Annotated in this window: 55 protein-coding genes, 1 tRNA gene and 1 pseudogene; 39 read left to right on the top strand and 18 right to left on the bottom strand. The window is 72.4% G+C overall.

Translation table 11 applies throughout. The features are described 5' to 3' along the window. Positions 1–59: 59 nt before the first annotated feature. Genes GRC12_RS06870 through GRC12_RS06850 form a run of 5 tightly spaced genes read left to right on the top strand, consistent with a single transcriptional unit; the run spans position 60 to position 2,690 of the window. Positions 60–494: a roadblock/LC7 domain-containing protein gene (locus GRC12_RS06870; protein ID WP_208778177.1), complete on the top strand. Its 435-nt coding sequence runs from the start codon at positions 60–62 to the stop codon at positions 492–494. 2 nt (positions 495–496) lie between these two features. Continuing rightward, entirely contained in the window at positions 497–868 is a 372-nt protein-coding gene (locus GRC12_RS06865) for a DUF742 domain-containing protein (protein ID WP_208778176.1), read from the top strand. Beyond that, positions 846–1,460: a GTP-binding protein gene (locus GRC12_RS06860; RefSeq protein ID WP_133042107.1), complete on the top strand. Its 615-nt coding sequence runs from the start codon at positions 846–848 to the stop codon at positions 1,458–1,460. The genes GRC12_RS06865 and GRC12_RS06860 overlap by 23 nt, the downstream gene beginning before the upstream one ends. Further along, a complete protein-coding gene (locus GRC12_RS06855; protein ID WP_208778175.1) occupies positions 1,457–2,038 on the top strand; it encodes a GAF domain-containing protein in 582 nt (193 codons plus the stop codon). Before GRC12_RS06860 ends, GRC12_RS06855 begins: the two co-directional genes overlap by 4 nt. A 52-nt stretch (positions 2,039–2,090) precedes the next feature. Continuing rightward, positions 2,091–2,690 carry a TetR/AcrR family transcriptional regulator gene (locus tag GRC12_RS06850; RefSeq protein ID WP_208778174.1) on the top strand — a complete coding sequence of 200 codons (600 nt, stop codon included), beginning with the start codon at positions 2,091–2,093 and terminating at the stop codon, positions 2,688–2,690. A gap of 78 nt (positions 2,691–2,768) precedes the next feature. Here GRC12_RS06850 and GRC12_RS06845 read toward each other — a convergent pair whose 3' ends face one another. From GRC12_RS06845 to GRC12_RS06835, 3 genes are read right to left on the bottom strand one after another with little or no spacing between them, the layout of a single operon-like run. After that, positions 2,769–3,374, bottom strand: a complete 606-nt coding sequence (locus tag GRC12_RS06845; RefSeq protein ID WP_208778173.1) for a GPP34 family phosphoprotein — start codon at positions 3,372–3,374, stop codon at positions 2,769–2,771. A 13-nt stretch (positions 3,375–3,387) separates the two neighbouring features. Next, a complete protein-coding gene (locus GRC12_RS06840; protein ID WP_208778181.1) occupies positions 3,388–4,548 on the bottom strand; it encodes a YbfB/YjiJ family MFS transporter in 1,161 nt (386 codons plus the stop codon). 56 nt (positions 4,549–4,604) lie between these two features. Then, complete coding sequence (locus GRC12_RS06835) at positions 4,605–4,907, bottom strand: muconolactone Delta-isomerase family protein (protein WP_208778172.1); 303 nt, start codon at positions 4,905–4,907, stop codon at positions 4,605–4,607. Between the two features lie 109 nt (positions 4,908–5,016). Here GRC12_RS06835 and GRC12_RS06830 point away from each other — a divergent pair, with 109 nt between their 5' ends. From GRC12_RS06830 to GRC12_RS06780, 11 genes and pseudogenes are all read left to right on the top strand, one after another. After that, entirely contained in the window at positions 5,017–5,955 is a 939-nt protein-coding gene (locus tag GRC12_RS06830) for a LysR family transcriptional regulator (protein ID WP_208778171.1), read from the top strand. 129 nt (positions 5,956–6,084) lie between these two features. Next, the gene (locus tag GRC12_RS06825; RefSeq protein WP_208778170.1) at positions 6,085–6,798 is read left to right on the top strand and encodes an SDR family NAD(P)-dependent oxidoreductase; all 714 of its coding nucleotides are present in this window, start codon (positions 6,085–6,087) and stop codon (positions 6,796–6,798) included. A gap of 32 nt (positions 6,799–6,830) precedes the next feature. After that, complete coding sequence (locus GRC12_RS06820) at positions 6,831–7,247, top strand: YybH family protein (protein WP_208778169.1); 417 nt, start codon at positions 6,831–6,833, stop codon at positions 7,245–7,247. Positions 7,248–7,393: 146 nt separating this feature from the next. Further along, a complete protein-coding gene (tdh, locus tag GRC12_RS06815) occupies positions 7,394–8,422 on the top strand; it encodes an L-threonine 3-dehydrogenase (RefSeq protein ID WP_208778168.1) in 1,029 nt (342 codons plus the stop codon). Between the two features lie 77 nt (positions 8,423–8,499). Continuing rightward, positions 8,500–9,693, top strand: coding sequence for a glycine C-acetyltransferase (locus GRC12_RS06810; protein WP_208778180.1), 1,194 nt, complete (start codon positions 8,500–8,502; stop codon positions 9,691–9,693). Positions 9,694–9,733: 40 nt separating this feature from the next. Beyond that, positions 9,734–10,656 (top strand): annotated as a pseudogene (locus GRC12_RS06805) (LysR family transcriptional regulator). A gap of 52 nt (positions 10,657–10,708) precedes the next feature. After that, positions 10,709–11,290 (top strand): helix-turn-helix domain-containing protein, encoded by a 582-nt coding sequence (locus tag GRC12_RS06800; protein WP_208778167.1) that lies wholly within the window; start codon positions 10,709–10,711, stop codon positions 11,288–11,290. Continuing rightward, positions 11,287–11,823 carry a GNAT family N-acetyltransferase gene (locus GRC12_RS06795; RefSeq protein ID WP_208778166.1) on the top strand — a complete coding sequence of 179 codons (537 nt, stop codon included), beginning with the start codon at positions 11,287–11,289 and terminating at the stop codon, positions 11,821–11,823. Before GRC12_RS06800 ends, GRC12_RS06795 begins: the two co-directional genes overlap by 4 nt. Positions 11,824–11,869: 46 nt before the next feature. Continuing rightward, a complete protein-coding gene (locus tag GRC12_RS06790; RefSeq protein WP_208778165.1) occupies positions 11,870–12,229 on the top strand; it encodes an MmcQ/YjbR family DNA-binding protein in 360 nt (119 codons plus the stop codon). 87 nt (positions 12,230–12,316) lie between these two features. Then, a tRNA-Pro gene (locus GRC12_RS06785) sits at positions 12,317–12,390 on the top strand. Between the two features lie 149 nt (positions 12,391–12,539). Next, positions 12,540–13,691: an acyl-CoA dehydrogenase family protein gene (locus GRC12_RS06780; protein WP_208778164.1), complete on the top strand. Its 1,152-nt coding sequence runs from the start codon at positions 12,540–12,542 to the stop codon at positions 13,689–13,691. Here the strand turns inward: GRC12_RS06780 and GRC12_RS06775 are convergent. Genes GRC12_RS06775 through GRC12_RS06760 form a run of 4 tightly spaced genes read right to left on the bottom strand, consistent with a single transcriptional unit; the run spans position 13,685 to position 18,716 of the window. Then, positions 13,685–14,200 carry a PaaI family thioesterase gene (locus GRC12_RS06775; RefSeq protein ID WP_208778163.1) on the bottom strand — a complete coding sequence of 172 codons (516 nt, stop codon included), beginning with the start codon at positions 14,198–14,200 and terminating at the stop codon, positions 13,685–13,687. The genes GRC12_RS06780 and GRC12_RS06775 overlap by 7 nt on opposite strands. A 12-nt stretch (positions 14,201–14,212) precedes the next feature. Then, a complete protein-coding gene (locus tag GRC12_RS06770; protein WP_208778162.1) occupies positions 14,213–15,187 on the bottom strand; it encodes an LLM class flavin-dependent oxidoreductase in 975 nt (324 codons plus the stop codon). Then, the gene (locus GRC12_RS06765) at positions 15,184–17,613 is read right to left on the bottom strand and encodes a bifunctional acetate--CoA ligase family protein/GNAT family N-acetyltransferase (protein ID WP_208778161.1); all 2,430 of its coding nucleotides are present in this window, start codon (positions 17,611–17,613) and stop codon (positions 15,184–15,186) included. The genes GRC12_RS06770 and GRC12_RS06765 overlap by 4 nt, the downstream gene beginning before the upstream one ends. A 23-nt stretch (positions 17,614–17,636) precedes the next feature. Beyond that, a complete protein-coding gene (locus GRC12_RS06760) occupies positions 17,637–18,716 on the bottom strand; it encodes an amidohydrolase family protein (RefSeq protein WP_208778160.1) in 1,080 nt (359 codons plus the stop codon). A gap of 158 nt (positions 18,717–18,874) precedes the next feature. On the opposite strand from GRC12_RS06760, the gene GRC12_RS06755 reads away from it, so the two are divergent. From GRC12_RS06755 to GRC12_RS06720, 8 genes are all read left to right on the top strand, one after another. Next, the gene (locus GRC12_RS06755) at positions 18,875–20,197 is read left to right on the top strand and encodes a phenylacetate--CoA ligase family protein (RefSeq protein ID WP_208778159.1); all 1,323 of its coding nucleotides are present in this window, start codon (positions 18,875–18,877) and stop codon (positions 20,195–20,197) included. Further along, the gene (locus GRC12_RS06750) at positions 20,197–20,916 is read left to right on the top strand and encodes a hypothetical protein (RefSeq protein WP_208778158.1); all 720 of its coding nucleotides are present in this window, start codon (positions 20,197–20,199) and stop codon (positions 20,914–20,916) included. Before GRC12_RS06755 ends, GRC12_RS06750 begins: the two co-directional genes overlap by 1 nt. 14 nt (positions 20,917–20,930) lie before the next feature. Further along, positions 20,931–21,842 carry an SDR family oxidoreductase gene (locus tag GRC12_RS06745; protein WP_208778157.1) on the top strand — a complete coding sequence of 304 codons (912 nt, stop codon included), beginning with the start codon at positions 20,931–20,933 and terminating at the stop codon, positions 21,840–21,842. 1 nt (position 21,843) lies between these two features. Beyond that, positions 21,844–22,287 (top strand): Zn-ribbon domain-containing OB-fold protein, encoded by a 444-nt coding sequence (locus tag GRC12_RS06740; protein ID WP_208778156.1) that lies wholly within the window; start codon positions 21,844–21,846, stop codon positions 22,285–22,287. Further along, entirely contained in the window at positions 22,284–23,432 is a 1,149-nt protein-coding gene (locus GRC12_RS06735) for a thiolase family protein (RefSeq protein ID WP_208778155.1), read from the top strand. The genes GRC12_RS06740 and GRC12_RS06735 overlap by 4 nt, the downstream gene beginning before the upstream one ends. A 16-nt stretch (positions 23,433–23,448) precedes the next feature. After that, positions 23,449–24,672 (top strand): acyl-CoA dehydrogenase family protein, encoded by a 1,224-nt coding sequence (locus GRC12_RS06730; RefSeq protein WP_208778154.1) that lies wholly within the window; start codon positions 23,449–23,451, stop codon positions 24,670–24,672. Beyond that, the gene (locus GRC12_RS06725) at positions 24,669–25,784 is read left to right on the top strand and encodes an acyl-CoA dehydrogenase family protein (protein ID WP_208778153.1); all 1,116 of its coding nucleotides are present in this window, start codon (positions 24,669–24,671) and stop codon (positions 25,782–25,784) included. Before GRC12_RS06730 ends, GRC12_RS06725 begins: the two co-directional genes overlap by 4 nt. 81 nt (positions 25,785–25,865) lie before the next feature. Further along, entirely contained in the window at positions 25,866–26,303 is a 438-nt protein-coding gene (locus tag GRC12_RS06720) for a glutaredoxin domain-containing protein (RefSeq protein WP_208778152.1), read from the top strand. A gap of 903 nt (positions 26,304–27,206) precedes the next feature. On the opposite strand, the gene GRC12_RS06715 is transcribed toward GRC12_RS06720, so the two are convergent. Genes GRC12_RS06715 through GRC12_RS06690 form a run of 6 tightly spaced genes read right to left on the bottom strand, consistent with a single transcriptional unit; the run spans position 27,207 to position 32,554 of the window. Further along, positions 27,207–28,364, bottom strand: coding sequence for an acyl-CoA dehydrogenase family protein (locus GRC12_RS06715; protein ID WP_208778151.1), 1,158 nt, complete (start codon positions 28,362–28,364; stop codon positions 27,207–27,209). A 14-nt stretch (positions 28,365–28,378) separates the two neighbouring features. Then, positions 28,379–28,897 (bottom strand): DoxX family protein, encoded by a 519-nt coding sequence (locus GRC12_RS06710; RefSeq protein ID WP_208778150.1) that lies wholly within the window; start codon positions 28,895–28,897, stop codon positions 28,379–28,381. Then, complete coding sequence (locus GRC12_RS06705; protein ID WP_208778149.1) at positions 28,894–29,805, bottom strand: SDR family NAD(P)-dependent oxidoreductase; 912 nt, start codon at positions 29,803–29,805, stop codon at positions 28,894–28,896. Before GRC12_RS06705 ends, GRC12_RS06710 begins: the two co-directional genes overlap by 4 nt. A gap of 29 nt (positions 29,806–29,834) precedes the next feature. Beyond that, positions 29,835–30,989: a CaiB/BaiF CoA transferase family protein gene (locus GRC12_RS06700; RefSeq protein WP_208778148.1), complete on the bottom strand. Its 1,155-nt coding sequence runs from the start codon at positions 30,987–30,989 to the stop codon at positions 29,835–29,837. 28 nt (positions 30,990–31,017) lie between these two features. Continuing rightward, on the bottom strand, positions 31,018–31,788 hold the full coding sequence (locus GRC12_RS06695; protein WP_308286488.1) for an enoyl-CoA hydratase/isomerase family protein: 771 nt from the start codon (positions 31,786–31,788) through the stop codon (positions 31,018–31,020). A 10-nt stretch (positions 31,789–31,798) separates the two neighbouring features. After that, positions 31,799–32,554: an SDR family NAD(P)-dependent oxidoreductase gene (locus tag GRC12_RS06690; protein ID WP_208778146.1), complete on the bottom strand. Its 756-nt coding sequence runs from the start codon at positions 32,552–32,554 to the stop codon at positions 31,799–31,801. 100 nt (positions 32,555–32,654) lie between these two features. Between GRC12_RS06690 and GRC12_RS06685 the strand changes: the two genes are divergently transcribed. From GRC12_RS06685 to GRC12_RS06640, 10 genes are all read left to right on the top strand, one after another. Next, a complete protein-coding gene (locus tag GRC12_RS06685) occupies positions 32,655–33,797 on the top strand; it encodes an acyl-CoA dehydrogenase family protein (RefSeq protein ID WP_208778145.1) in 1,143 nt (380 codons plus the stop codon). Between the two features lie 74 nt (positions 33,798–33,871). Next, positions 33,872–35,362 carry an aldehyde dehydrogenase family protein gene (locus GRC12_RS06680; protein ID WP_208778144.1) on the top strand — a complete coding sequence of 497 codons (1,491 nt, stop codon included), beginning with the start codon at positions 33,872–33,874 and terminating at the stop codon, positions 35,360–35,362. Positions 35,363–35,387: 25 nt separating this feature from the next. Continuing rightward, positions 35,388–36,962 carry an AMP-binding protein gene (locus GRC12_RS06675; RefSeq protein ID WP_208778143.1) on the top strand — a complete coding sequence of 525 codons (1,575 nt, stop codon included), beginning with the start codon at positions 35,388–35,390 and terminating at the stop codon, positions 36,960–36,962. Beyond that, positions 36,959–38,119 carry a thiolase family protein gene (locus tag GRC12_RS06670; RefSeq protein ID WP_208778142.1) on the top strand — a complete coding sequence of 387 codons (1,161 nt, stop codon included), beginning with the start codon at positions 36,959–36,961 and terminating at the stop codon, positions 38,117–38,119. The genes GRC12_RS06675 and GRC12_RS06670 overlap by 4 nt, the downstream gene beginning before the upstream one ends. Then, on the top strand, positions 38,116–38,535 hold the full coding sequence (locus GRC12_RS06665) for a Zn-ribbon domain-containing OB-fold protein (protein ID WP_208778141.1): 420 nt from the start codon (positions 38,116–38,118) through the stop codon (positions 38,533–38,535). The genes GRC12_RS06670 and GRC12_RS06665 overlap by 4 nt, the downstream gene beginning before the upstream one ends. A gap of 134 nt (positions 38,536–38,669) precedes the next feature. Beyond that, positions 38,670–41,252 (top strand): sensor histidine kinase, encoded by a 2,583-nt coding sequence (locus GRC12_RS45375; protein ID WP_208778140.1) that lies wholly within the window; start codon positions 38,670–38,672, stop codon positions 41,250–41,252. Positions 41,253–41,254: 2 nt separating this feature from the next. After that, positions 41,255–41,689 carry a roadblock/LC7 domain-containing protein gene (locus GRC12_RS06655; protein ID WP_208778139.1) on the top strand — a complete coding sequence of 145 codons (435 nt, stop codon included), beginning with the start codon at positions 41,255–41,257 and terminating at the stop codon, positions 41,687–41,689. A gap of 17 nt (positions 41,690–41,706) precedes the next feature. After that, positions 41,707–42,075, top strand: a complete 369-nt coding sequence (locus GRC12_RS06650) for a DUF742 domain-containing protein (RefSeq protein ID WP_208778179.1) — start codon at positions 41,707–41,709, stop codon at positions 42,073–42,075. Beyond that, the gene (locus GRC12_RS06645; protein ID WP_208778138.1) at positions 42,056–42,649 is read left to right on the top strand and encodes a GTP-binding protein; all 594 of its coding nucleotides are present in this window, start codon (positions 42,056–42,058) and stop codon (positions 42,647–42,649) included. The genes GRC12_RS06650 and GRC12_RS06645 overlap by 20 nt, the downstream gene beginning before the upstream one ends. Positions 42,650–42,735: 86 nt before the next feature. Beyond that, positions 42,736–43,512 (top strand): FadR/GntR family transcriptional regulator, encoded by a 777-nt coding sequence (locus tag GRC12_RS06640; RefSeq protein ID WP_208778137.1) that lies wholly within the window; start codon positions 42,736–42,738, stop codon positions 43,510–43,512. A gap of 3 nt (positions 43,513–43,515) precedes the next feature. On the opposite strand, the gene GRC12_RS06635 is transcribed toward GRC12_RS06640, so the two are convergent. The 3 genes from GRC12_RS06635 to GRC12_RS06625 are packed head-to-tail and all read right to left on the bottom strand — an operon-like array spanning position 43,516 to position 46,457. Further along, positions 43,516–44,538, bottom strand: coding sequence for an LLM class F420-dependent oxidoreductase (locus GRC12_RS06635; protein WP_208778136.1), 1,023 nt, complete (start codon positions 44,536–44,538; stop codon positions 43,516–43,518). Then, on the bottom strand, positions 44,535–45,671 hold the full coding sequence (locus GRC12_RS06630; protein WP_208778135.1) for an acyl-CoA dehydrogenase family protein: 1,137 nt from the start codon (positions 45,669–45,671) through the stop codon (positions 44,535–44,537). The genes GRC12_RS06635 and GRC12_RS06630 overlap by 4 nt, the downstream gene beginning before the upstream one ends. Positions 45,672–45,689: 18 nt before the next feature. Further along, a complete protein-coding gene (locus GRC12_RS06625) occupies positions 45,690–46,457 on the bottom strand; it encodes an enoyl-CoA hydratase/isomerase family protein (RefSeq protein ID WP_208778134.1) in 768 nt (255 codons plus the stop codon). A gap of 96 nt (positions 46,458–46,553) precedes the next feature. Here GRC12_RS06625 and GRC12_RS06620 point away from each other — a divergent pair, with 96 nt between their 5' ends. Then, positions 46,554–47,420: a crotonase/enoyl-CoA hydratase family protein gene (locus GRC12_RS06620; RefSeq protein ID WP_208778133.1), complete on the top strand. Its 867-nt coding sequence runs from the start codon at positions 46,554–46,556 to the stop codon at positions 47,418–47,420. A 132-nt stretch (positions 47,421–47,552) separates the two neighbouring features. Continuing rightward, complete coding sequence (locus tag GRC12_RS06615; protein ID WP_208778132.1) at positions 47,553–48,953, top strand: family 1 glycosylhydrolase; 1,401 nt, start codon at positions 47,553–47,555, stop codon at positions 48,951–48,953. Here GRC12_RS06615 and GRC12_RS06610 read toward each other — a convergent pair. Both GRC12_RS06610 and GRC12_RS06605 read right to left on the bottom strand, forming a co-directional pair. Beyond that, a complete protein-coding gene (locus GRC12_RS06610; RefSeq protein WP_244372152.1) occupies positions 48,932–49,444 on the bottom strand; it encodes a MaoC family dehydratase in 513 nt (170 codons plus the stop codon). The genes GRC12_RS06615 and GRC12_RS06610 overlap by 22 nt on opposite strands. Before the next feature lie 26 nt (positions 49,445–49,470). Next, on the bottom strand, positions 49,471–50,292 hold the full coding sequence (locus GRC12_RS06605; RefSeq protein ID WP_208778131.1) for an enoyl-CoA hydratase/isomerase family protein: 822 nt from the start codon (positions 50,290–50,292) through the stop codon (positions 49,471–49,473). 108 nt (positions 50,293–50,400) lie between these two features. Here GRC12_RS06605 and GRC12_RS06600 point away from each other — a divergent pair, with 108 nt between their 5' ends. The 3 genes from GRC12_RS06600 to GRC12_RS06590 are packed head-to-tail and all read left to right on the top strand — an operon-like array spanning position 50,401 to position 53,234. Continuing rightward, positions 50,401–51,519 (top strand): acyl-CoA dehydrogenase family protein, encoded by a 1,119-nt coding sequence (locus GRC12_RS06600; protein WP_208778130.1) that lies wholly within the window; start codon positions 50,401–50,403, stop codon positions 51,517–51,519. 27 nt (positions 51,520–51,546) lie between these two features. Further along, positions 51,547–52,725, top strand: coding sequence for an acyl-CoA dehydrogenase family protein (locus GRC12_RS06595; RefSeq protein ID WP_208778129.1), 1,179 nt, complete (start codon positions 51,547–51,549; stop codon positions 52,723–52,725). After that, on the top strand, positions 52,722–53,234 hold the full coding sequence (locus GRC12_RS06590) for a nuclear transport factor 2 family protein (protein WP_208778128.1): 513 nt from the start codon (positions 52,722–52,724) through the stop codon (positions 53,232–53,234). Before GRC12_RS06595 ends, GRC12_RS06590 begins: the two co-directional genes overlap by 4 nt. Positions 53,235–53,329: the final 95 nt, after the last annotated feature.

Raw genomic sequence — 53,329 nt, 5'->3', positions numbered from 1 at the left:
CCCCCGTACTCACCCCCGCCGCTCCCGCAGACCTTCGTACCCCAAGGAGTCGATCCACCATGGCGAGCGATGCGCCGACCGGTCATGTATCCGATCTCGACTGGCTGATGAGCGGCCTCGTGCAGCGCGTACCGCACACCACCAGTGCGGTTCTCCTGTCCTGCGACGGGCTCGTGAAGTCGGTCCACGGCCTCGACGCGGACAGCGCCGACCACATGGCCGCGCTGGCCTCCGGCCTGTACTCCCTCGGCCGCAGCGCCGGGGTGCGCTTCGGCGACGGCGGCGAAGTCCGTCAGGTCGTCGTGGAGCTCGACGCGACCCTGCTGTTCGTCACTACCGCCGGCTCCGGCACCTGTCTCGCCGTGCTGGCCGGCCGCGAGGCCGACGCGGCGGTCCTCGGCTACGAGATGGCGATGCTGGTCAAGAGCGTCCGCCCGTACCTGGCCACCGCACCCCGGCAGCACGCCGTCGAACCCCCGGCGATGAGGCCTTGAGCGTGGCGACGGCCGGCGACGGGCCCTGGCTCGACGACGCGGCCGGACGGCTGGTGCGCCCCTTCACGGTCAGCAACGGCCGCACCCGGCCGAGCATCGCCCTCGACCTCCTGTCGCACGTGATGGCCACCGGGGCCACGCCCCTCGGCTACCTCGGCCCCGAGCACCAGCAGGCGCTCGACCTGTGCCGCGCGCCCGTGTCGGTCGCCGAGGTCGCCGCCCATCTCAAGCTGCCGGCGGTGGTCACCAAGGTGCTGCTGTCGGACCTCGTCGACTGCGGGGCGCTGACCACCAAGCCCCCCGAGTTCCACCACAACCCGACTGACCGGGCCCTTCTGGAGGCAGTGCTCGATGGACTACGACGACAGCTCTGACCCCTTCCCGACCGCACTGAAAATCCTGGTCGCGGGCGGTTTCGGGGTCGGCAAGACGACCTTCGTGGGCGCGGTCAGCGAGATCGCGCCGTTGAGCACGGAGGAGCTGCTCACCACGGTCAGCGCCGCGACCGACCGTCTCGACGGGATCGAGAACAAGGTCGAGACGACGGTGGCCATGGACTTCGGCCGCATCACCCTCGATCCGGAACACGTGCTCTACCTGTTCGGCACGCCGGGCCAGGAGCGGTTCTGGTTCATGTGGGACGAACTCTCCGAGGGCGCGCTCGGCGCGGTCATCCTCGCCGACACCCGGCGCCTGGAGGAGTGCTTCGCCGCGGTGGACTTCTTCGAGCAGCGCGGCCTGGGCTTCATCGTCGCCATCAACGAGTTCGACGGCTCCTACCGCTACGACCCCGAGGAGGTCCGTGCCGCCATCGACCTGCCGCCGGAGATCCCGGTGGTGCGGTGCGACGCCCGTATCTCCAGCTCGGGGGTCCAGACCTTGCTGACGCTCGTACGGCATCTGATCGCGCACGCCCCGGCCCCCGCGCCGAGCCACGGCGCCCACGTCTCCAGTGACCGCCCATGAGGTACGACCCCGCGCGTCCGGCCGGTCGTCTGCTGCTCACCCCGGAGGACAAGGAGGCCCCCGCCCGCACCCTGCGCCTCGGCCAACTCGGCCTGGGCGAACGCCCGGACCCCGATCTCGACGCCTATGCCGGCCGGCTCGCCGGGCTCACCGGGGCGCCGTACGCCATGGTCAACTTCATCGACCAGCACCGGCAGTTCTTCGCGGGCCTGCATCTGCCGGACGTGGCACCGCCGTTCGTGAGGCTCGACGGCACGACACCCGTCCTGGGCCGTGAACTCGCCCGCGATCACGGCTTCTGCCCCCATGTGGTGGTCCGGCGCAAGGCGCTGGTGCTGGAGGACGTCTGCGACTACCCCCGGTTCGCGGGCAATCCGATGGTTGACGAGTTCGGCATCCGCTCCTATCTCGGCGCCCCGCTCATCGACAGCACAGGGATGACGCTCGGCACGCTGTGCGTGGCCGACGTCGCGCCACGGCCATGGGGCAGACCCGGTCTGGAGACCATCAAGTCCTCGGCGGCGGAGCTCGTGGCCTGGCTGGAACGGCGTGAGGCCGACGGACTGCCGCTGCTGTGAGGCGCGCCGCGATCGCTAGCCGACCGGTCTAGTACTGCCGTATTCTCGCGGTATGGGACGTACCAGTGACGCCAAGCAGAAGATCCTCGGGGCCGCGCGGTCGCTGATCGAGGGACGCGGTTACTCGGCGCTGGGGGTGGCCGAGATCTGCAAGGCGGCCGGGGTGCCGAAGGGCAGTTTCTACTACTTCTTCGAGTCCAAGGAGTCCCTGGCGCTCGCCGTCGTGGACGAGCACTGGGCGGCCCAGCGACGCGACTGGGAGCGTGTGCTGGGCGGCGCGGGGAAGCCCCTGGAGCGGCTGCGGCGGCTGTTCGAGGAGACGGAGGCCGGCCAGCGCGCCGTCCAGGACGGATGCGGCACCGTGTCCGGCTGTCTGTTCGGGAACCTCACCCTGGAGCTGAGCAACCAGACCGAGGCGGTCCGCCTGCGCCTGCAGGAGATCTTCGAGGCGCAGGTCGACCTGGTCGAGTCGGTGATCGCCGAGGCGCGGCGGCGCGGCGACGTGAGCGCCACCGACACCCGCGAGGCCGCGCGGGCGCTGGTGGCCCAGCTGGAGGGCCAGGTGATGTTCGCCAAGCTGTACAACGACACGGCCCGCCTGACCCCCCTCTGGGACAACTGCCGCGCCCTGCTCGGCGCGACGGCCGCCTGAGCGCTCCGCCGGAGGTGCCGGATGCGCCGTCGGTCGTCCGCGGCGCCACCGAACTGCGGCGGACGGCGCCAGGTACCGCTAGTAACCCCGCCACACGTTGTCGAACGCGGCGTCCTCGATCGCCTTGCGCTGGCGTACGGCCTCCAGTTCCATCACCGCGTCGCCGACGGCGGCCAGGACCGTCGTGACCGTCTCGCCGGCGAGGGCCTCCGCGTCCTCGGCGGGTTCGTCCCGGATCCCGGCCGCGGCCGCCAGGGCGGCGAGGATCGGTTCGCCCGCCGCCCAGCGGTCCTCCGCCTCACGCCGGGCCGCCGAGTCGACCAGCTCGGTGCGGGAGGAGCGCAGCGGAATCCGCTGGCCGCGCGGCCGGGCGGTCAGCCCGATCCGTTCGAAGTCCTCGACGTACGCCGAGGACAGTCCGCGGCCCCGGCGCCACAGCCAGTCCTCGACCGACTCGTACGGCTCCTGCCGTACGAGCGTCCCGGCGGCCTCGTCCAGCAGCCGGTCACCGGTGGACGCCTGGGCGCTCGGCAGGATCCGGTCACCGTCCAGGACGAGCGCCTTGGCCTCGATGAGGTCGAACACCTCGGCTCCCGCGAGCGCGAGCGACAGGTCGCCCTGCTCGACGGGCCGGTCCGGTGCCGCCTTGAGGGCGACGATCGCGAGGTCCCGTGCGGTGGTCATGAGCGACTCCACGTCAGTTGGCCGAGTGCGCGGCGAGAGCGTCCGCGTCCTTGCACGATTCTCGCCGCCCCGAGGCTGCTGTGTGTCCTTCTACGACCATGTGGTGCGGGAAGCCGATCCGCAGCACGGCGGCGGCCACGGCCGCGGCGAGGACCACCAGGGCGGCCGGCAGCAGGGCGGGCCGGTAGCCGTGGTGCAGCAGCGGGGCGACGAGCAGCGGGCCGAGGATCTGGCCGACGGAGTATCCGGCGGTCAGCAGGGCCACCGAGCGCGGGAAGCGCAGGTGGGCCCCCGCGGCCAGGGCCAGGGTGCTCACGCCCAGGAAGGTGGCGCCGAACAGCACGGCCGACGCCAGTGCCACCGCCGTACCGCCGACCAGCGCGGGCAGCGCGATGCCGGCGGCCTGGACGACGAGCGCGGCCAGCAGCAGACCGGGCCGGGACCAGCGCCGCCCCAGCCGCGCCCACAGCGCCGAGGACGGTACGGCGGCCAGCCCCACCAGCACCCATGCGCCGCTGCCGACCCATCCGGGGGAGCCCTGTGCGATCGCCGCCACCAGGAAGGTCCCGGCGACGATGTAGCCGACGCCCTCCAGCGTGTAGCTGACGAACAGCGCGCCGAACCAGCGGTGCGTGCGCGGGCCGCCCGCGGCAGCGGCCGTCCGCGCGGCGGGCGCGTCCTCCGGCCGCAGGTTCCAGGAGGCGCCGGCGAGGACCGCCGTGAGGGCGGCGGCCGCCCACCAGGCGGCCCGCCAGTCGGCGACGGTCCGGAGCACCAGGACCAGCAGCCCCGACAGCGCGATACCGGCGCCCACTCCGCCGAAGGCCCAGCCGGGCAGGTGCGCGGGGTGATCGCGCAGGTGGTGGAGGAGGGAGCCGGCCGCGACGACGAAGACCAGGGCGCTCGCCGCCCCGGCTGACAGCCGCAGCGCCTCCCACGCCAGGGTGGTGTGCGTGAGGGGCATCGCGGCGAGCGTCGCGGTCAGCAGGAGCAGCGAGCCCCGCAGGACGGACTGCGAGCGGATCAGCGCCGGGGCCAGGATGCCCGCGAGGGCGCCGATGAGATAGCCGGCGTAGTTGGCGGTCGCCAGATGCGCACCGGCGGCGGCCGAGAGCCCGGCCTGGCCGTGCATCAGGGGCAGGATCGGGGTGTAGACGAAGCGTCCGACGCCCATCCCGGCCGCGAGCGCGGCGGCGGCCCGGACGACATGGCTCCAGGGGGACGCCGTGCTCACTCCGCGTCCCGGGCCGTGCCCGGGTCGTTGGGGTGGGACTCGAGCGGGGTGACGGTGAGAGTCATCCACGGGCGCAGCGGCAGGGTGCCGAGCACCTTCTCGTGCAACTCCTCCTCGTCCGCGGCCCGCCACACGCCGATGCTGCGCAACTCGCCCACGGGACGCCACAGTCGGGCCAGATGACCGGTGGCGGCCAGCTCCTTGGCGCGGACCGCCTCGGCGGCCCGCCGCCGGTCGACCTCGTCCTGACCGGTGCCCTCGGGGACGGTGGTGGTGATCTCGACCAGGAACTCTCGCATGACGTGCTCCGTTCGTCGGTGATGAGCCCAGCATGCGCCCGCCACCTGGGTCGACGCCACGACCGGCTTCCTCGCTGCTGTGAGGCGCGGCCTCCCAGCGCCGCGTAGCATGGCGCGGGTGGAACTGCGTCAGCTGCGGTACTTCGTCGCCGTCGCCGAGGAGCTGAACTTCGGCCGGGCCGCCGACCGCCTGCTCATCGCGGGCCCCTCGCTCTCCCAGCAGATCAAGGCGCTCGAACGGGGCCTGGGAGTACGGCTGTTCGACCGGGACCGGCGCTCGGTCTCCCTCACCCCGGCCGGCGCCGCCCTGCTCCCGCACACCCGCGCCCTACTGGAGCGGGCGGACGACCTCAAGCGCCGGGCGGGCCGGCTCTCCGGCTCGCAGTCGGTGCGGCTCGGGTACGTCAACTGGCTTCCGCCGGACCTGAGTTCACGTACCGCCGCGGTGGCCCGGGTGCACCTCGACGCCTGGGTCGCGCCGTCCCACACCCAGGCCTCCCGGGTCGCCGACGGCAGCCTGGACCTCGCCGTGTGCTGGGTGAGCGCCGGGGACCTCGAGCGGCTCGGGCTGCGCGCCCGGCTGATCGGCGCCGACCGGCTGTACGCCGTCGCCAAGGGCGGTGACAGCGTGAACGCGCCCGACGTTGCGGCGCGGAACACCGATGTCCTCATCGACGAGGACGTCACCTCGTGGGCGTCCTGGAACGTCTACGCGGAGGAGCTGGCGGCTGCCACCGGTGCCGGCGCCGTGCGCATCTCCGACGGGGCGATCACCGGACCCGCCTTCTTCGACCACGTCCGCCGCTGCCGCCGGCCGATCGTCAACTCGCCCAAGGGACAGACCACTCCGCTCCCGCCCGACCTGGTGCGGCGCGAGATCGTCGCGCCGAAGGTGTACTGGACGTGGTCCCTGGTCTGGCGCGAGCACGAGGACCGGGCCGGCGTCCTCGCCACCGTCGACGCCCTGTGCGAGGGCGTCGGTGACCTCGGTATCCACGCCCCGGACGCGTGGCTGCCCGCCGACGATCCGCACGCGCTTGCGGGCTGACCTGCGCTGAGAGGCCGGTCCTCCCATGCGGTAGACAGCCGGTCCTTCCGTCGCCGTACGGTCCGCCCTACCTTCCAAATAGTCGACCGGTCGGCTAGTAACCGGTCATCCACTACCGAGAAGGTCATCATGAGCACTCCGCAGCAGAAGGTCGCGATCGTCACCGGCGCCTCGCAGGGCATCGGCGCCGCCCTCGTCGAGGGCTACCGCAAGCTCGGGTACGCCGTCGTCGCCACCTCGCGCACCATCGCCCCCGCCGACGACGCCGACGTCCTCGCGGTGCGGGGAGACATCGCCGACCCGGCGACCGCCGAGCGGGTCGTCACCGCCGCGCTCGAGCGCTTCGGCCGGATCGACACCGTGGTCAACAACGCGGGCGTCTTCGTCGCCAAGCCCTTCGCCGACTACACGGCCGAGGACTACGCCACCGTGACGGGCATCAACACCGCCGGCTTCTTCCACCTCACCCAGCGGGCCCTGCCGCACCTGCTCGCCCAGGGCGGCGGCCATGTCGTCAGCGTCACCACCAGCCTCGTCGACGCGGCGGACTCCCGGGTCCCCTCCGTCCTCGCCTCGCTGACCAAGGGCGGTCTGCAGTCGGCGACCAAGTCACTCGCCATCGAGTACGCCACCCGCGGCGTCCGCGTCAACGCCGTCTCGCCCGGCACCATCAAGACCCCCATGCACGCGGAGGAGACCCATGACTTCCTCGCCGCCCTGCACCCGGTGGGCCGGATGGGCGAAGTGGGCGACATCGTCGACGCGGTGCTCTTCCTGGAGCAGGCGCCGTTCGTCACCGGCGAGATCCTGCACGTCGACGGCGGCATGAGCGCCGGACACTGACACACTGTCGCATGACTCGCCGAGGAGCCGACATGACCGACAACGATCCGACCGACATCGATCCGACCGACATCGATCCGACCGACAACGAGACGGTCCTGCGTGACGTCCTCGACCGCTGGAAGGCCGCGGTGGACGCCCATCAGTACGAGCGCGTCGCCGACCTTTTCACCGAGGACGCGATCTTCCAGGGGCTGCACCCCTACAGCGTCGGACGGCGGGGAGTCGCCGACTACTACGCCTCCCAGCCGCTCGGCATGACGGCGGAGTACCGCGTCCTGGAGACCAGACGCCTTGCCGGGAACCTCGTCCTGGGCTACCTGGACGTCGAGTTCTCCTTCCGCGACCGGCCCGCGGTGAAGGTCAAACTGGCGGTCCTGGCGACCCGGGTGGGCGAGGAGTGGTACCTCGCCCACTACCAGGTCTCCCGCCTCGACGAGGAGGCGTGAAGCCAGGCTGCGGCGCGGCTTAAGAAAACCTCGATGGACCGGCGGTGGTCCGGTGCGGCAGATTGCAGGTGATTCCACCCCCCTCCCCGGACGCGGGCCCGCTTCGGCGTGCCCGCGTCCGGGTTCCCGAGCACAGGAGCCATGGCGTGAAGGCGCTGGTCAAGCAGAAGGCGGAGCCCGGTCTGTGGCTCGCGGACGTCCCGGAGCCCGCCGTCGGACCCGGTGACGTCCTCATCAAGGTGCTCCGCACCGGCATCTGCGGCACCGACCTGCACATCCGGTCCTGGGACGGCTGGGCGCAGCAGGCGATCCGTACTCCCCTGATCGTGGGCCACGAGTTCGTCGGCGAGGTCGTGGAGACCGGACGCGACATCGCGGACATCAAGCCCGGTGACCGGGTCAGCGGCGAGGGCCACCTGGTCTGCGGCAAGTGCCGCAACTGCCTGGCCGGGCGGCGCCATCTGTGCCGGGCCACGGTCGGGCTCGGCGTCGGCCGCGACGGGGCCTTCGCGGAGTACGTCGCCCTGCCGGCCGCCAACGTGTGGGTCCACCGGGTGCCCGTGGACCTCGATGTCGCGGCGATCTTCGACCCGTTCGGCAACGCCGTGCACACCGCGCTGTCCTTCCCGCTGGTCGGCGAGGACGTGCTGATCACCGGCGCCGGGCCGATCGGCCTCATGGCCGCCGCCGTCGCCCGGCACGCGGGCGCCCGCAACGTCGTCGTCACCGACGTCAGCGAGGAGCGGCTGGAACTGGCCCGCAAGATCGGCGTGAGCCTGGCGCTGAACGTGTCGCGGGCCGCCATCGCCGACGGACAGCGGGAGCTCGGCCTGCGCGAGGGCTTCGACATCGGTCTGGAGATGTCCGGACGGCCCGAGGCGCTGCGGGACATGATCGCCAACATGACGCACGGTGGCCGTATCGCCATGCTCGGCCTGCCCGCCGAGGAGTTCCCCGTCGACTGGGCCCGGATCGTCACCTCGATGATCACCCTCAAGGGCATCTACGGCCGGGAGATGTTCGAGACCTGGTACGCGATGTCGGTGCTGTTGGAGGGCGGCCTCGACCTCGCCCCCGTGATCACCGGCCGGTACGGCCACCGCGACTTCGAGGAAGCCTTCGCCGACGCGGCGAGCGGCCGCGGCGGCAAGGTCATCCTGGACTGGACCGTCTGACCTCCCTCTGGCCTCCCTCTGACCTTCCTCCGACCGCCCCGACCTCCTCAGGGACTGAACCTCTTTAGGGACTGATGATGTTCGACTCCGTGCGCGACGACCTGCGCGCCACCCTCGACGAGATCCGCGCCGCCGGTCTGCACAAGCCCGAGCGGGTGATCGGCACCCCGCAGTCCGCGACCGTGAACGTGACCGCGGGCGGCCGGCCCGGCGAGGTCCTCAACTTCTGCGCCAACAACTACCTGGGCCTCGCCGACCACCCCGAGGTGATCGCCGCCGCCCACGAGGCCCTGGACCGCTGGGGCTACGGCATGGCCTCCGTCCGCTTCATCTGCGGCACGCAGGAGGTCCACAAGGAGCTGGAGGCGCGGCTGTCGGCGTTCCTCGGCCAGGAGGACACGATCCTGTACTCCTCCTGCTTCGACGCCAACGGCGGCGTCTTCGAAACCCTGCTGGACGCCGAGGACGCGGTGATCTCCGACGCCCTCAACCACGCCTCGATCATCGACGGCATCCGCCTGTCCAAGGCCCGCCGCTTCCGTTACGCCAGCCGCGACATGGCCGATCTGGAGCGGCAGTTGAAGGAGGCGGCCGGTGCGCGGCGCAAGCTGATCGTCACCGACGGCGTCTTCTCCATGGACGGCTACGTGGCACCCCTGCGCGAGATCTGCGACCTCGCCGACCGCTACGACGCCATGGTCATGGTCGACGACTCGCACGCCGTCGGCTTCGTCGGCCCCGGCGGTCGCGGCACCCCCGAGCTGCACGGGGTCATGGACCGCGTCGATATCGTCACCGGCACCCTCGGCAAGGCCCTCGGCGGCGCCTCCGGCGGCTACGTGGCCGCCCGCGCCGAGATCGTCGCCCTGCTGCGCCAGCGCTCCCGGCCGTACCTCTTCTCCAACACGCTGGCCCCGGTGATCGCCGCCGCGTCCCTGAAGGTGCTCGACCTGCTGGAGGCGGCGGACGACCTGCGCGTCCACCTCACCGAGAACACCGCGCTCTTCCGCCGCCGTATGACCGAGGAAGGCTTCGAGATCCTCCCGGGTGACCACCCGATCGCGCCCGTGATGATCGGTGACGCGGCGAAGGCGGCCCGGCTGGCGGAGCTGCTGCTGGAGCGGGGCGTGTACGTGATCGGCTTCTCCTACCCGGTGGTGCCGCAGGGCAAGGCCCGCATCCGCGTCCAGTTGTCCGCCGCGCACTCGACGGACGACGTGAACCGCGCCGTGGACGCCTTCGTGGCGGCCCGGGCCGAGCTGGAGGGCTGACCGGCTCGGCCGCCCGGGACATATTGCGATAATCGATCCCATGATCGAAGCGCGGCGGCTCCACATCCTCCGTGCGGTGGCCGACCACCGCACGGTGACGGCGGCTGCCGCCGCGCTGTATCTGACGCCCTCCGCGGTCTCCCAGCAGCTCACCGCCCTGGAGCAGGAGACCGGCCACCGCCTGGTCGAGCGCGGCGCCAAGGGCGTACGGCTCACCCCGGCCGGTGAGATCCTGCTCAGCCACACCAACGCCGTGCTCGCCCAGCTGGAGCGCGCGGAGGCCGAGCTCGCCGCGTACGGCTCGGGCGCCGCCGGTACGGTCACCGTCGCCTCCTTCGCGACCGGCATCGCCCAGGTCGTGGCGCCGGCCGTGGCACGCCTCGCCGTCACCGCGCCCGGCATCCGCCTGCGCGTCCAGGACGCCGAGGGAGACGCCAGCCTCCCGATGGTCCTGGACCGGCAGGTGGACGTCGCCGTCGCCGTGGAGTACCGCGGGGCCCCGCCGGCCGACGACCCCCGCCTCGCGCACGTCCCGCTGTACGCGGAGCCCTTCGATGCGGTGGTGCCGGTCAGCCACCGCCTGGCCGGGGCCGCCGAGATCCCGCTGGCCGACCTGGCCAAGGACCCCTGGATCGGCCCCTACCCCGGCAACCCCTGCCACGACGTGGTCGTCCTCGCCTGCGAGACGGCCGGCTTCCAGCCCCGGCTGGAGCACTCCTCGGACGACTTCCGCGCCGTCGTCGCCCTCGCCGCGGCCGACGCCGGGGTGGCGCTCGTGCCTAGGTCGGCGCTGCAGGGCATGGACCTGGCCGGAGTGGTAGTCCGCCCGTGGACGGGGTCGCGCCGACCCGGCGGGTCTTCGCGGCGGTGCGCCGGGGCGCCGAGGAGCATCCGCTGATCCGGCCGGTGCTGGACGCCCTGGGGGAGGCGGCGGGGCCGGACGCTCCGGGAGAGACGGCGTAGCTGTGAGCCTTCCGTAACACGCGTGTCTCATATTCGGGATAGCGTCCCGGATATGAGAAGCATCGACGAGGTCGCCCCGGACCCGGTGGACGCCCGGCTCGCCGCGCGGCTCGCCGAGCTGCGGGCCGAACGGGGCTGGTCGCTGGGGGATTTGGCGGAGCGCAGCGGGATCAGCAGGTCGACGCTGTCCCGGGCCGAGCGGGCGGAGATCAGCCCGACCGCCGCGCTCCTGAACCGCCTGTGTCATGTCTACGGCCGGACCATGTCCCGGCTGCTCAGCGAGGTCGAGGCGGAGCCCGCGCTGCTGGTGCCCGCCGCCGAGCAGCCGGTGTGGGAGGACCGCGCCTCCGGTTTCGTACGGCGCTCGGTGTCACCGCCGCACGCCGGGCTGCGCGGCGAGCTCGTCGAGGGGCGGCTCGCGGCGGGCGCCGACATCGCCTACGACCGGCCGCCGGTGGCCGGTCTCGAACAGCACATCTGGGTCCTGGAGGGGGCGCTGGAGGTCACGGCGCAGGACGTGGAGCACCGGCTCGGCACCGGGGACTGTCTGCGGCTGCGGGTGTGGGGTCCGACGCGGTTCAGGTGCGCCGGTTCCGAGGAGGTCCGGTACGCGCTGGCGGTGGTGCTGCCGTGAGGGCGGAGCGACTGGACGTGACCGAACTGCACGCGCGCGTGGAGGAGTTGGCCGACCTGCTGGTCGACACCGTCGACGGCGGAGCCTCGGTCGGCTTCCTCGCGCCGCTGGACCGCGCGCAGGCCCTCGCCTGGTGGAAGGAGCGCGTGGCCGACGTGGCGGCCGGGCGGCTCGCGGTGTGGGCGGCGCGGGACGGCGGGCGCACGCTCGGCACCGTCAGCCTGGCCTTCCCGGACAAGCCCAACAGCCGGCACCGCGCCGAACTGGTCAAGCTGATGGTGCACCGGGACGCCCGCGGACAGGGTCTCGGCCGTGCGCTCCTGACCACCGCCGAGTCCGCGGCGGCCGCGGCGGGGATCACCCTGCTGCACCTCGACACCGAGACCGACAGCCTCGCCGAGCGGCTCTACGACACGGCCGGGTGGACCCGCGTCGGCGCGATACCGGACTACGCGGCCGGCCCCGACGGTGTCCTGCGCCCGACGACGATCTACTACAAGCGGCTCGCCGCCCACGGAGGAACCGACGGCTGACCTCCTCACCAGGTGGTTGTCAGTGGCAGCCGCTACCGTGCGGGGCATGCAGGATGCCGAAGACGTACGCCGTATCGCCCTTGCCCTGCCGGACACGGCGGAGAAGGTCGCCTGGAGCATGCCCACGTTCCGGGTAGCGGGGAAGATGTTCGCCACGCTGCCCGAGGACGAGACGTCCATCGCCGTGCGCTGCCCCAAGGAGGAGCGCGACGAGCTGGTGCTGGCGGAGCCGGAGAAGTTCTGGATCGCCGATCACGAGGCGCAGTTCGCCTGGGTGCGGGTCCGCCTCGCCGCGCTGGAGGACGAGGGGGAGCTGCGGGACATCCTCGCCGACTCCTGGCGCCAGGCGGCCCCCACCCGACTGCTGGAGGCCTACCCCGGGCTGGGGCTGCCGGCCGGTGACTGAGACAAAAGCCGTGCGCGATCAACGGCCGGAGTGCGGTATGGTTTCCTAACGCGTCCGGCCAGGGGAAACCCCAGGTCAGACAGACACCGGGACGTGGCGCAGCTTGGTAGCGCACTTGACTGGGGGTCAAGGGGTCGCAGGTTCAAATCCTGTCGTCCCGACGGTGTTCACCAGCGGGTTTGCCGACTATGGCAGACCCGCTGGTTGCGTTTTCCCTAAAAGACTCCTCGGACCGGCTCAGCCGCCCCCCTATCCGCTAACATAGAATAATTAGATAGATAAATGGGCGACTGGGTGGCGAGGAGTGGCCGTGGACTTCGGGCTGACCGACGAGCAGGACCTGTTGCGCGCGACGGCACGGCAGTTCGTCGCCGACGTGTGCCCGGCCGAACGGGCCAAGCGGTGGGACGAGGAGGGGGCCGTACCGCCCGAGCTGTTCCGCGGGATGGCCGACATGGGGTGGTTCGCCCTCCCGTTCAGCGAGGAGGAGGGCGGCGACGGGGGCGGGCCGCTGGAGCTCGTGCTGATCGCCGAGGAACTGGGGCGGGCCAGCTTCGACGTGGCCATGTGCTACATCGGCGTGCTCATCCCCGGGATCACCGTCTTCCGATGGGGCAGCGAGGCGCAGCGCGAGTTCATCCGCGAGCAGGTCATGACCGGCCGCCACCGGCTCGCTGTCGGCCTCAGCGAGCCCGACAGCGGCTCCGACGCGGCCGCCCTGCGCACCACCGCCGAGGACCGGGGTGAGCACTTCCTGGTGCGCGGGCAGAAGGCGTGGTGCACGGGCGCCGGACTGCCCGACACCACCATCGCCACCTACGTGCGCACCGGCCCCCGCGAGCCGAAGCACGGCGGCATCAGCCTGCTGCTCGTCGACCCGGCGACCCAGGGCGTCGAGGTCCGCCGCACCCCCACGCTCGCCCGGCACATCCTCGGCACCAACGAGGTCTTCTTCAACGACGTCCGCGTCCCCAAGGAGAACCTCGTCGGCCCGCGCGACGACGGCTGGAAGGTGATGCTCTCCAACATCGAACTGGAGAAGGTGATCATCACCGGCGGCTATCTGGGGGCCGCCCAGTCCACCCTGGACGAGATGCTGGAGTACGCCCGCACCCGCCACGCCTTCGGCCGCCCCATCGGCACCTTCCAGTCCCTCGCCCACGCCATGGCCGACCTGCAGACCGAGATCGACTCCGCCCGGCTGCTCGCCTACCGGGCGGCCTGGCTGCTCGCCCAGGGCAAGCCGTGCACCCGCGAGGGCTCGATGGCGAAGCTGAAGGGTTCGGAGACCTATGTGGCGGCCGCCCGGCTCGGCATGCAGGTCTGCGCGGGGCACGGCTTCTCCACCGAGAGCGTGATGAGCTTCCGCTACCGCGAGTCGATCGTCGCCACCATCTCCGGGGGGACCAGCCAGATCCAGCGCAACGGGATCGCCCGCAGCATGGGGCTGCGGTCCTACTGACCACCCCCGGCCGCGTCCTGCCCGGCCAGCCACTGCTCGTGCCGGGCGAAATGGCCCCGGTCACGGGTCACCCAGATCCCGGAGGCCCGGGCCAGCACGGCCCGGGCCGGCAGCAGGACCATCTCGCCGCTGATGTACCAGCGTGAGCCCTCGCGCCGCTCCACCCAGGCCCTGACCTCCAGCGGCCGCTGCACCGGCACGGGCTTGACGAAGCTCACGGTCAGTTCCGCCGTCACGCTCAACACCCGGTGCAGCAGCGGGAGATGACCGAGGCAGTCGTCCAGCACGGCCGCCGTCCAGCCGCCGTGCGCCACATCGGGGCCGCCCTCCTGGTCACGCGGGCAGGCCAGTTCGAACCACGCCACACCGTCGTCGTCGAGACGTTCGTGCCGCACGCCCAGCCGGCAGGAACCGGAACCCCGGCACGCCCCGCACAGCGCGACCCCGCCGGGGCTACGGGGCGGCTCCTGGAAGTCCGCACCCGCCCAGGTCCCCGTCGTGTTCCCCATCCGTTCCTCCTGTCACACGTCCGCGAGCAGCGGACGCAGCTTCCCGGCGATGAGCTGGACCTGGCGGGCCACCATCTCCTCGGGCATCCCGGCCAGCGAGGCCCACAGGAACACCCCTTCCACCGGCAACCCTGCCACGTACGCCGTGATCGCCTCGGCGGTCTGCTGCGGGGTGCCGTACAGGAACTGTCCGACGCCGCTCGCGCTCAGCCCGGTCTCCCGCCACTTCTCCGGGTCGATGGGGCGCGGCACGGGCCGGTCCGTCCCCTCCACCATGTACCGGCGGTAGCTGTCCCACTGGTACGCCAGATGTCCGCGCACCACCGGCCAGTCCCCCTCGGGGTCCTCGGTGACGAACGTGGTGAACGAACCCTGCATGCGGGCCACCGAGGCCTCGTACCCGCTCTCGGCGAGGCCCTCCCGGTACGGCGCCAGCAGGGCGGGGTTCAGGGACAGCAGCCCCGTGCCGAGCCGGCCGGCCCGCCGGGCGCCCTGCGGGCCCTGGTAGCCGAGCCAGATGGGCAGCGGGTCCTGGAGGGGACCCGGGGTGACCAGGGACTCGGCCCACAGGCCGCGGATCTCCCGCACCCGCTGGTCGGTCGTGGTGTAGCGCCTGGCGAGGTCGGCGCCGAACAGCCGGTACTCGGGCACTCGGTAGCCGGTGCCCAGGCCGAGGTCCAGCCGGCCGTCGCTGATGATGTCCACGACCGCCGCCTGCTCGGCGATCTCGGGGGCCGCGTGCAGGGGCGCCGGGACGACCGCGGTGCCCAGCCGCACCCGGCGGGTACGGGCCGCGGCCGCCGCCGCCATGGTGAGCGGCTGGGGGAGATACCCGTCCTCGAAGCCGTGGTGTTCGGAGAACCAGACGGAGTCGAGGCCCAGCCGGTCCGCCTCCTCGCACATCTCCAGGGCGAACCCGTAGACCCGGGACCAGCTCTGCCGCCAGGGCGGCGGGTTGCGCAGGTCGAAGTAGATGCCCACCTTCACGCCGGACCGCCTCCTGGGGTGTCGTCCGCGAGTCGGATCGCCGCGTGCGTGACGGCGACCCCGTGCCCGGGCGGCAGCAGCCGTACCGGACGCAATTGCAGGGCCTCGATGCGGGGGAGGTCGTCGACCATCGCCGAGACCCGCAGGACGGTCTCCTCCAGGGCCGCGAGGTCCACCCCGGGCCCGCCCGCCCGGCCGTCCAGCAGCGGGGCCGCGCGCAGCGAGCGGACCATCTCCCGGGCGTCGCGGTCGCTGAGCGGGGTGACGCGGTGCGCCACGTCCGCCATGAGGTCGGCGTAGTCCCCGGTGAGCCCGAAGGAGACCACCGGCCCGAAGACCGGGTCCGCGCCGACGGAGAGGAACGCGTCCGGACCCTGGCCCGGCGGTACATCCCGAACGGCGATCCCGTACGCGGCCAGCAACTCCACGGCGACCGCGTCCGCGACCGGGCCGGCGGCGCAGGGGGCGACGAGTGACCGGGCGCGCTCGGCGTCGACTCCCGCGAGGTCCGGGACGACGCCCGCGGGGGTGCTGCGCCAGGCCTGGTAGGCCGCCGCGTGCCCGAGCGAGGCGGCCGCCGCCTCGGGGAAGGTGTAGGTGGGGACGACGAGTTCGTCCCGGTGGAGCAGGTCGGCGACCCCCGCTCCACCCAGGAAGCTCGTCACCACCGGCTTGTCCGGGGCGGTCGCCGCCGCGTCGAGGATGGCGGCCGCCACCTCGTCCGGCTTGTCCGCGAGCGGCGGCATGAACAGGACGACCGCCGCGTCGACGCCGTCGTCCGCCAGGGCCGCCTCCAGCGCCCGACGGTAGTGCGCGGCGGTGGCCATGGGGGTCAGGTCGATCGGGTTGGCGACCTCGGCGTGGGGCGCGAGAGACGCGCGGAGCGCCTGCCGGGTGCGCTCACCGAGCGGGGGTACGCGCAGACCGTTCGCCGTGCACGCACCGACCGTCAGGGCCGCGGGGCCGCCCGCGTTGGTGATCACCGCGACCCGGTCGCCGGGCGGCGGAGGCTGGTGGGCGAGCAGCAGCGCGACGTCGAACAGCTCCTGGAGACTGCTGGTGCGGATCACCCCGGACTGGGCGAACAGCGAACTCGCCACCGAGTCGGCGGGGCCCGGGTGGACGGCGACGATCGGCTTGCGCGGGGCGACCCGGCGGGCGACGCGGGCAAACCGGCGAGGATCGCCGAACGTCTCCACGTGCAGCAGGATCACCGAGGTCGCCGCGTCCTCCTCCCACCACTGGAGCAGTTCGTCGGTGGAGACGTCCACGGCGTGGCCCACCGACACGAAGCCGGAGAAACCGAGCCGCAGCCGCCGGGCGTGGTCGAGGACCGCGAGCCCCAGCGGCCCGGACTGGCTGGACATCGCCACCCGGCCGGGCGCCGGCAGGGCGGGCGAGAAGGTCGCGGCCAGCCGCGCGGCGGGCGTCGTGTTGAGCACGCCCATGCAGTTGGGGCCCACCAGGCGCATCCCGGAGGCGCGGGCGAAGCGGGCCAGCTCCAGCTCGGCGGAGCGTCCCTCGGTCCCGGTCTCCCCGAAACCGGTCGAGACGACGACCACCGCCCTGACCCCGGCCTCGGCGCATTCCCGTACGACCTCGGGCACGGCCTCCGCGCGTACGGCCACCAGCGCCAGATCCGGCGGCTCGGGAAGGTCCCGCACGCCGGCGTAGGCCCGCACCCCGGCGATCCGCTCCGCCCGCGGGTTGACCGGGAAGACGCCGCCGTCGAAGCCGCCCCGCAGCAGGTTGGCCACGATCTCGTGGCCGATCGTCAGGGGGCGGCGGTTGGCGCCGATCACGGCGACCGAGCGTGGTTCGAGCAGGGGCCGCAGGGAGCGTCGTACGGCTGTGTGTTCGCGGCGTTCGGCTCGTGCGACGGCCTGGGCCTGCGGGTCGACGGCGATCTCGAAGTGGATGATCTGGCCGGGCGGTCCGGCCTCCACCCGGTAGCCGGAGCCGAGGAAGACGTTGATCATCCGGGTGTTGTCGGCGAGGACGTCGGCCTCCAGCACCCGGATGCCGCGGGCGCGCGCGGCGGCCGCGATGTGCTCCAGGAGCAGCCGGCCGAACCCCTCGCTCTGGTGGTCGTCCCGGATGGTGAACGTGACCTCGGCGTGCTCCGGTTCTGCGGGGTCGCGGACATACCGCACCAGGCCGGCGATCTCGTCGCCGGCCAGCGCGACGAGGGCCAGCTCGTTGAGGTAGTCCACGTGGGCGCCGCGCCGGATGACGTCGTCGCGGGCCCGGACCACCGGGCCCAGGGAGCGGTAGGCCAGGGTCGCCCGGGAGAGGCCGCCCACGAAGGCGACCAGACGGTCGGAGTCCTCGGGCCGGATGGGCCTCACGAAGGTCGACCGCCCGGTCCTGACCAGCCCGGGCCGCTCCAGGTCGTCCGGGTACGAGGGGTACGGGGGAGTGCTCACCGGTGTCCCGTCGCCGGCGCCGGTCAGACGGCCGCCTCCTGGGGGGTCGGGTCCGGCAGGCCGAAGAGTTCGTTGAAGGTGCCGCGCGTGACACGGTCGCGGACGTCGTCCGGCACGCCGTCGAACAGGTCGTGCAGCGTGGCCTGGGTGTGGCCGTAGGTGCCCTCCAGGTGGGGGTAGTCGTCGCCCCACATCACGTTGCGGTAGCCGGTCGACTCGACGATCTCCACCGAGCTCTTGTCGTGCTGGAAGGACGCGTACACCTGCTGCCGGATGATCTCGCTGGGCAGCCGGCTCAGCTTCGGCCGGACGAACATGCCGTGCTGGCGGTAGGCCTCGTCCATGCGGTCGCCGATGGCCGGCACCCAGCCCGCGCCGCCCTCCGCGATGAGGATCTTCAGGTCCGGGTGGCGGTCGAGGGCGCCGCCCGCGACCAGGTGGGAGACCACCCGCATGCCCGGGTAGGTCGTCTCCATGTAGTTGACGACCGCGCCGCCGGGCCCGCGGAAGACGACGTTCTGGCCGCCGGTGCCGATGTGGAAGCCGAGCACCATGCCCGCCCGCTCGGCCGCGGTCCACAGCGGTTCCCAGCGGTCGAGGGCGTACTCCTCGCCCTCCCGGGTCGAGCAGGGCAGGAAGACGGCCTTGAAGCCCATCTCGGCCGCCCGCTCCAGCTCGGTGACCGCGTCGCCGATGTCCGCCGTCGAGACGCAGGCGGTGGTGATCACTCGCTTGTTCTTGCTGAGGATCTCGTCGTACGCCCAGTCGTTCCAGGCGCGCACGGTCTCCCGGGCCAGCTCCCGGTCGGTGATCGACACCAGCCAGAACCCCATGGAGGGGAAGGCGAGTTGGGACCAGACGCCCTCCTGGTCGAGGTCCTTCAGCCGGACCTTCAGGTCCCAGGCGCCCGGCGGGCGCATGGCGTCCATGAAGTCGCCGAGCTGGCGGTCGATGCGCTCGCCGTCGATGTAGAGCATCTCGTACTTCTCCCCGCGCTCGCTGCGCGGGGCCCGGGCGCCGAGCCGCGCGGGCAGCCGCTCGGTCCACACGTCGGCGGGTTCCATCACATGGGAGTCCCCGGAGTTGACCCAGATCTTCGTCATGACACTCCTCGACACAATGGATGTAATCAGTTAGCGATTTTAGGTGTATGGGGCGCCGAAGGGAAGGCGGCGCCGACGTTCCGGTTGAATCCGTCGAAATAGTTGACTGATTGCGCTAATAGCTGCAAGATCTGGGCACTGAGCCGCGAGGAGGCGCCATGGCCGGTGACAGGGACACCGCTGACAGGTACTTCGAGCCCCAGGTGGAGACCATGCCCCGCGAGGAACTGCGGGCACGGCAGGAGGAACGGGTCCTGGAGCTCGTCGAGTACGCCTACGCGGGCTCGGCCTTCTACCGCGAGCTGTGGGACGCGCACAGGGTTCACCCGCGGGACGTCAGGTCCCTGGAGGACTTCCGGGCACGCGTCCCGTTCATCACCAAGGACATGGTGCGCGCCTACCGGGCCCGCACCGGCGACCCCTTCGGCGGTCTGCTGTGCGTGCCGCCCGAGGAGCTGACCTCGGTGTCCTCCAGCTCGGGCACCACCGGCGACCCGGAGTTCTTCGCCGAGATCTGGCAGGACGCCCCGCCGCTGGTCACCGCCCAGGTGCGGGACCTGTGGGAACTCGGCCTCCGCCCCGGCGACCGGGTGCTGAGTCCGCCCGGCACCTTCCGCAACCTGATGGACCCCGGCTACCAGGCGCTCGGCGCCGTGGTGATCGAGGTGGACACCTGGATGGGGAAGATGCACGAGGTCGTCGAGGCGCTGCGCACCTACCGGCCGGCCTATCTGCAGATGATGTATCCGCAGATGGTGGAGCTGGAGCACCTGGCGGAGAAGACGGACCTGAAGGAGGCCTTCTCCTCCCTCAAGGGCGCTTCCTGCGCCGGGCAGCCGCTGAGCCGCCGCATGCGCGAGCGCATCCGCCACGACTGGGGCATCGACGTCTACGAGTACACCAGCGCCGCCGACACCGGCACCGCCTGGGAGTGCCGCGAGCACGACGGCTTCCACCTCTGGGAGGACACCGTCTTCGCGGAGTGCGTCGAGGTGACCGAGGACGGCTGGCGTGACGTCCCCGAGGGCGAGCTCGGCGAACTGGTCGCCACCGACCTGGACAACCGGGCCGCCCCGCTGATCCGTTACCGCAGCGAGGACCTGGTCCGGCTGTCCGGCGACACCTGCGGCTGCGGCCGTACCCACGCCCGGATGTGGGTGGCCGGACGACGCGGGGACGAGACGCTGGTGCGGGGGCGGTCCGTGGTGCTGCGGGACGTCTGGCAGGCGGTCGAGGACCAGCCGGAGACCGTCGCCGGGGTCTTCCAGATCGTCCGCGAGAGCCGCGAGGTCGACGAACTGCGGCTGCGCGTCGGCTACGACCCCTCGCTCACCGGCGACGTCGACGCCCTGTCCGGCCGGCTGACCGAGGCCGTGCGCGAACGCACCGGGGTCAAACCGGTGCTCGACCTGCGCCCCGAGGAGGACCTGTTGAAGACCATGACCAGCGTCGCCAAGTTCCCCCGGGTGGTGAAGAGCTGATGGCCCGCGCCGACACCCTGGCCCGGGCGAGGGAGCTCGACCGGCCCGAACTCGCCTACGTGGTGCGCTTCTCGGCCGCCGGGGGCACCCGGGAGACCGGGCTGACCCGGGCCGAACTCGCCCGGGACACCGACTGGGCCACCGCCCGCCTGCGCGATCACGGCCTCGCCCCCGGACAGCGCGCCCTGCTGACCGCGTCCGGCTTCGAGGGCTTCTGGGGCCACGCCGTGATCGGCGCCCTGCGCGCCCTGAAGGTGACGTACGGCATCGCCGAGGCGATGGGCTGGGACCACCGCCGTACCTCCGTCTTCCACCGCGAGCTGCGCCCGCACGCCGTGATCGGACTGTCCGCCGAGACCCTGGAGGGCCTCGCCGGGGGCGCCGACATCGGCGAGATGTTCCGGGCGACACCGGTGGTGCTGGCCCGGCCGGCCGCCGTGCCCGTGCTGCGGGCGGTGGGCGTGTCCGCCTGTCTGCTCACGCCCGTCGGACCCGCCCTCGCCCTGGAGTGCCCCGAGCGCGGCGGCGCGCATGTCAACGGCGCCGAATGGCGGGTGGGCGACCGCGACGGGCAGCTGTTCGTGGCCGCGGGGGAGCAGCGCACATCGCACCTGCCCGAGACCCCGCTCGGCATCGCGGGCAGGGTCGTCCCCGGCCGGTGCGGCTGCGGCAGCGAGGACCCGCGCGTGCTGCTCGCCGAGGCCAACAAGCCGTCCTGATCGAGGAGTTGAGGATGTCCGAAGAAGTGGTCGACGGCCGAGTCGTGGTCGTCACCGGAGCCGGAAACGGCATCGGCCGGGCCCATGCCCTGGCCTTCGCCGCGCACGGGGCCAGGGTCGTGGTCAACGACCTCGGCGGCGGGCGCGACGGCGCCGGAGCCTCGGCCGGTCCCGCGCAGGCCGTGGTGGACGAGATCGTCGCGGCGGGCGGTGAGGCCGTCGCCAACACCGACGACATCTCCACCTGGGACGGCGCCGGCCACCTCGTCCGGCACGCCGTGGACACCTACGGCGGCCTGGACGTCCTGGTCAACAACGCCGGCATCCTGCGCGACCGGATGATCGTGTCGATGACCGAGCAGGACTGGGACAGCGTGCTCGCCGTCCATCTCAAGGGCAGCTTCGCCACCCTGCACCACGCGGCCGCGTACTGGCGCGAGAGGGCCAAGGCCGGTCACGCCAACGACGCCCGGGTCATCAACACGACCTCGCCGTCCGGCGTCTTCGGCAACCCCGGACAGTCCAACTACGGCTCGGCCAAGGCCGGCATCGCGAGCCTCACGATCATCGCCGCCGCCGAACTCGCCCGTTACGGCGTCACGGTGAACGCCATCGCGCCGACCGCGCTCACCCGGCTGACCGAGGACATCGAGATGATGCGGCAGGCCGCCGAGAGCCAGGACCTCACCCCGGAGGCCATCTCGCCGCTCGTGGTGTGGCTGGGCTCGGCGGCCTCCCGCGAGGTCACCGGCCGGGTCTTCGGCGTCGTCGGCAACCGCATCACCGTGCTGGAGGGCTGGGTCAACGGCCCCGCCGTGAGCGCCGAGACCCGCTGGACACCCGAGGACCTGTCCTCGGTCGTCCCGAACCTGGTCGCCAAGGCCGCCCCCAACGCCGACGCGCTCGGCAACCGGAACGGGGCGTGAGATGACGACGACGCAGACCCCGGTCGCCGAGGACCTCTTCACCTGGCCCGCCGGCCCCGACGACCCGCCCCGGCTCATCGGCTCCGAGTGCGCGGACTGCGGCCTGGTCAGCTTCCCGGCCGCCCCGGACTGTGTGCGGTGCGCGAGCACGGACTCGAAGCGCCGGCTGCTCGCCGGCCGCGGCACGCTGTGGACGTACACCACCCAGAACTTCCGTCCGCCGTCCCCGCCGTACGACGGCCCCGACAGCTTCGAGCCCTACGCGGTCGGTTACGTCGAACTCCCCGGCGAGCTGCTGGTGGAGGCACGCCTGACCGAACCCGACCCCGGCAAGCTGCGCATCGGGCAGCCCATGCGGCTCACGCTCGTGCCCTACACCGTCCAGGACGACGGCACCGAGGTCGTCACGTTCGCGTTCGCCCCGGCCGAGGAGGAGACACCGTGACCGAGGCCGTCATCATCGGAGTCGGACTCCACCCCTTCGGCCGCTTCCCCGGCAAGCCGGCACTCGACATGGGCGCGGACGCGGTACGGCTCGCGCTCGCCGACGCCGGCGTGAACTGGCCGCAGATCCAGGGCGGTTACATCGGCAGCTACGAGGTCGCCAACCCGGACGCCATCGTGGGCCGCCTCGGCCTGACCGGCGTCCCGCTGCGCGGAGTGTTCAACGGGTGCGCCACGGCCGGTACGGCCCTCGCGCTGGCCGCCCGCGCCATCGAGACCGGCGAGCACGACCTGACCGTCGCGATCGGCCTGGACAAGCACCCGCGCGGCGCCTTCGCGGCCGATCCCTCCGTGGCGGGCATCCCCTCCTGGTACGGGCAGACCGGGCTCTTCCTCACCACGCACTTCTTCGGCATGAAGATCAACCGCTATATGCACGAGCACGGCATCTCCCACGAGACGCTGGCCCGCGTGGCCTCGAAGAACTTCCGCAACGCGGCCGCGAACGACAAGGCCTGGCGCCGGACTCCCCTCACCCCGGAGGAGGTTCTCGCCTCACCGGTCCTCAACTACCCCCTGCGCCAGTTCATGTACTGCGGCCCCAACGAGGGCGCCGCGGCGCTCGTGCTGTGCCGCGCCGACCAGGCCCACCGGTACACCGGGAAACCGGTAAGGGTCCGTTCCACCGCCCTGCGCAGCCGCCGGCTCGGCGCCTTCGAGGTGCAGAGCCCGTCGTTCCCGGTCGGTGAGCCGGTCGACAGCCCGACCGTGGACGCCTCCCGGGCGGCCTACGAGCTGGCGGGCATCGGCCCGGAGGACGTCGACGTCGCCCAACTGCAGGACACCGACGCCGGGTCGGAGATCATCCACATGGCCGAGAACGGGCTGTGCAAGGACGGCGAACAGGAACGTCTCGTCGCCGAGGGCGCGACCGAGATCGGCGGCCGGATCCCCGTCAACACCGACGGCGGCCTGCTCGGCAACGGGGAACCGATCGGCGCCTCCGGACTGCGCCAGATCCACGAGATCGTCCTCCAACTGCGCGGCACCGCCGGGACCCGGCAGATCCCCGGCACCCCCCGCGTCGGCTACACCCACCTGTACGGCGCGCCGGGCGCGTCGGCAGTGACGATCCTGTCGACCTGACAGCGGAGCGAACGCGATGACATCCGACGACCCGCAGGACTTCGCCGCCGAGGCGCGCCGCTTCCTCGACACGCACGCGCGGAAGGCCCCCGACCGCGCCACCGTCGCCTGGGGCGAGGGCGACGACTCGATGGCCTACTTCAGCAGCCTCCCGCCCGAGGAGGAGGCGGAGCACGTGCGGCGGGCCCGCGCCTGGCAGCGCGTCCGCCACGAGAACGGCTTCGGCTGGATCACCGGCCCGCCCGAGTACGGCGGCCGGGGCCTGACCCCCGTCCACGAACTGCTCTACGCGTCCGTCGAGTCCGAGTACGACGTCCCGGACACCGGCGTGCTCGGCGTGGTCGGACTCGGCATGATCGGGCCGACGATCCTCGCCCACGCCCAACCGCACATCAAGGAACGCTGGCTGCCCGCGATGTACCGGGGCGACGCCATCGCCTGCCAGCTGTTCAGCGAGCCCGGCGCCGGGTCCGACCTGGCGAGCGTGGCGACCCGGGCCGTCCGCGAGGGCGAGGAGTGGGTGCTGAACGGGCAGAAGGTGTGGACCTCGGTCGCCCACCACAGCCAGATCGGCCTCGCGCTGACCCGGACCAACCCCGACGCCCCCAAGCACCGCGGCATCACGGCCTTCCTCGTCCCCATGGACGCCCCGGGCGTCGAGGTGCGGCCCCTGCGGCAGATGACCGGCGGCACCGACTTCAACGAGGTCTTCCTCACCGACGTCCGCATCCCCGACGACCACCGTCTCGGCGAGGTCGACGGCGGCTGGACGGTCGCCCTGACCACCCTGATGAACGAGCGCGACACCGTCGGCAGCGAGGGCGCGGGACCGGTGGCCGCCGCCCTGTCCCCGGACCACCTCTCGGCGCTCATGCGCGCGACCTGGACCTGGGACGACCGCGCCCTGCGCGCACGCCTCGCCGAACTGCTCGTCGACGCCATGGCCACCCGCTACCTCAACACCCGCGCCCAGCGCACCCTGCGAGCGGGTACCGCACCCGGCCCCGAGAGGTCCGTCGCCAAGCTGATGTACGGTCAGAACCTCACCCGCGCCGCCCACTTCGTGTCCGAGTGCCTCGGCCCGCGCATCATCGCCGACACCGGCCGCTGGGGGACGTACTCCTGGGCCGAACTCCTGCTGGCCACCCCGGCGTTGCGCATCCTCGGCGGCACCGAGGAGATCATGAAGAACATCCTCGCGGAACGTGTCCTCGGCCTGCCGAAGGAGGCACGCGCATGATCACCGACGACAGCGGGCTGAAGGAACTCCGGTCCTCCGTGAGGGAGTTCATGGAGGCCAAGTCACCGGAAGAGGCCGTGCGCAAGCTCATGGAAAGCGAGCCGCGCTTCGACCCCGAGGTGTGGGCCCAGGCGTCCGACCAGCTACGGCTGCCGGGGCTGGCCATCCCCGAGGAGTACGGCGGCGACGGGTTCGGCCTCGTCGAACTCGGCGTGGTCCTGGAGGAGATGGGCCGCGCCCTGTTCTGCGCGCCCTTCTTCTCCACCGTGCTGCTGGCCGCCCAGGCGCTGCTCGCCTCCGGCGACCGGGACGCCTGCGCACGCCACCTGCCGGGCATCGCCGCCGGCCGCACCACGGCCACCCTCGCCGTCGCCGAGGACGACGGCTCCTGGGACCCCGCCCTGATCACCGTGCGCGCCCGGTCCGACGGGGACGGCGGATGGCGGCTGACCGGCCGCAAGTGCTTCGTGATCGACGGCACCACGGCGGACCTGGTCCTGGTCGTCGCCCGCACGGTCGCCGGTCCGTCCCTGTTCGCGGTCGACCGGTCGGCGACGGGTCTGTCCGCGGAGCCGCTCCCCACCCTGGACGCCACCAGGGCCATGGCCCGGCTGACGTTCGACGCCGTGCCCGCGGTGCTCGTGGGCACGGACGGTGCGGGCGGGCGCGTCATGGCCCGGGTCCTGGACATGGCGTCGGTGGGGCTGGCCGCGGAGCAGGCGGGCGGGGCGCGGCGGTGCCTGGAGATGAGCGCGGAGTACGCCCGTACCCGGCACCAGTTCGGCCGGCCGATCGGCTCCTTCCAGGCGGTCAAGCACAAGTGCGCGGACATGCTGGTCCAGGTCGAACTGGCCGAGGCCGCGTCACGGGAGGCCGCGCTGCTGGCCGCCGAGGGCTCCGCCGACTTCCCCGTGGCCTCGGCGGTCGCCCACGCGATCTGCTCCAAGGCGTACATGGTCGCCGCCATGGAGAACATCCAGGTCCACGGCGGCATCGGCTTCACCTGGGAACACCCGGCGCATCTGTACTTCCGCCGGGCGAAGTCCTCCCAACTGCTCTTCGGCGGACCGGCGATCTACCACGAACGCCTCCTGGACCGGCTCGGCATCTGACGACCGAGCCGTCGAGAGGGCCCCGGGGCTTCGGACGTCCCCGGGGCCTTCTCGACGCCCCGTCGCATAGCCTTCGTTCCCATGACGCGCGTCTGGCTCCCGCCGATCCTGTTCCTGCTCTGCGGCACAGGCCTCGCGGTCGGGTTGTTCCTCGACCAGAACCCTGGTACCGCCGTGGTCCTCCTCCTGGTGTTCGTCCTGCTCGCGGGGGTGAACTCGCCCCTCGTCTTCCCCCGGTCGATCGGCGCGGCGGAGGCGAAACGCCGCAGCGCGGCCGACGGCCGCCCGGTCGTCTACTGGCGGCCGGGCTGTGCGTACTGCCTCCGGCTGCGCATGCGGCTCGGCCGCAGGGCCCGCCGGGCGCACTGGGTCGACATCTGGCGCGACCCCGAGGGCGCGGCGGCGGTGCGGGCGGTCAACGACGGCAACGAGACCGTGCCGACGGTCGTGGTGTCCGGCCGACCCCACGTCAATCCCGCCCCCGCGTGGGTGCACGAACAACTCTCCCGTCCCGCGTGACCGACGGGGCCCGGCTGCCCGGCGGCCGCAGGCCCGGCTCAGCCGCGTGCCGGGTGCTGCGTGCCGCCTGCCGCCTGCCGGGTGACGGGGTGCCCGGTTGGCCGGTTGGCCGGGTGCCCGTGAGGCCGCAGGTCCAGTTCAGCCGCGTGACCGCGTGACCGCGTGACCGCGTGACCGGCGGGGCCAGCTGCCCGGTGGCTGCAGGTCCGGTTCAGCCGTGTGCCGGGTGCTGCGTGCCGCCTGTCGGGTGCCCGGGTGGCCGGTTGGCCGGGTGCCCGGGTGGCCGCAGTTCAAGTTCAGCCGCGTGACCGCGTGACGCGTGACCGCGTGACGCGTGACCGCGTGATCGCGTGATCGCGTGGCGGCGTGCACGCGAGGCCGTGTGGCCGGGTGCCCGGATGGCCGCAGGTTGAGTTCAGCCGGGTGGCCGGGTGGCCGGGTGGCCGCGAGGCCGCGAGGCCGCGAGGCTGCAGGTCCGGTTCAGCCGCGTGCCGCGTGCCCGGTGCCGCGTGGCGGCCAGGCCGGGTGCCGGGTGCCGCGTGCCGGGTGACGGGGTGCTCGAGTGGCCAGGTGCCTGTGAGGTCGCCGGTCTGATTCAGCCGCGTGCCGCGTGGCCACCCGGCCGGGTGCCGGGTGCCGCGTGCCGGGTGACGGGGTGCTCGAGTGGCCAGGTGTCTATGAGGTCGCCGGTCTGATTCAGCCGCGTGCCGCGTGGCCACCCGGCCGGGTGCCGGGTGCCGGGTGCCGGGTGCCGGGTGCCGCGTGCCGGGTGACCGGGTGCTCGGGTGCTCGGGTGGCCAGGTGTTTGTGAGGTCGCCGGTCCAGTTCAGCCGCGTGTTGGGTGGCCGCGAGGTCCCCGGTCCGGTTCGGCCGGGGGTGGCCCGCATGGCCGCTGGCCTCCGGTCAGCCGCGGGCCGCTTCGCCCAGTAGGGCCTTCGCGATGATGATCTGCTGGATCTGGCTGGTGCCCTCGTAGATGCGGAACAGGCGCGCGTCTCGGTAGAAGCGCTCCACGGCGACACCACGCATGTAGCCCGCGCCGCCGTGGATCTGTACCGCCCGGTCGGCGACCCGCCAGACCATCTCGCTGGCGAAGTACTTCGCGCAGGACGGGCCGATCTTGGTGTCGGTCCCCGCGTCGAAGGCGGTGGCCGCCTCCAGGACCGTGGCCCGGCCGGCGTAGTAGTCGGTCTGCGAGTCGGCGATGAGGCCCTGGACCAGCTGGAAGGAGCCGATGAGCTGTCCGGACTGCCTGCGGGTGCTCGCGTACGCGACCGACTCGTCGACCAGCCGCGCCGCCATGCCGACCATCAGCGCCGAGATGTGGACCCGTCCGTGCGCGATGCAGCCCATGGCCGTGGAGAAGCCCCGGTTGAGCCCCGCCTCACCACCGACCAGCGCGGAGGCCGGGACGCGTACGTCGTCGAAGTACACGTCCGCCGTCCAGGCCCCGAACTGGCCCATCTTGTGGTCCCGGGCGGCCACCGTCAGACCCGGCGTGCCGGCGGGGACGAGGAAGGTGGAGATGCCCCGGGTGCGCGGCGCGTCGGGGTCGGTGCGGGCGAAGACCATGAAGACGTCGGCGAGCGGGGCGTTGGTGATGTACCGCTTGGCGCCGTTGATCACCCAGGTGTCTCCGTCGAGATGGGCGCGCGTCGTCAGCGTCGACGGGTCGGACCCGGCCTCGGGTTCGGTGAGCGCGAACGACGCGAGCACGTCGCCGGAGGCGATCCGCGGCAGCCACTCGGCCTTCTGCCCCTCCGTGCCGCCGACCATCAGGACGTGCCCGGCGATACCGTTGTTCGTCCCGAACATGGAGCGCAACGACGGTGTGGTGTAGCCCAGTTCGAACATCAGCCGGGCCTCTTCGTGCATCGACAGACCCAGCCCGCCGTACTCCTCGGGCAGCGCGAAGCCGAACAGTCCCATCTTCTTCGCCGCCTCGCGGATGTCCGCGGGCATCTCGTCCTTCTCGTCGATCTCCGCCTCGAGCGGCACGACGCGTTCCCGGACGAAACGCCGGACCTCGGACAGCACCGCGCTGAAGTCAGCCGCGTCCATGTCGACTCCCTTACCTAGTGATCCGTTTGTGTCTCGTCCGCTTTCGGCTTCGGCCGGTAGCAGGCGGCCAGCAGGGCCGCCGCGCTCGCCGTGCCGAGTCCGGCGGCGAGCAACGCCCCTCCCGCGCCCGCCCGTTCGCGGTGCAGCAGCCCGTCGAGGGAGTACCGGCCGTGACCGAGTGCCGCCAGGGCGACGGCCGCGCCGCCCACCACGCCGACGTACTCCCAGCCGCCCTTGAAGACGAAGAAGCCCTTGCCGCGGTGGTCGGTCCGGGCGGCCACGGCCATCAGTCCGACGGCCGCCGCCGCGGGCAGGGGCCCCGCCGCGCCGAGGGCGATGCCCGCGCCCGCCGCCATCTCGGTCCCGGCCGCCATCCGGGCGTGCACGGCGGCCGGCCGCAGGCCGAGCGCCTCGAACCAGCCCGTCGTGCCCTCCAGCCCGCCCGGCCCCGCGACCTTGTTCCAGCCGTGGGCGAAGAGCATGGGGCCGAGGGTGGCCCGGAGGACGAGCGCGGCGGCGTCGTGGCCTTTCACTGGCCGGCTCCGGTGGCCCGGCCCGCGGGTGCGACACCGTACAACTGCGGTACGGCGTCCACCAGTTCGTCGTACGTGAGGGCCTGTCCCGACCGGCTGGGGTGGACCGCGGCGACGGTCCAGCCCGTCAGCCGGTTCAGCCGGTTGCCCTCGATGCGCAGGACCTGGCCGGTCAGCCAGGCCGCGCTGTCGGAGGCGAGGTAGACCACGACCCCGGAGGCGTTGGCGGGATCGCGCGGGTCGAAGCCGTCGGTGGCCGCGAGGGACGCGCCGACGTCGAGCCCGTCCGTCATCCGGGTGGCCGCGATGGGCGAGATGGCGTTCGCGGTGACGCCGTACTTGCGCATCTCCAGGGCCGTGAGGACGGTCAGCCCGGCGATCCCGGCCTTCGCGGCACCGTAGTTGGACTGCCCCTGGTTGCCGAACAGCCCCGTCCCGGACGTGGTGTTGATGACCCGGCCGGTGACGCGCTCACCCCGCTTGGACGCCTCGCGCCAGTACGCGCACGCGTGCCGGGTGAGGGCGAAGGTGCCCTTGAGATGCACCGCGATCACCGAGTCGAACTCGGCCTCGGTCATCGAGAACAGCATCCGGTCGCGCACGATGCCCGCGTTGTTGACGACGACGTCCAGCCGGCCGAACTCCGCGACCGTGTCCGCCACCATCGCCTCCGTGGCCGCCCAGTCGGTGACCGAGGCGTGGTTGGCCACCGCCCGGCCGCCCAGCTTGGTGATCTCCGCGACCACGTCGTCGGCGGGGGAGTCCCCGGTCCGCTCGCCGTGCACGCCCGAGCCGAGGTCGTTGACCACCACGGTCGCCCCGGCCTCGGCGAGCGCCAGACAGTGCGCCCGGCCCAGCCCCCGGCCACCGCCGGTCACGATGGCGACCTTGTCGTCGAGGATGCCCACGCCGTACCTCCAGAAGAAGAGCTGATGTGTCAGTCGAGTTCGCGCAGTACGTCGTCGGTGTGCTCGCCGAGCGTCGGCGCGCCGGTGCGCGGCTTCTCGTCCACGCCCCAGAAGCGCACCGGGCTCGCCACCGTGCGCAGGGGCGGCGCGTCGCCCATGCCGGGCTGCTCGACGAACGCCCCCACCGCCTCCGCCTGCGGGTCGGCGGACACCTCGGCGAGGGTCTGCACGGGCGCCCACCACACGCCCTCGGCGTCGAACCGGGCCGCCCACTCCGCCAGCGGCCGCTTGGCGAACTCCGCGTCGAACACGGCGATCAGCTCCCGTACGTGGCCCCGCCGGGCCTTTCCGGTGGCGAACCGTTCGTCCTCCGACAGGTCCTCGCGGCCGAGCGCCTTGACCACGCCGGGCCAGTGCCGGCCGCCCTCCAGACCGACCAGCCAGAACCAGCGGTCGTCGGCGGCCCGGTAGCAGTTGTAGAGCGGCGACTCGTGCTCGGTGCGGGGGCGGGTGCGTCCGCGCTTGCCGAAGAAGTTCTGCAGGGCGAGGTCGTTGCCGTTCGCGTACGTCCCGGACCGCAGCAGCGACACGTCCACCACGCCGCCCTCGCCGGTGCGTTCGCGGCGCAGCAGCGCGGCCAGTACACCGGCGACCAGGTTGGCGGCGGCCGTACGGTCGCCGAGTCCGGGGCGGATGCCGGGCGGCGGCTCGCCGGCCGGGTTGAGCATGGCGGCGATGCCCGGCCGGGCCCAGAAGGCGGAGACGTCGTAACCGGCCCGGTCGCGCTCGGCGCCCGCCCAGCCGTAGCCCGTCAGCGTGCCGACGACCAGTCGCGGATGGCGCTCCCGCAACTCCTCCGGGTCCAGCCCCAGCCGCTCCAGGGCGCCGGGCCGGAGGTTGGTGACGAAGACGTCGGCGCGGTCCAGCAGCCGCTCCAGGACCTGCCTGCCGTCCTCGGAGCGCAGGTCGAGGACGATGCCGCGCTTGCCGCGGTTGTCGGTCTCGAACGGGGGCGCGCTGTCGATGTCCTGGCCGACGTGCCTCAGCGTGTAGCGGTTGGGGTCGCCGGTGGGGGCCTCCACCTTGATCACGTCGGCGCCCCAGTCGGCCAGCATGGTTGCGGCGGCCGGTGCGGCCACCCACATGCCGAGTTCGACGACGGAAATGCCTTCCAGTGGCCGCACGGCCCACCTCCAGGTGTGTCGGTAGGCCTCACACGCCGCGGAACGCGCCGGGCCGGCGCTCGCGGAAGGCCTTGAGTCCCTCGATGCGGTCCTCGGTGCAGAACAGCACCGAGACGGTCTCCCGCTCGTAGGCGATCGCCGTCTCGAGGCTCATGGCGAGCCCCTGGTCGATCAGCCGCTTGCCCGCGGCGAGCGCGAGCGGTGCCCCGGCCGTCAGACCGCCGGCCAGCTTCTCGGCGGTGGCGAGCGCTCCGCCGGGTTCGGCCAGCTCGTTGACCAGGCCCAGCTGCCAGGCGCGCTCCGCGTCGATCGGTTCCCCGGTGAGGATCATCTGCTTGGCGACCGCCGTCGGCAGCAGCCGCGGGAGCCGCTGCGTGCCGCCCGCGCCCGGCAGCACGCCCAGCTTCATCTCGGGCAGCCCCAGACGCGTCCCGCGCTCGGCCACCCGCAGGTCACAGGCGAGCGCCAGCTCAAGACCGCCGCCGAAGGCGAACCCGTGGACGGCCGCCACCGACGGCTTGGGGAAGTCCTCCAGCAGCGCGAACGCCTCCGTCAACCGCCCCACGAAGGCCCGGAACTGCCCGGGGGAGGTGAAGGACTCGATCTCGCCGAGGTCGGCACCGGCCGAGAAGGCGCGGCCCGCTCCGGTCACGACGAGGGCGCGTACGTCGTCGTTGTGGCGTATCCCCTCGAGTGCGCGGGTGAGCCGGTCCACCGTCTCGGAGCCGACGGCGTTGAGCCGTTCCGGCCGGTCCAGCGTCAACACGGCGATGCGGTCCCGTAGTTCGACACGCAGCACGGCGCTCACCTCAGACCATCGTCAGGCCGCCGCTGACCGAGAGCGTCTGCCCGGTCATGTAGGCGGCGTCGTCGGACGCGAGGAAGGCCACCACGCCGGCGATCTCGGCGGGCTGGGCGACGCGGCGCAGCGGGATGGCCCGCACGGTCGCGTCGTACATCTTCCGGCTGTACTCGGCGACCTGCCCGAGCAGCGCGGTGTCGGTCGGCCCGGGGCAGACGCTGTTGACGGTGATGCCGTGCCGGGCGACCTCGCGGGCCAGGGCCTTGCCGAAGGCGATGACACCGCCCTTGGTCGCGGAGTACACGACCTCCCCGGAGGAACCGACCCGGCCGGCGTCCGAGGCGATGTGGACGATCCGGCCGCCGCCGCGCTCGATCATCGAATCGAGCACCGCCCGGGTCATGGTGATCGTCCCGCGCAGGTTGACCGCGATGATCCGGTCCCAGGTCTCCTCGTCGCTGTCCACGAACCGCCCGATGACGTCCACGGCCGCGTTGTTCACCAGCACGTCCACCGGGCCGAGTTCGGCCGCCACCCGCTCCACGGCCGCGTGCACGGCCGAGCGGTCGGAGATGTCCGCGCCGACTCCGGCCGCGCGCACCCCGTACCGCTCCGCGAGCCGCGCCGCCACCTTGCCCGCGGCCTCGGGGTCCAGGTCGCAGACGGCGACCGCGGCTCCCCGGTCGGCGAGCCGGTCGGCGATCGCCTCGCCGATACCGCGCCCCGCTCCGGTGACGAGCGCCACCTTGTCCCGTACGCTCACGCGCCCTCCCTGTCCCGGCTCCGAAAACAGCGCTATCGTATAACTACTTCAGCTAAATAAGCGAGATGCAGAGTATGTGGGACGCAGGAGTGGAGTCGAGATGCGCCGTACGATCTTCGCCGAGGAGCACGACCTGTTCCGTGAGACCGCCCGCTCCTACTACCTGCGGGAATGCGTCCCGTACAGCGCGGAGTGGGAGCGTGAGGGGCAGGTGAGCCGGGCCGCGTGGGAGGCGGCGGGCAAGGCCGGACTGATCGGCTGGGAGTTCCCGGAGGAGTACGGCGGGCAGGGCGTCCGCGACTTCCGCTACAACGCCATCATGGCGGAGGAGATGGCCGCCACCGGCGCCGTCGGCATCGGGCTCGGCCTGCAGAACGACGTCGTACCGCCCTACCTCATGAACCTCACCACCCCGGAGCAGAAGGCCCGCTGGCTGCCCGGAGTGATCGCCGGCGAGACCATCTGCGCGCTCGCCCTGTCCGAGCCCGCCGCCGGATCCGACCTCAAGGGCATCCGCACCACCGCCCGCCGGGACGGCGACGCGTGGGTGATCGACGGCTCCAAGACCTTCATCACCAACGGCATCCTCGCCGACCTCGTCATCGTCGCATGCAAGACCGACCCGGCGGCCGGGCACAAGGGCATCAGCCTGATCGTCGTCGAGCGCGGCGCCGAGGGCTTCGAGCGCGGCCGCAAGCTCGACAAGGTCGGGATGAAGGCCCAGGACACCGCCGAACTCTTCTTCCACGAGGTGCGTGTCCCCGCCGAGAACCTGATCGGTGAGGAGGGGCGCGGTTTCTACCACATGATGGGCAACCTCCCCACCGAGCGGCTCGCCATCGCCGTCGCCGCGCTCGCCTCCGCGCAGCGGGCCTTCGACGTGACCCTGGAGTACGCCAGGACCCGCACCGCCTTCGGCCGGCCGATCGGCGAGTTCCAGGCCAACCGGTTCGCCCTCGCGGACATCAAGGCGAAGCTCGCCGCCGCCCGGGTCTATGTGGACGGCTGCATCATGGCCCTGGTCCAGGGCGAGTTGACGGCCGAAGAGGCCGCCGCGGCCAAGTACTGGACCACGGAGACCGGCTGGGCGGTCATCGACCGCTGCATGCAGCTCTTCGGCGGCTACGGCTACGTCAACGAGTACGAGATCGCCCGCATCTGGCGCGACAGCCGGGTGCAGCGGGTGTTCGGCGGCACCTCGGAGATCATGCAGGAGATCGTCGGCCGCTCGCTGGGTCTGTGACACCGGCACTGTCATTGACTGACACCGATAAATAGGTTAGCTATTTAAGCGAAGTGTACGGACAGGAGGCAACTGTGTTCACCGTCGACGTAGCACTGCACCGACAGCGGGCCGAGCAGGTTCTGCCGCGCCCACGCCTCGTCATCGGCGGCAAGGAGCTGTCCGACACCAGCGGCGGGCTCTTCGAGCACGTCAACCCGGCGACCGGTCTCGTCCAGGCCGAGATCCCGCTCGCGGGCCCCGGCGAGGTGGACCAGGCCGTCGCCGCGGCCCGGACCGCGTTCGAGGTCTGGGGCGGCATGCGGCCGGCCGACCGGCGCCGTCTGCTCACCCGCTTCGCCCAGCTGATCCGCGACCACATTCCCGACTTCGCGGCGATCTGCCCGCTGGAGAACGGCGTCTGCGTCGGCGGCTGGGCCGAGAACGTCGGAACGCACATCGCCGAGTGGACCGAGTACTACGCGGGCTGGGCCGACAAGATCGAGGGCATGGTCGGCGCGGCCTACAGCCCCCACGAGAACGTCGAGTACACCCTGGCCGAGCCGTACGGCGTGATCGGCCACATCATCACCTGGAACTCCCCCGCGCTGTCCCTGGCGATGAAGATCCCGCCCTCGCTCGCCGCCGGCAACACCGTGGTGATCAAACCGGCCGAGTCCACCCCGTTCTCCGCGCTGCTCTTCGCCGACCTGGCCCGCGAGGCCGGCATCCCCGACGGCGTGATCAACGTCGTCACCGGCCTCGGCGACGCCGGATCGGCCCTGGTCACGCACCCCGGCGTGGACAAGATCTCCTTCACCGGCGGTCCCGCCACCGCGCGCCGCATCATGGCCGACGCCGCGCTCAGCCTCAAGCCCGTCCTGTTCGAACTCGGCGGCAAGTCCGCCAACCTGCTCTTCGCCGACACCGACCTCGACACCGTCGTGCCGTACTGCGCGGCCTTCGCCATGAGCAACACCGGCCAGGGCTGCGCACTGCCCACCCGCCTCCTGGTCGAGCGGCCGATCTACGACGAGGTGGTCGCCCGGGTCACCGGGGTCGTCGCCCACCTCCCCGTGGGCGACCCGCTCGACCCGACGACCTACATCGGGCCCCTGATCAACAAGGCCGCCCGCGACCGCGTCCAGGGCGTGATCGACAAGGCGATGGAGGACGGTGCGGGACGGCTGGTGTACGGCGGTGAACGCGTCGACGCCGACGGCTGGTTCGTCTCCCCGACGGTCTTCGCCGACGTCGACAACAACAGCGACCTCGCCCAGCGGGAGATCTTCGGCCCGGTCCTCGCCCTCACCCCGTTCGACACCGAGGACGAGGCGGTCGCCCTCGCCAACGACACCGAGTACGGCCTGTCCGCCTACGTCCAGTCCCGCGACATCGCCCGCGTGAACCGCCTGGTGCCGCGCCTGAAGGCCGGCACGGTGTACGTCAACCCCGGCCCGAACCCGATCACCTCGCCGGCCACGCCCTTCGGGGGCGTCGGCCTCAGCGGGTTCGGACGGGAGGGCGGCAGGGCCGGACTGGAGGAGTTCATCCACGTCAAGGGCGTCGGCGTCGGCCGCGTCTGACGAGATCCCACAGGAGCGAACCACCGTGAATCCCGCCCGCCGCCTGACGTTCGGCGACCTCATCCGCGAGCACCGCAGGTCCTACCCCGACGGCGTCGCCCTCGTCGACGGCGACATCCGGCTGACCTGGCCGCAGCTCGACGAGCGCACCAACCGCCTCGCCAACGCCCTCACCGAGGCGGGCGTCGGCCCCGGCGACCGCATCCTGTGGCTGGGCCAGAACTCCTTCCGCATCTGGGAGCTGCTCGGTGCCGCCGCGAAGACCGGTGCCATGGTCTGCCCCGGCTACTGGCGCTGGGCCGCCCCCGAAATGGCCTTCGCCGTCGAGGACTTCGACCCCCGGGTCATCGTCTGGCAGGACGAGGAGATCGGCGACACCGTCGGCAAGGCGCGGGCCGAACTCGGCAGCGACCACCGGGCGCTGTGGCTGCGGCACGACACCGATGGCCCCGACTCCTACGAGTCCTTCCTGGCCGCCGGTTCGCCCGACGACCCGGAAGTCGACGTCGACCCCGACACGGCGCTGCTCGTGATCTACACCGCGGCGATCTCCGGACGCCAGTCCGGCTCGATGCTCTCGCACCGCAACCTCCTCGCCATGGGCGCGGGCGCCGCCTGGATGGGGGACATCGGCACGGAGACCGCCTTCCTCGGCGCCGGGCCCATGTTCCACATCGGCAACTACCAGTTCTGGGGCGTCCCGGCCTTCGTGCACGGCGGCAAGAACGTCATCGTGCGCCGGGTCGTCGCCGAGGAGCTGCTGCCGCTGCTCGCGGCAGAGAAGTGCACCCACGCCTATCTGATGCCGCCGACCATCGCGCAGCTCGTCGCGCTGAACCGTGAGGCCGGGCACGACCTCTCGCATCTGCGGGCGAGCGTCGCCGCACCGCTGTGGCAGGACACCGTGCCCACCGACACCAGCCGCTTCACCCGCAACGGCGGCGGCGAGGGCCGCGGTTACGGACAGACCGAGGTGACCGGCTTCGCCGTGACGGGCGCCTACGGCGGCACGGGCACCGGCAACGCGGGACGCCCCGGCCCCGGCACCGCCGTACGGATCCTCGACAGCACCGGCGCTGAGTGTGCGACCGGGGTGGCCGGTGAGATCTGCGTCCGCGGGGACCTCGTGCACCTCGGCTACTGGAACCGGCCCGAGATCAACGAGGAGCGATTCCGCTTCGGCTGGTGGCACACCACCGACCTCGGCCGCCGCGAGGCCGACGGCACGATCAGCTTCCTCGGCACGACCACCCGCATGCTCAAGTCGGCCGCCGAGAACATCTTCCCCGCCGAGGTGGAGAACTGCATCGAGTCCCATCCGGCGGTGAAGGAGGCCGCCGTGATCGGCGTGCCCAACGAGCGCTGGGCGCAGGACGTCAAGGCCGTCGTGGTGCTGCACGCCGACGCCGGACCGGTCACCGCCGAGGACCTGGTCGAGCACTGCCGGGCGCGGATCGCCTCGTACAAGAAGCCCAAGACGGTGGAGTTCGTCGACGCGCTGCCCCGCACGAAGGACTTCGCGAAGGACTACGAGGCGCTCGACGAGCGCTTCGGCGGCGGCGGTTACCCGGGCGGCGACACGCTCGGCGCGGGACGGTGAACCCCGCGGACCGCCGCCTGCCGGTCGTCGTCGGCGTGTACGCCACCGAACAGGCGCTGTCCCTCCCGGACCGGGACGCCATGGACCTCGCGCTCGAAGCGGTGAGCGGCGCGCTCATGGACGCCGGGCTGGCGCCGTCGGACGTCGACGGCGCCCAGGTCGACTGGCCCGGCCCCGGCGGGGTGCCCGGCGAGGGCAGCTCCTGGGCGCGCGTGCTGGGCCGGGACCTGCGCTGGACCAGCGACTCGATGCTCGACAACGCGGGCTCACGCGGCCTGCTGAAGGCGGCGGCGGCCGTGCGGGCGGGGTTCGCAGACACCGTCGTGGTCGGCGGCTGCAGGCTGGTCTCGCGGGGGACCGGCCCCGTCGGGGCCGGGGTGGCGCTGGAGTTCGCGGACGTCTGGGGCAGCTATGTCGTCGCCCAGTTCGCCCTGGTCGCCGCCCGGCACATGCACGAGTACGGCACGACCTCCCGCCAGCTCGCGGAGGTCGCCGCAACCATCCGCAACAACGGCACCACCAACCCGGAGGCGATGATGTACGGGCGCGGCCCGTACACCGCCGACGACGTGCTCGCCTCCCGCATGGTGGCCACGCCCTTCCATCTGCTGGACTGCTGCATCGTCGGCGAGGGCGGCGCGGCGCTCGTCGTCACCACCGCCGAGCGGGCCCGGGACCTGCCGCACCCGCCCGTCGCCGTCCTCGGCGGCGGGATGCAGTACCACCAGGCCGCGTACGCCAACCCGGCGCTGTACCGGGAGGTCGGCGGGCTCGGGCGTCCGGCCGCCGAGCGCGCATACGCGATGGCCGGCATCGGCCCGCACGACGTGGACGTGTTCTCCCTCTACGACCCCAACTCCTTCGAGGTCATCCGCCAGTTGGAGATCCTCGGTCTGTGCGGCGAGGGCGAGGGCGGCCCGCTGGCCGCGAGCGGAGCCATCGCCGTCGGCGGCAAGCACCCGGTCAACCCGGACGGCGGCTGCCTGGCGTACGCCTGGAACGGCACCCAGCAGATGACCCTCAAAGTCGTCGAAGCGGTACGGCAGTTGCGCGGCACGGCCGTGCACCAGGTGGCGGGCGCGGAGCTGGCGGTCGTCGGCAACGCCGGTTCGGGGGCGCAGCACTACGAGATGAGCGTGCTGGGGAGGATGCGATGAGCCGGCCCGTACCCGTCCCGACGCAGTTGTCCCGGCCGTTCTGGGAGGCGGCCCGGCGCGGCGAGCTGGTCGTCCCGCACTGCCCGACCTGCGGTCTGCGCTTCTTCGTCCCCGAACCCGCCTGCCCCGGCTGCATGGCCCGCGACTGGCGGTACGCGCCCAGCGCGGGCCGGGGCACCGTCTACTCGGTGACCGTCGTGCACCGGGCCCCTGGCCCCGGCTTCGACACCCCGTTCGCGCTGGCGGTGATCGACCTCGACGACGGGGCGACCCTGCTGGCGCACGTGGACGCGGGCGACCCCGGGGACGTCGTCATCGGACTGCGCGTCCACGTGGACTTCCGCGCACTCACCGACGAGATCACGTTGCCGTACTTCGTACCGGAGAACCGGCCGTCCCCGTCGATCACAGAATGACTGCCGCCTCGTCATAATTTAAACACTGATTGCTCTCAGTGTATTTAGTTAGTGGTTTCCGGCGATAGCATCACCCGCATCGCGCGGGCACCGCTGGGGTGACCCGCCTCTGTGAGCATCGCCGAGGACCTGAAGTGGCAGTGCATGCGCGAGCGTCGAAGAGACAGGGCGGCAGGCGGGAACCCGGAGCCGGACGGCAGCCGGCGCTGCGCACGGTCCTGCTCGTCCTGGCCCTGGTGCCCATCGTGACCCTGGTGGCGCTGTGGGCGGTCGACTCCGCGCAGCTCTACACCGACTGGCGGCGCCAGCAGGACCGCAACGACGTGTCCACCCAGGCGGCCCGGCCGGTCCTGGGCGCCTTCTTCTCCCTGCAGGAGGAACGCCGGCTCAGCGAGGCGGCCCTGGCCGACCCCGCCGCGTTCCAGCAGCAGTTGCGCGCGCAGCGGGCCCGTACCGACGCGGCCGTCAAGGCCGTCGAGGCGCTGCCGGGCAGCGGGTGGAACGCGCCGGCCGACATCCGCGGCGACGTCGTCGACCTGAGCAGGGCCCTGCGGAACCTGGCCGAGTACCGCGCGGGCGTGGACGGACGGACCTCCTCGCCGCAGCAGACGTTCGACCGCTACACGGGTCTGATCTCCCTGCACCTGAAGGTGTTCAACACCCTCAGCACCGTCGGCCTGCCCGGCATCGACCACCTCGTCCGCCCGGTCATCGACGAGGACTGGGGCATGGAGATGATCTCGCGCGAGGACGCGCTGCTCACCCGCGCCTCGGTCACCGGCAGGCTCTCGGGAACCGACCGGGGACAGCTCGCCGCCTTGATCGGCGCCCAGCAGTTCATCTTCGACGACAAGGTCGTGCCGCTGCTCTCGCACGACGAGGCGCGGCAGTTCCGCGAGCTCATGGCGGGCAGCGGGTGGAAGAAGAAGACCGCCGTCGAACAGGCCGTGCTCGCGGGCTCTGCCTCCGGAAAGGACTCGGACCGGTTCTCCAAGGGCCTCGGCCGGACCTGGCGCGACAGCGTCCAGCAGGTCACCGCCGGGCTTCAGCAGCGCAACGCCGCTTACGCCAAGACCCTGACGGCCGCCACGGACAAGCAGTTGCGGGCGATGGAGACCCGGCTGATCGTCACCAGTGTCAGCAACGCCGTCGCCGTGTTCGTGGTCGCCCTGATCACCGTCCTGTTCACCCGCGTGCTGCGCCGCCGGATCTCCGCCCTGCGCACCGCGGCCCTGGACCTGCAGAGCCGGCTGCCGGACGTGGTGGACCGGATGCGCCGGGGCGAGGTCGTCGACCCGGACGCCGAACTCCCGGCGATCCGGCACAGCGGCGACGAGCTCGGGCAGCTGGGCCAGGCCCTCAACCTCGCCCGGCACACCGCCCTCGACACCACGGTGGCCCAGGTGGGCCAGCTCCACGGATTCGAGAAGCTGCTGCAGCGCATCGCCCGCCGTACCCAGCTGCTCATCGGCCTGCAGATGAAGAAGCTCAGCGAACTGGAACGCAAGCACGAGGACCCCGAGGTGCTGGAGGACCTGTTCGACCTCGACCACCTCACCGCGAGGCTGCGCCGCTACGAGGAGAACCTGGTCATCCTCGGCGGCGGCCAGCCCCAACGGCGCTGGCGCAAGCCGGTGCTGGTGCTGGACGTGCTGCGCTCCGCCCAGAGCGAGGTGCAGGACTACCGGCGGATCCAGATCGAGGTGCAGGGCCGGGTCTGGCTGTCCGAGCGTGCCGTCGGTCTCGTCATCCACGTCCTTGCCGAACTCATGGAGAACGCGGTGGGTTTCTCCCGGCCGCCGACCCCGGTGGAGGTGTACGCCGCCCAGGTGGGGCGCGGTCTCGCGGTGGAGATCGAGGACCGCGGGGTGGGCATGGACGAGGCTCAGTACGAGGCGGTCAACCGGATGATGGCCGACCCGCCCCGCATGGACGTGATGTCGCGGGCCGACGACGTCAGGCTCGGGCTCTACGTCGTCGCCCGGCTGGCGCAGGGCCTCGGTATCCAGGTGGACCTGCGGCCCTCGGCGTTCGGCGGGACCCGGGTGGTCGTCCTGATCCCCGACGAACTGGTCGTGGTGGACGCCTCCGGGCCGGCGGAGGAGACCGTGGGCTCCTGGCCGCCGGCGCCCGTCCCGGTGGCGTCGCCCTTCGAGGCCGTACCGGATCCGGCGCAGGGCCCGGACCCGGGCGCGCACCGGCCGGTCGCGGACGGCGTACCGTCCGGCCCGGCCGCCCCGCGGGACAGGCCGCGTGCCCATCCCGTGGGGCGGCAGCCGGGCGCACCGGGCCTGGGCGGCGCACCGGGCATGAGTGGCGCACCGGGTACGGGCGGTGGGCCAGGCACGGGCGGCGGATCGGGCACGGGCGGCCCACCACGGAGGCGTCTGCCCTCCCAGCCGTTCGGCCCGCCTCCCGGCCACGCGGCACCGGACGCGTCCGGCGCGCAGGCCGGTGCCGCCGCCCCCGGCGTGGTGCAACCGCTGCCCAAACGCGTCCGCCAGGCCAGCCTCGTCGACGAGTTGCGCGACCCGGGCGCCGCCCCGCGGGAGCGCCCCGGCGAGCGGGAGGCCGCTCCCCGTCCCACGCCGGCCCGTTCCGGCGCCACCGTCGGCGCATTCCAACGCCAGTCCCGCATGGCCAGGAGTACGACTCCCACGGTCCCCGGCCCCGCAGACACCTTGCCGACCCGCAGAAGTTCCCCGACGGAAGACTGACCATGACACTGCGTACGACCGCCACTCATCAGGATCTCGACTGGCTGCTGGACGGCCTCGTCGAACAGGTCCCGGGCACCCGGCACGCCATCGTGCTGTCCGACGACGGTCTGGTGGTGAGCCAGTCCAGCACCATCGCCCGGGGCGACGCGGAGCGACTCGCCGCCGTGGCGACCGGCCAGCAGAGCCTGGCCCGCGGGGTCGGGACGCTCTTCGACGGCGGGCCGGTGCACCAGGTGATCGTCGAGCTGGCCGACCTGTGGCTGTTCGTCTCCGCCGCGGGCCGGGGCACACATCTGGCCGTCGTCGCCTCCCAGGAGGTGGACGCCGAGCTGATGGCCGTGGCCATGCACACCCTCATGCAGCAGGTGGGCCGGCGTCTCGGCGCCGAGGCACGCGTCGTCATGCCCGGCGTCGAGGGCGGTGTACGTGAGTGAGCCACTGGACGGACGGCATGGAGGCGGACGACGCGGACACCCAGTCCGTCCGGCCCTACACGATCACCCAGGGCCGCACCGCGCCCGCCCGTGACGACCTCACCCTGATCACCCTCGTGACCACCGTCGACCCGGAGGTTCCCGGCCGGTCCTCGCGCGGTCTGCAACCCGAGCACCGCGCCATCCTGCGGCAGTGCCGAGCGCCGGCCGCGGTGGCCGAGATCGCCTCCGCGCTGGACCTGCCGATCTCGGTGGCGAAGATTCTGATCGACGACCTGGTGGCCCTCGGCAGGGTCACCACCCGTCCGCCGCTCGCAGTCGCGGCAGGAAGCACCATGGACATGAACCTACTTCGGGCGGTGAGGGATGGCCTCCGCAGACTTTGACCTCGCCCCGCGCACCCCGGTCACGGCTCCCGCGGCCGTCAAGATCCTCGTGGCCGGCGGCTTCGGCGTCGGCAAGACGACCCTGGTCGGCGCGGTGAGTGAGGTGGCGCCGCTGCGCACCGAGGAGTACCTCACCGTGGCCAGTGTCGGCGTCGACGACGTCGAGGGCGTCGAGCGCAAGTCGACGACCACCGTCGCCATGGACTTCGGCCGCATCATGGTCAGTCCCCGGCTGGTGGTCTACCTCTTCGGCACGCCCGGCCAGGAGCGCTTCTGGTTCATGTGGAACGACCTGGTGCACGGCGCCCTGGGCGCGGTCGTCCTGGCCGACACCCGCAGACTGGAGACCAGCTTCGCCTCCATCGACTTCTTCGAGAGCCGCCGCATCCCCTTCGTCGTCGGTGTCAACTGTTTCCACGGGCGTCGGGACCGCGGTGAGCGGGAGGTACGCGAGGCGCTCGACCTCGATCCCGACGTCCCGCTGATGATGGGTGACATGCGCGAACGGTCGGTCGGCCGCGATCTGTTGGTGACGCTGGCCGATCACCTCATCCGGACGAACTCGATTACCTAGCTTAAATAGTTATCTAGTTCTAGGATGGGGTCCACCGGGTTGAGGCGCGCCGCGCGCCTGCCGGCCGGACGGAGGTGGTCCCCGCGATGAGTGAGAACGGGAGACGCGGCGGGATCGGCGGCGCCCAGGTCCGGGTCCCCAAGATGGCGGAACTGGTCGCGGCACGGCTGCGCCGCATGATCGTGCGCGGTGAGCTCGTGGAGGGGGACGCGCTGCCGTCCGAGACGGCGCTGATGGAGGAGTTCGCCGTCTCCCGGCCCACCCTGCGCGAGGCGTTCCGGGTGCTGGAGTCGGAGTCGCTGATCGACGTGCGCCGGGGCGCCCGGGGCGGGGCGCGGGTCCAGGTCCCGGAGGGCACGGTGGCCGCCCGCTACGCCGGTCTGGTGCTGGAGTACCGGGGCACGACGCTGAAGGACGTGTACGACGCCCGTACGGTGATCGAGGCGCCGTGCGCTGGCCTGCTGGCCGAGCGGCGCACCGAGGAGGACCTGCGCAGACTGCGGGCCGCCGTCGCCGAGGCTGAGCGGCTCATGGACGACCCCTCGGCCTTCATCCGCGCCCACATGGAGTTCCACGCCCTGGTCGTGGAACTCGCGGGCAACGAGACGCTCGGCGTCCTCAACGGCATGGTCCGCCACATCATCGACCAGGCGAACTGGTCCCACGTCGACCTCGACGCCGGCAGCCCGGAGAACATCCGGGCCAACCGCCGGGGCTTCCGCGCCCACGGCGCGCTCGTGGACCTGGTGGCCGCGCGCCGCGCCGAGGCCGCCGAGGACCTGTGGCGCGTGCATCTGCAGGAGGCGGAGGACTATCTGCTGCAGAGCAGGTCCATGACCACCGTCCTGGACCTGCTCGGCTGACGGTCAGCTCTCACGCAGCTCCGCCACGATCGGCTCCCACACCTCGGCACGGGTCTCGTAGGCGGTGTAGAAGGACACCCGGTCGACCAGCGCCCCGTACCGGCGCCGGATCTCGCCCGCCACCCGGTCCGGCTCCGCCACCACCGCGAAGGTGCCCAGGACCTCGTCGTCGACGAGCCGGGTCATCGCCTCCCACTTGTCCTCGCGCCGGGACGTCGACAACGCGTGCAGTTCGTCGCCGAGTTCGCCCCAGCCGTGCAGCTCCAGGACCCCGCGGTAGGCGGGCGTGCTGCCGTAGAAGGCGACCTGGGCGCGGGTGCCGTCGATCGCGCGGGCCATCTCCTCCTCCGTCCCGCCGGTCGCGGTCAGCAGCAGATGGGAGACGGAGAAGTCGGCGCGTGTGCGGCCCGAGGACGCCAGTCCGGACTCGACGGTCGGCAGGGTGACCTCGCGCAGATACCGCTCGGTGGTGAAGCCGTGGGCGAGCAGACCGTCGGCCACCTCGCCCGCCACCCGCGTCATCGCCTCCCCGACGGCGGCCACGAACACCTTGGGCGCGCCGCCGGTGGCGGGCGGCGGGGAGAAGAACGGGGACATCAGCGTGTGCGAGTAGAAGTCGCCGCGGAAGTCCAGCCGTTCGCCCTCGTTCCAGGCGGCCCAGATGGCGCGCAGCGCGCTGACGTACTCCCGCATCCGGGCGGCGGGTCTGCTCCACGGCATCGCGAAGCGCCGCTCGATGTGCGGCTTGATCTGGCTGCCCAGGCCGAGCGAGAAACGCCCGCCGGAGTACGTCTGCAAGTCGTGTGCGGTGTACGCCAGTTGCATGGGGGAGCGGGCGAAGGCCACCGCGATGGCGGTGCCGACCTCCAGCCGGTCGGTGTGCTCGGCGGCCAGCATCAGGGGCAGGAACGGGTCGTGTTTGGACTCCGAGGCCCACAGCCCGTCGTATCCCGCCTTCTCGTGGTGGCGGGCCTCCTCCACGACCTCCGTGGTGCTCCACACGTTGAGCTTGCCGTCGACCTTCATGCCGCTCCTTCGCCCGCTTCCATGCCGATGCGCCGTACGAGCAGTTCGCGATGGTACGCGGGATCGCCGAACAGCAGCTGTGACGTCTTGGCCCGCTTCAGATAGAGGTGGGCCGGGTGTTCCCAGGTGAAGCCGATACCGCCGTGGACCTGGATGTTGTCCGCCGTGGCCCGCGCACACGCGTCGGAGCAGAACGCCTTGGCCAGGCTCGCCACGGCGGGCAGGTCCGGGGCGTCGTTCTCGGCGGCGAGCAGGGCGTAGTGCGCGGCGGCGCGCGCCGACTCGACCTCCAGCAGGACGTCGGCCAGCAGATGCTTGACGGCCTGGAAGGAGCCGATCGCCCGCCCGAACTGCTGGCGGACCTTGGCGTACTCCACGGCCATGTCGAGCGCGCGGGACGCCACCCCGACCTGCTCGGCGGCAAGCTGGACGGCGGCCCGGTCCAGGACCTGGGCGACCAGGTCCCAGCCGTCGCCGTGCGTCCGCAGCCGGGTCGCCGGTACCTCGAGGTACTCCAGGCGGGCCTGCCGGCGGGTCGGGTCCAGGGTGGGCAGCGGCGTACGCGTCAGACCGGGCGCGTCACCGTCCACCACGAAGACACCGATCCCGTCGACGGCGCGTGCCACGGTGAGCACGACATCGGCGGCCGCCCCGTCGAGCACGAACGTCTTGTGCCCGGTCAGCAGCCAACTGCCGCCGGACTCACGGGCGGTGAGCCCGACCCCCGCCGCGTCCCAGCGCGCCGAGTCCTCGGTCAGGGCCAGTGTCGCGACGAGCTCTCCTGCCGCAAGACCCGGCAGCAGACGCTTGCGGGCCTCCTCGTCGGCGCAGCGCAGCAGCGTGGTCGTCGCCAGGACGGCCGAGGACAGGAAGGGCGCGCACAGCAGGGCGCGGCCCGTCTCCTCCATGACCACGCCCACCTCGACCGGCCCGCACCCGGCCCCGCCGTACTCCTCGGGCACGGCGAGCCCCTGCAGACCCAGCTCCGTGCCCATCCGGCGCCACAGCGCCCGGTCGAAGCCCTCGGGGGTCTCCATCAGACGCCGTACCTCGGTCTGAGGCGAGGTGTCCGCGAGGAACGCCCGCACCGTGCGGCCGAGTTCCTCAAGCTCCTCGCTGAACGCGAAGTCCATCCCGTGCTCCTCTGCGGTTCAGCGGCGGCCGCGTGCGGCGATGATCCGCTCGACGGCGGCGATGTGGTCCGGCGCGTGCATGGTTTCCCGCTCGGCGAGCAGGGCCGGCTCCATCACCGTGTCGAGGGCCTGCTCCAGATGCCGGTTGACGGCTCGCTTGGTCTCGCGCAGCGCCTGCGCGGGCAGGGCAGCCAGCCGTCCGGCCAGGTCCATGGCCTCGTCCATGAGCTTGTCCCTGGGCACGGCGCGGTTGGCGATGCCCAGCCGGACCGCGTCCTCGGCGCTCACCCGGTCGCCCAGGAAGAGCAGCTCCTTCGCCCGGGTCAGGCCCACGAGCAGCGGCAGCACGTACGCGCCGCCGTCGCCCGCGACGAGTCCGACCTGGACGTGGGGGTCGGCGACATAGGTGTCGTCGGCGATCAGCACGAGGTCGCTGAGCAGGGCGAGGCTGCAACCGAGGCCCACGGCGGGGCCGTTGACCGCCGCTATGACGGGCAGGGGGCAGCGGACCAGGCCGGTGATGATCCCGCGCGCCTCGTCGACCTGCCGTTGCCGGAATGCGGCGTCGCGCTGGACGCGGGTCATGGTGTCGAGGTTGCCGCCGGCGCTGAACGCCCGGCCGCGCCCCGTCAGGACGATCACCCGTGCCTCCGGATCGGCGGCCAGCTCGTCCCACACCGACGCGAGGCCGGTGTGCAGCTCGTCGCTCATCGCGTTCAGCTGCTCGGGCCGGTTCAGCTCGACCAGCCGGATGGGCCCGACGGCCGTCACCACGAGATCCGTCATTGTCGCCGCCCTCGTCCAGGGATCCGTCATTAGAGTTGAATGCTATAACTAATTAAGCTTTCTGGAAACCGGGTCGCGGAGTGACGGAGGACGCGCATGCCGCAGCAGGAGTACGAGACCGTACGGGCCGAGCTGGCCGACCGGATCCTCACGGTCACCCTCGACCGGCCGGAGAAGCTCAACGCCTTCAGCCCGCGCATGATGCAGGACCTGCTGGACGTCCTGGACGCCGCCGACGCGGACGACGAAGTGCGGGTGATCGTGGTGACCGGCGCCGGACGCGGTTTCTGCGCGGGCGCCGACGTCAGTTCCGGGGGTTCGTCGTTCGACCACCGCAAGGCGGGCGCCTGGCACCGGGACACCGGCGGCCGGGTCGCGCTGCGGATCTTCGCCAGCACCAAGCCGGTCATCGCGGCGATCAACGGCCCCGCGGCGGGCGTGGGGGCCAGCATGACCCTGCCCATGGACATCCGGCTGGCGTCGACCACGGCGAAGTTCGGTTTCGTCTTCGCCCGTCGCGGCATCGTGCCGGAGTCCGCCGCGAGCTGGTTCCTGCCCCGGGCGGTCGGCATGCAGCGGGCCATGGAGTGGGTGGCCACCGGCCGCGTCTTCGGCCCCGAGGAGGCGCTGGCGGCGGGGCTGGTCCGCTCCGTCCACGCGCCTCAGGAACTGCTCCCGGCGGCGTACGCGCTGGCCCGGGAGATCGCCGAGAACACCTCGGCGGTCTCCGTCGCCCTGTCCCGCCAGATGATGTGGCGCATGCTCGGCGAGCCCCATCCCATGGCCGCGCACCGGCTCGACTCGCGGATCATGAGCCAGATCGGCGGCGGGCCGGACCCCGTCGAGGGTGTCGAGTCGTTCCTCGCCAAGCGGCCGCCCGCCTTCCCCGGCCTGGTGAGCAAGGACATGCCGGCCGTGTACCCCTGGTGGCGGGAGGAGGAGTTCCGGCCGTTCGGGGAGTAGCCGGCCGGCCACACCCTTTACATACCGACGAGATGTGGCCGAAACATTGTCGTGGTCTGCGTGAGGTGTTAGCGTCCGGTCGGCGGACATTCAGTTGAATGCGCTAAACCATTCACCGCCTGGACGGTAACCATGAGCGATGGTTTCCTGCATGAATCGCTGCGCGGGGTCGACTGGGGGGTCGCCACCGCGGACACCGTCGCGGCCCCGCCGCCGCCCGCTTGGGAGCGCGGCGGACACTTCGGGCAGTGGACCGACGACATGCGGCAGCTGCTCGGCGTCACCGCCGACACCCACCGCATGGTCGCGGGCTGGCCGCTGCTCCAGCCCGACGGCCCGGGCAGCTGGGACCGGCGGGCACTGGACCGCTGCGAGCGCGCGCTCGACGCCCTGCTCGCCCAAGGGAAGCGGCCCGCCCTCACCCTCGTCGACCGCACGCTGCCCCCGTGGCTGGACGGCGCCGGAGGCTGGCTCGCCCGCGACACCGCCGAGCACTTCGCCGCGTACGCCGCCGAGCTGGGCCGCCGCCTCGGCGACCGGGTGGAACGCTGGATCACCTCCACCGACCTGGCCGGGCCCACCCTCGCCGACCATGTGGCCGGAATGTACTCACCGGGCCGTGGCGCGGGCCGCGCAGGGCTCCCCGCGGTCCACCACATCCTCCTCGCCAACGGACTCGCCACCCGGGCCCTGCGCGCCGCGGGTGCCGCCGGCCGGATCGGGACCACGGTCACCCTCGTGGGCGGCTACCCGGCCACCGACGACCCCTACGACCGGCTTGCCCTGGAGCGTCTGGAGAGCTGGACCAACCGCATCTTCCTCGACCCGCTGCTGCTCGGCGAGCACATGGTGACCGAGGACGACCTCGCGCCCGTGGCGGCCACCGGCTGCGTACGCCCCGGCGACCTGGACGTCATCACCACCGCCCAGGATCTGCTGGCCGTCTCCTGGCACACGCCGTTCCGCGTCACCGCGCCCGAGAACCTGCCCCGGGTGCTGCCGAGCGCGAAGTGCCGCAGCGCCCTCAACGAGGTCAACCGGCTGCTCGTCGGCCTCGGCTTCGCGATCGTCCCCTTCGACGAGGTGGAGACCACCGCCTACGGCTGGCCCATCATCCCCGAGGGGCTCGCCGACGCCGTCGCGGGCCTGTGCGACCTGTACGGGGACCTGCTGCCCCCGCTGTCCGTCGTCGACAACGGCATGGGTGACCTGGATCTGGTCGACGGCACGGGCAACCGCGACGACACCCGGCGCCGGGCCCTGCTGCGCGCCCGGCTCTCCTGGCTGGCGGGGCTCGTCGACGCCGGAGTGGAGGTGTGCGGCTACGAGTACTGGTCGGTCCTGGACAACCTGGAGGCCAAGTTCCGCTACACCCGCCTGTACGCGATGGCCGTCCCCGACCACGAGCTCGCGCCCCGGCCCGCGATGCCGTCCGACTGGGTGCGCACCGGAGCCTTCGCCGGTCCGCCCGCCGACGGCCCGCGGACCGGCCTGACCCTGGTGGCCCCCGCTCAGGGCGTCGGCGCCTCGTAGTCCCGGCCGCGGATCAGCCGTACCGGGCAGTAGACCAGCACGTCCTCGTCCCGCTGGTTGCGCACGGTGACCCGGCTGGTCACCACGCCCCGGCCGGGCTTGCTGGAGGGGCGCGAGCCGGTGGTCTCCACGACGGCGTACAGCGTGTCGCCGACGTACACCGGCGCGTGCACGGTCAGTTCCATGTGCAGGAAGGCGAGCCCCGTGCCGTGCAGGACGTTCGTCTGCAGGACGAGGCCCTCGGCGAGGCAGTACGTCAGACCGCCGGGAACCAGCCGGCCCGTGTAACCGCCCTCCGCCGCGTGCGTGGCGTCCCAGAACAGCGGCTCGGTGAAGCCGCCCCAGGTGACGAAGTTGACCAGGTCGGTCTCGGTGACGGTCCGCCGGGCGGTCCGGAAGACCTGCCCGACCGGCATCTCCTCGTAGGTCAGCCCCTTCACCAGGGGCGGGATGCCGGTGGTCGTGTCCTGCGCGGTCATGGAATCGGTCATGGAATCGGTTCCTTTCGGTGGCGTCGTCACAGGTCGAGCGGGTGCTTCTCGGCCACGGCCGCGAAGTCCGGGGCGCGCTTGTCGCGATGGGCCGCCAGGCCCTCGACGACCTCGTGGCCCGCGAAGCCGAAGAACTCCAGGCCGAGCGAGGCCTCGAAGGCGGGCTGGGCGCTGCGGTACCAGTGGTTGAGGGACCGCTTCGTCCAGCTGATCGCGCTCGCGGGACCGGCGGCCAGGACCTCCGCCACCCGCAGCGCCTCGGCGTGCACCTCCTCGTCGGCCACGCACTTCGACACCAGCCCGATCCGCTCGGCCTCCTCGCCCGTGAGGGCCTCGCAGGTCAGCAGGTAGTACTTGGCCTTGGCCATGCCGCACAGCAGGGGCCAGCAGATGGCCGCGTGGTCCCCGGCCGCGACCCCGAGGCGGGTGTGCCCGTCGACGATCTTCGCCGTGCGGGCCGCGATCGAGACGTCCGCCAGCATGCCGATGACCAGCCCGGCCCCCACGGCCGGCCCGTGGATCGCGGAGACCACCGGCTTGGAGCAGTTCATGACCCCGTACACCATGTCCCGCGCCTCGCGCATCACCCGGGCGCGCACCGCGTGGTCCTCGGTCAGGGCCTGGATCGAGTCGAAGGTCCCGCCCGCCGAGAACGCCCGGCCCGCCCCCTGGACCAGCACCGCCCGGACCTGCTCGTCCCGGTCGATCACCGGCCAGATGTCGGCCAGTTCGCCGTGCATCCGCGGGTCCACCGCGTTGAGGTTCGGGGCGTCGAGCACGACGCGCAGCACGCCGGGCGCGGGCCGCTCGAAGGTCAGGCTCGTGAACGGGGCATAGGGATCGGTCACGTCGCGCTCCTGGCGTAATCAGTGCGGATACTATAATTATCTAACTGTATCGAGCGGAGAGCGGCAAGCGATCGGCAGACGCTTCGCAGCGAGGACGGGAAGCCCGGCATGGATCTCACCTTCAGCCAGGAACAGGACGAACTGCGCACGGTCGTACGGTCCTTCCTGGCCAAGTACTCCGACGAGGCGGCCGTGCGCCGGCTGTCCGCCGACCCGCGCGGCCACGACGCCGTCGTCTGGCGGCGGATGGCCGGCGAGCTGGGCCTGCAGGGGCTCGCCGTACCGGAGGAGTACGGCGGCTCGGGCTTCGGCTATGTCGAACTCGGCGTCGTCTTCGAGGAGGCGGGCCGCGCGCTGCTGTGCGAGCCGTACTTCGCCACCGTTGCCCTGGCCGCCGAGACCCTGCTGCGCTGCGCCGACGACCAGGCACGGGCCGACCTGCTGCCGGGCATCGCCTCCGGCGCGACGATCGCCACCCTGGCGCTCACCGAGGACAGCGGCCGCTGGGACGAGCCCGGCATCCACCTCACCGCCCGCCACACCGCTGGCGGCTGGCGGCTGACCGGCGCCAAGACCTTCGTCCCCGACGGCCTGCTCGCCGACCTGCTCCTGGTCGCCGCCCGCACCCCTGGGGGCATCAGCCTTTTCGCGGTCGGCGCCGACGCGGCCGGCCTCACCCGCACCTTTCTCCCCACCCTCGACCAGACCCGCAAACAGGCCCGTCTGGAGTTCGCCGACACCCCTGCCCGTCTGATCGGTGCCGAGGGCACGGCCTGGCCCGTTCTCGAACGCACCCTCGCCACGGCCTCGGTGCTGCTCGCCGCCGAACAGGTCGGGGGAGCGGCCGCCGCGCTCGACGCCGCCGTGGACTACGCGCGCATCCGGGTGCAGTACGGGCGGCCCATCGGATCCTTCCAGGGGATCAAGCACAAGTGCGCCGACATGCTGATGGAGCTCGAGTCCGCCCGCTCGGCCGCGTACGCCGGGCTGTGGGCGCTGGACGCCGGGGACGACACGGAGACCGCGCTCGCCGCCGCCCTGGCGCAGGCCTTCTGCTCGGAGGCGTTCACCAAGGTGGCCGGCGACAGCATCCAGGTCCACGGGGGCATCGGCTTCACCTGGGAGCACCCCGCGCACCTGTACTTCAAGCGGGCCAAGAGCTCCGAGGTGCTGCTCGGCACACCGTCGTACCACCGTCAGCTGCTGGCCGCCCGGCTCGGCATCTGAGATCTCCAGGAGAAGGGAGAAGCGGACATGGAGCTGGACTTCGGACCCGCGGTGCGTGACTTCCGCGAGGAACTGCGGGACTGGCTGGCGGACCATCTGGTGGGGGAGTTCGCCGAGCACCGGGGCGTCGGCGGCCCCACCGACGGCGCGGCCTGGGAGGTCCGCCTGGCCTGGGACCGCGAGCTGTCCGCCGGGGGGTGGCTGGGCGTGGGCTGGCCGCGGGAGTACGGCGGCAGAGGTCTCGGACTCCTCGAGGAGATCGTCTTCGAGTACGAGTACGCCCGCGCCAACGCCCCCTACCGGGCCACCGGCAACGCCCTCGACCTGCTCGGCCCCATGCTGCTCAAGGTGGGCGGCGAGGAGCAGAAGAAGCGGTTCCTGCCGCCGATCCTCGCCGTCGAGGAACTGTGGGGGCAGGGCTTCAGCGAACCCGGCGCCGGCTCCGACCTGGCCTCGGTGCGCACCCGCGCCGAGCGCGACGGCGAGGCGTGGGTGGTGAGCGGCCAGAAGGTGTGGACGTCCTTCGGCATGCACGCCGACTGGCTCTACGTCCTCGCCCGCACCGATCCGGACTCCGTCCGGCACATGGGGCTGACCATGCTGCTCCTGCCCACCGACCAGCCCGGTGTGGAGATCCGCCCCATCCGCAACCTCGCGGGCCAGGACGAGTTCGCGGAGGTGTTCCTCTCCGACGCGCGCACCGACGCCGGCATGGTCGTCGGAGAGGTCGGCCAGGGCTGGCGCACGGCGATGGCCACGCTCGGCATCGAACGCGGCACCACGCTCCTGCCCCAGCAGCTCACCTTCGAGCGGGAGGCCGAGTCGCTGATCGAGCTGGCCCGGGAACGCGGCGCGCTCGACGACCCGATGCTGCGCCGCCGCATCGTCGACGCCTGGATCTCCGTGCGCGTCATGCGCACCACCAACCTGCGCACCCTCGCCGAACTCACCGCGGGCCGTACCCCGGGCGCCCAGGCCACCACGGCCAAGCTGTACGCCTCGACCCGGCACCAGCGACTCGGCCACCTCGTACAGGAGTTGGCGGGCCCGGCCGGACAGATCGTCGGCGCCGACTACGGCCTGGACACCCGGCAGCGTTCCTTCCTGCTGTCCCTGGCGGAGACGATCTACGGCGGGTCCAGCGAGATCCAGCGCAACATCATCGGCGAGCAGATCCTGGGCCTGCCGAAGGAGCCGCGGCCATGACGCCGATCGAGGACCGTCTCGACCGCGTCGAGTCCCACCTCGCCATCCAGCAACTGCCCGTGCGGTACGCGCTCGCCGTGGACGCCCGCGACCTCGACGCCTGGACCGGCTGCTTCCGGCCCGACGTGGACATGGGGCGCCACGGCCACGGGCGGGAGGCGCTGCGGGCGTACATCGAGCCCCTCGTCCGGGGCTTTCGCCGGTCCGTCCACCAGGTGTGCGGGCACCGGATCGAGTTCACCGGCCGCGACACGGCCACCGGCTCCGTGTACTGCCGTGCCGAGCACGAGGTGGGTCAGCGGTGGATCGTCATGGCCATCCGCTACCTCGACGACTACGCGCGCGTGGACGGCGAGTGGTTCTTCTCCCGGCGCCGCGAGCAGCACTGGTACGCGGCCGACGTGACCGAGCGCCCCCAGCGGGTGGGATTCGCCGGCTGGGAGGGCGCCGGGGAACCGGCGCTGCCGGACGCCTTCCCCTCCTGGGGACCCTTCTGGAGGGAGTCGTGATGCGGCGGCTGGCGGGGAAGACCGCCCTGGTCACCGGCGGGGGACAGGGCGTGGGCCGGGGCATCGCGCTCGCGCTGGCGGCCGAGGGGGCGGCC

The sequence above is a fragment of the Streptomyces griseorubiginosus genome (assembly GCF_017614965.1).
In the GTDB taxonomy this organism is placed as follows: Bacteria; Actinomycetota; Actinomycetes; order Streptomycetales; family Streptomycetaceae; genus Streptomyces; species Streptomyces griseorubiginosus_B.
This window is presented reverse-complemented; position numbering and strand designations above follow the sequence as displayed.

What these genes read in the sequence shown, in the direction of transcription:
- GRC12_RS06870 (WP_208778177.1), top strand. Translation starts at nt 60, where the DNA reads ATGGCGAGCGATGCGCCGACCGGTCATGTATCCGATCTCGACTGGCTG.
- GRC12_RS06860 (WP_133042107.1), top strand. Translation starts at nt 846, where the DNA reads ATGGACTACGACGACAGCTCTGACCCCTTCCCGACCGCACTGAAAATC.
- GRC12_RS06855 (WP_208778175.1), top strand. Translation starts at nt 1,457, where the DNA reads ATGAGGTACGACCCCGCGCGTCCGGCCGGTCGTCTGCTGCTCACCCCG.
- GRC12_RS06850 (WP_208778174.1), top strand. Translation starts at nt 2,091, where the DNA reads ATGGGACGTACCAGTGACGCCAAGCAGAAGATCCTCGGGGCCGCGCGG.
- GRC12_RS06845 (WP_208778173.1), bottom strand. Translation starts at nt 3,374, where the DNA reads ATGACCACCGCACGGGACCTCGCGATCGTCGCCCTCAAGGCGGCACCG.
- GRC12_RS06840 (WP_208778181.1), bottom strand. Translation starts at nt 4,548, where the DNA reads ATGGGCGTCGGACGCTTCGTCTACACCCCGATCCTGCCCCTGATGCAC.
- GRC12_RS06835 (WP_208778172.1), bottom strand. Translation starts at nt 4,907, where the DNA reads ATGCGAGAGTTCCTGGTCGAGATCACCACCACCGTCCCCGAGGGCACC.
- GRC12_RS06830 (WP_208778171.1), top strand. Translation starts at nt 5,017, where the DNA reads ATGGCGCGGGTGGAACTGCGTCAGCTGCGGTACTTCGTCGCCGTCGCC.
- GRC12_RS06825 (WP_208778170.1), top strand. Translation starts at nt 6,085, where the DNA reads ATGAGCACTCCGCAGCAGAAGGTCGCGATCGTCACCGGCGCCTCGCAG.
- GRC12_RS06820 (WP_208778169.1), top strand. Translation starts at nt 6,831, where the DNA reads ATGACCGACAACGATCCGACCGACATCGATCCGACCGACATCGATCCG.
- GRC12_RS06810 (WP_208778180.1), top strand. Translation starts at nt 8,500, where the DNA reads ATGTTCGACTCCGTGCGCGACGACCTGCGCGCCACCCTCGACGAGATC.
- GRC12_RS06800 (WP_208778167.1), top strand. Translation starts at nt 10,709, where the DNA reads ATGAGAAGCATCGACGAGGTCGCCCCGGACCCGGTGGACGCCCGGCTC.
- GRC12_RS06790 (WP_208778165.1), top strand. Translation starts at nt 11,870, where the DNA reads ATGCAGGATGCCGAAGACGTACGCCGTATCGCCCTTGCCCTGCCGGAC.
- GRC12_RS06775 (WP_208778163.1), bottom strand. Translation starts at nt 14,200, where the DNA reads ATGGGGAACACGACGGGGACCTGGGCGGGTGCGGACTTCCAGGAGCCG.
- GRC12_RS06760 (WP_208778160.1), bottom strand. Translation starts at nt 18,716, where the DNA reads ATGACGAAGATCTGGGTCAACTCCGGGGACTCCCATGTGATGGAACCC.
- GRC12_RS06755 (WP_208778159.1), top strand. Translation starts at nt 18,875, where the DNA reads ATGGCCGGTGACAGGGACACCGCTGACAGGTACTTCGAGCCCCAGGTG.
- GRC12_RS06750 (WP_208778158.1), top strand. Translation starts at nt 20,197, where the DNA reads ATGGCCCGCGCCGACACCCTGGCCCGGGCGAGGGAGCTCGACCGGCCC.
- GRC12_RS06745 (WP_208778157.1), top strand. Translation starts at nt 20,931, where the DNA reads ATGTCCGAAGAAGTGGTCGACGGCCGAGTCGTGGTCGTCACCGGAGCC.
- GRC12_RS06740 (WP_208778156.1), top strand. Translation starts at nt 21,844, where the DNA reads ATGACGACGACGCAGACCCCGGTCGCCGAGGACCTCTTCACCTGGCCC.
- GRC12_RS06730 (WP_208778154.1), top strand. Translation starts at nt 23,449, where the DNA reads ATGACATCCGACGACCCGCAGGACTTCGCCGCCGAGGCGCGCCGCTTC.
- GRC12_RS06725 (WP_208778153.1), top strand. Translation starts at nt 24,669, where the DNA reads ATGATCACCGACGACAGCGGGCTGAAGGAACTCCGGTCCTCCGTGAGG.
- GRC12_RS06720 (WP_208778152.1), top strand. Translation starts at nt 25,866, where the DNA reads ATGACGCGCGTCTGGCTCCCGCCGATCCTGTTCCTGCTCTGCGGCACA.
- GRC12_RS06715 (WP_208778151.1), bottom strand. Translation starts at nt 28,364, where the DNA reads ATGGACGCGGCTGACTTCAGCGCGGTGCTGTCCGAGGTCCGGCGTTTC.
- GRC12_RS06685 (WP_208778145.1), top strand. Translation starts at nt 32,655, where the DNA reads ATGCGCCGTACGATCTTCGCCGAGGAGCACGACCTGTTCCGTGAGACC.
- GRC12_RS06665 (WP_208778141.1), top strand. Translation starts at nt 38,116, where the DNA reads ATGAGCCGGCCCGTACCCGTCCCGACGCAGTTGTCCCGGCCGTTCTGG.
- GRC12_RS06655 (WP_208778139.1), top strand. Translation starts at nt 41,255, where the DNA reads ATGACACTGCGTACGACCGCCACTCATCAGGATCTCGACTGGCTGCTG.
- GRC12_RS06650 (WP_208778179.1), top strand. Translation starts at nt 41,707, where the DNA reads ATGGAGGCGGACGACGCGGACACCCAGTCCGTCCGGCCCTACACGATC.
- GRC12_RS06645 (WP_208778138.1), top strand. Translation starts at nt 42,056, where the DNA reads ATGGCCTCCGCAGACTTTGACCTCGCCCCGCGCACCCCGGTCACGGCT.
- GRC12_RS06640 (WP_208778137.1), top strand. Translation starts at nt 42,736, where the DNA reads ATGAGTGAGAACGGGAGACGCGGCGGGATCGGCGGCGCCCAGGTCCGG.
- GRC12_RS06635 (WP_208778136.1), bottom strand. Translation starts at nt 44,538, where the DNA reads ATGAAGGTCGACGGCAAGCTCAACGTGTGGAGCACCACGGAGGTCGTG.
- GRC12_RS06630 (WP_208778135.1), bottom strand. Translation starts at nt 45,671, where the DNA reads ATGGACTTCGCGTTCAGCGAGGAGCTTGAGGAACTCGGCCGCACGGTG.
- GRC12_RS06625 (WP_208778134.1), bottom strand. Translation starts at nt 46,457, where the DNA reads ATGACGGATCTCGTGGTGACGGCCGTCGGGCCCATCCGGCTGGTCGAG.
- GRC12_RS06620 (WP_208778133.1), top strand. Translation starts at nt 46,554, where the DNA reads ATGCCGCAGCAGGAGTACGAGACCGTACGGGCCGAGCTGGCCGACCGG.
- GRC12_RS06615 (WP_208778132.1), top strand. Translation starts at nt 47,553, where the DNA reads ATGAGCGATGGTTTCCTGCATGAATCGCTGCGCGGGGTCGACTGGGGG.
- GRC12_RS06610 (WP_244372152.1), bottom strand. Translation starts at nt 49,444, where the DNA reads ATGACCGATTCCATGACCGCGCAGGACACGACCACCGGCATCCCGCCC.
- GRC12_RS06600 (WP_208778130.1), top strand. Translation starts at nt 50,401, where the DNA reads ATGGATCTCACCTTCAGCCAGGAACAGGACGAACTGCGCACGGTCGTA.
- GRC12_RS06595 (WP_208778129.1), top strand. Translation starts at nt 51,547, where the DNA reads ATGGAGCTGGACTTCGGACCCGCGGTGCGTGACTTCCGCGAGGAACTG.
- GRC12_RS06590 (WP_208778128.1), top strand. Translation starts at nt 52,722, where the DNA reads ATGACGCCGATCGAGGACCGTCTCGACCGCGTCGAGTCCCACCTCGCC.